The sequence below is a fragment of the Actinophytocola gossypii genome (assembly GCF_025165815.1).
Lineage (GTDB): Bacteria > Actinomycetota > Actinomycetes > Mycobacteriales > Pseudonocardiaceae > Actinophytocola > Actinophytocola gossypii.
In genome coordinates this window covers 56,690-108,488 of record NZ_JAFFZE010000027.1, presented here as the reverse complement: position 1 = coordinate 108,488, position 51,799 = coordinate 56,690, and the positions used below count along the sequence as shown (strand labels likewise).

56 protein-coding genes and 2 pseudogenes (1 of these 58 only partly in view) are annotated in these 51,799 nt (G+C 72.4%); 36 read left to right on the top strand and 22 right to left on the bottom strand.

What is annotated here, in order from left to right; translation table 11 throughout:
- The 7 genes and pseudogenes from JT362_RS32205 to JT362_RS32175 all read left to right on the top strand — a co-directional run.
- Positions 1-274 (top strand): annotated as a pseudogene (locus JT362_RS32205) (ADP-forming succinate--CoA ligase subunit beta); the annotation flags it as partial.
- Between the two features lies 1 nt (position 275).
- A pseudogene (locus JT362_RS32200) lies at positions 276-596 on the top strand (succinate--CoA ligase subunit alpha); the annotation flags it as partial.
- Positions 597-767: 171 nt separating this feature from the next.
- Positions 768-1,661 (top strand): succinate--CoA ligase subunit alpha, encoded by an 894-nt coding sequence (gene sucD, locus JT362_RS32195; protein WP_260195652.1) that lies wholly within the window; start codon positions 768-770, stop codon positions 1,659-1,661.
- A gap of 19 nt (positions 1,662-1,680) precedes the next feature.
- Entirely contained in the window at positions 1,681-2,454 is a 774-nt protein-coding gene (locus JT362_RS32190; protein ID WP_260195651.1) for a hydroxypyruvate isomerase family protein, read from the top strand.
- Positions 2,433-3,338 (top strand): 2-hydroxy-3-oxopropionate reductase, encoded by a 906-nt coding sequence (locus JT362_RS32185; protein ID WP_260195650.1) that lies wholly within the window; start codon positions 2,433-2,435, stop codon positions 3,336-3,338. Before JT362_RS32190 ends, JT362_RS32185 begins: the two co-directional genes overlap by 22 nt.
- Before the next feature lie 14 nt (positions 3,339-3,352).
- On the top strand, positions 3,353-5,053 hold the full coding sequence (gcl, locus tag JT362_RS32180; RefSeq protein ID WP_260195657.1) for a glyoxylate carboligase: 1,701 nt from the start codon (positions 3,353-3,355) through the stop codon (positions 5,051-5,053).
- A 41-nt stretch (positions 5,054-5,094) separates the two neighbouring features.
- On the top strand, positions 5,095-6,591 hold the full coding sequence (locus JT362_RS32175; protein WP_260195649.1) for a hypothetical protein: 1,497 nt from the start codon (positions 5,095-5,097) through the stop codon (positions 6,589-6,591).
- Here JT362_RS32175 and JT362_RS32170 read toward each other — a convergent pair.
- Positions 6,569-7,393, bottom strand: coding sequence for a LysR family transcriptional regulator (locus tag JT362_RS32170; protein ID WP_311202783.1), 825 nt, complete (start codon positions 7,391-7,393; stop codon positions 6,569-6,571). The two genes, JT362_RS32175 and JT362_RS32170, sit on opposite strands and share 23 nt — an antisense overlap.
- Before the next feature lie 70 nt (positions 7,394-7,463).
- Here JT362_RS32170 and JT362_RS32160 point away from each other — a divergent pair, with 70 nt between their 5' ends.
- Positions 7,464-8,183: an SDR family NAD(P)-dependent oxidoreductase gene (locus JT362_RS32160; RefSeq protein WP_260195648.1), complete on the top strand. Its 720-nt coding sequence runs from the start codon at positions 7,464-7,466 to the stop codon at positions 8,181-8,183.
- Here the strand turns inward: JT362_RS32160 and JT362_RS32155 are convergent.
- From JT362_RS32155 to JT362_RS32125, 7 genes are all read right to left on the bottom strand, one after another.
- The gene (locus JT362_RS32155) at positions 8,152-9,144 is read right to left on the bottom strand and encodes an LLM class F420-dependent oxidoreductase (protein WP_260195647.1); all 993 of its coding nucleotides are present in this window, start codon (positions 9,142-9,144) and stop codon (positions 8,152-8,154) included. The two genes, JT362_RS32160 and JT362_RS32155, sit on opposite strands and share 32 nt — an antisense overlap.
- Before the next feature lie 21 nt (positions 9,145-9,165).
- Complete coding sequence (locus JT362_RS32150; protein ID WP_260195646.1) at positions 9,166-10,782, bottom strand: glycoside hydrolase family 13 protein; 1,617 nt, start codon at positions 10,780-10,782, stop codon at positions 9,166-9,168.
- 4 nt (positions 10,783-10,786) lie between these two features.
- Entirely contained in the window at positions 10,787-11,662 is an 876-nt protein-coding gene (locus JT362_RS32145) for a carbohydrate ABC transporter permease (RefSeq protein ID WP_260195645.1), read from the bottom strand.
- Positions 11,663-11,665: 3 nt separating this feature from the next.
- Positions 11,666-12,619: a carbohydrate ABC transporter permease gene (locus JT362_RS32140; protein WP_260195644.1), complete on the bottom strand. Its 954-nt coding sequence runs from the start codon at positions 12,617-12,619 to the stop codon at positions 11,666-11,668.
- Between the two features lie 68 nt (positions 12,620-12,687).
- Positions 12,688-14,055: an ABC transporter substrate-binding protein gene (locus tag JT362_RS32135; RefSeq protein WP_260195643.1), complete on the bottom strand. Its 1,368-nt coding sequence runs from the start codon at positions 14,053-14,055 to the stop codon at positions 12,688-12,690.
- Positions 14,056-14,276: 221 nt separating this feature from the next.
- Positions 14,277-15,299, bottom strand: coding sequence for a LacI family DNA-binding transcriptional regulator (locus tag JT362_RS32130; protein ID WP_260195642.1), 1,023 nt, complete (start codon positions 15,297-15,299; stop codon positions 14,277-14,279).
- A gap of 10 nt (positions 15,300-15,309) precedes the next feature.
- Entirely contained in the window at positions 15,310-15,918 is a 609-nt protein-coding gene (locus JT362_RS32125) for a GNAT family N-acetyltransferase (RefSeq protein WP_260195641.1), read from the bottom strand.
- 65 nt (positions 15,919-15,983) lie between these two features.
- Here JT362_RS32125 and JT362_RS32120 point away from each other — a divergent pair, with 65 nt between their 5' ends.
- The 3 genes from JT362_RS32120 to ku all read left to right on the top strand — a co-directional run bounded on the left by JT362_RS32120 (position 15,984) and on the right by ku (position 18,040).
- Entirely contained in the window at positions 15,984-16,787 is an 804-nt protein-coding gene (locus tag JT362_RS32120; RefSeq protein WP_260195640.1) for a class I SAM-dependent methyltransferase, read from the top strand.
- Positions 16,788-16,808: 21 nt separating this feature from the next.
- Entirely contained in the window at positions 16,809-17,069 is a 261-nt protein-coding gene (locus tag JT362_RS32115) for a hypothetical protein (RefSeq protein ID WP_260195639.1), read from the top strand.
- An 89-nt stretch (positions 17,070-17,158) separates the two neighbouring features.
- Complete coding sequence (ku, locus tag JT362_RS32110) at positions 17,159-18,040, top strand: non-homologous end joining protein Ku (protein ID WP_260195638.1); 882 nt, start codon at positions 17,159-17,161, stop codon at positions 18,038-18,040.
- A 188-nt stretch (positions 18,041-18,228) separates the two neighbouring features.
- On the opposite strand, the gene JT362_RS32105 is transcribed toward ku, so the two are convergent.
- Both JT362_RS32105 and JT362_RS32100 read right to left on the bottom strand, forming a co-directional pair.
- Positions 18,229-19,032 (bottom strand): RNA polymerase sigma factor SigF, encoded by an 804-nt coding sequence (locus JT362_RS32105; RefSeq protein WP_260195637.1) that lies wholly within the window; start codon positions 19,030-19,032, stop codon positions 18,229-18,231.
- Positions 19,029-19,457, bottom strand: a complete 429-nt coding sequence (locus tag JT362_RS32100; RefSeq protein WP_260195636.1) for an ATP-binding protein — start codon at positions 19,455-19,457, stop codon at positions 19,029-19,031. Before JT362_RS32100 ends, JT362_RS32105 begins: the two co-directional genes overlap by 4 nt.
- Before the next feature lie 151 nt (positions 19,458-19,608).
- Between JT362_RS32100 and JT362_RS32095 the strand changes: the two genes are divergently transcribed.
- Positions 19,609-19,902, top strand: coding sequence for an iron-sulfur cluster biosynthesis protein (locus tag JT362_RS32095; RefSeq protein ID WP_260195635.1), 294 nt, complete (start codon positions 19,609-19,611; stop codon positions 19,900-19,902).
- A gap of 63 nt (positions 19,903-19,965) precedes the next feature.
- Here JT362_RS32095 and JT362_RS32090 read toward each other — a convergent pair whose 3' ends face one another.
- On the bottom strand, positions 19,966-21,279 hold the full coding sequence (locus JT362_RS32090) for a dicarboxylate/amino acid:cation symporter (RefSeq protein WP_260195634.1): 1,314 nt from the start codon (positions 21,277-21,279) through the stop codon (positions 19,966-19,968).
- Positions 21,280-21,358: 79 nt separating this feature from the next.
- Here JT362_RS32090 and JT362_RS32085 point away from each other — a divergent pair, with 79 nt between their 5' ends.
- Complete coding sequence (locus JT362_RS32085) at positions 21,359-21,805, top strand: pyridoxamine 5'-phosphate oxidase family protein (RefSeq protein ID WP_260195633.1); 447 nt, start codon at positions 21,359-21,361, stop codon at positions 21,803-21,805.
- A 40-nt stretch (positions 21,806-21,845) separates the two neighbouring features.
- On the opposite strand, the gene JT362_RS32080 is transcribed toward JT362_RS32085, so the two are convergent.
- From JT362_RS32080 to JT362_RS32070, 3 genes are read right to left on the bottom strand one after another with little or no spacing between them, the layout of a single operon-like run.
- Positions 21,846-22,043, bottom strand: a complete 198-nt coding sequence (locus JT362_RS32080; protein WP_260195632.1) for an antitoxin — start codon at positions 22,041-22,043, stop codon at positions 21,846-21,848.
- Between the two features lie 54 nt (positions 22,044-22,097).
- On the bottom strand, positions 22,098-22,898 hold the full coding sequence (locus tag JT362_RS32075; protein WP_260195631.1) for a class I SAM-dependent methyltransferase: 801 nt from the start codon (positions 22,896-22,898) through the stop codon (positions 22,098-22,100).
- Positions 22,886-24,061 carry a sensor histidine kinase gene (locus tag JT362_RS32070; RefSeq protein ID WP_260195630.1) on the bottom strand — a complete coding sequence of 392 codons (1,176 nt, stop codon included), beginning with the start codon at positions 24,059-24,061 and terminating at the stop codon, positions 22,886-22,888. The genes JT362_RS32075 and JT362_RS32070 overlap by 13 nt, the downstream gene beginning before the upstream one ends.
- 93 nt (positions 24,062-24,154) lie before the next feature.
- On the opposite strand from JT362_RS32070, the gene JT362_RS32065 reads away from it, so the two are divergent.
- The 9 genes from JT362_RS32065 to JT362_RS32025 all read left to right on the top strand — a co-directional run bounded on the left by JT362_RS32065 (position 24,155) and on the right by JT362_RS32025 (position 33,303).
- Positions 24,155-24,901: an ABC transporter ATP-binding protein gene (locus JT362_RS32065; RefSeq protein ID WP_260195629.1), complete on the top strand. Its 747-nt coding sequence runs from the start codon at positions 24,155-24,157 to the stop codon at positions 24,899-24,901.
- Positions 24,898-27,381, top strand: coding sequence for an FtsX-like permease family protein (locus JT362_RS32060; RefSeq protein WP_260195628.1), 2,484 nt, complete (start codon positions 24,898-24,900; stop codon positions 27,379-27,381). Before JT362_RS32065 ends, JT362_RS32060 begins: the two co-directional genes overlap by 4 nt.
- Before the next feature lie 77 nt (positions 27,382-27,458).
- Positions 27,459-27,641, top strand: coding sequence for a hypothetical protein (locus JT362_RS32055; RefSeq protein WP_260195627.1), 183 nt, complete (start codon positions 27,459-27,461; stop codon positions 27,639-27,641).
- Positions 27,638-28,624, top strand: coding sequence for an AAA family ATPase (locus tag JT362_RS32050; protein WP_260195626.1), 987 nt, complete (start codon positions 27,638-27,640; stop codon positions 28,622-28,624). The genes JT362_RS32055 and JT362_RS32050 overlap by 4 nt, the downstream gene beginning before the upstream one ends.
- Positions 28,625-28,768: 144 nt before the next feature.
- On the top strand, positions 28,769-29,653 hold the full coding sequence (locus JT362_RS32045; protein WP_260195625.1) for a DUF58 domain-containing protein: 885 nt from the start codon (positions 28,769-28,771) through the stop codon (positions 29,651-29,653).
- Positions 29,650-30,609 carry a VWA domain-containing protein gene (locus JT362_RS32040; protein ID WP_260195624.1) on the top strand — a complete coding sequence of 320 codons (960 nt, stop codon included), beginning with the start codon at positions 29,650-29,652 and terminating at the stop codon, positions 30,607-30,609. The genes JT362_RS32045 and JT362_RS32040 overlap by 4 nt, the downstream gene beginning before the upstream one ends.
- A 10-nt stretch (positions 30,610-30,619) precedes the next feature.
- A complete protein-coding gene (locus JT362_RS32035; RefSeq protein WP_311202782.1) occupies positions 30,620-31,444 on the top strand; it encodes a S1C family serine protease in 825 nt (274 codons plus the stop codon).
- Between the two features lie 9 nt (positions 31,445-31,453).
- On the top strand, positions 31,454-32,134 hold the full coding sequence (locus tag JT362_RS32030) for a response regulator (protein WP_260195623.1): 681 nt from the start codon (positions 31,454-31,456) through the stop codon (positions 32,132-32,134).
- Positions 32,135-32,160: 26 nt separating this feature from the next.
- Complete coding sequence (locus JT362_RS32025; protein WP_260195622.1) at positions 32,161-33,303, top strand: sensor histidine kinase; 1,143 nt, start codon at positions 32,161-32,163, stop codon at positions 33,301-33,303.
- Here JT362_RS32025 and JT362_RS32020 read toward each other — a convergent pair.
- The 7 genes from JT362_RS32020 to JT362_RS31990 form a co-directional block, all read right to left on the bottom strand.
- Positions 33,275-33,487 (bottom strand): sigma-70 family RNA polymerase sigma factor, encoded by a 213-nt coding sequence (locus JT362_RS32020; protein WP_375546588.1) that lies wholly within the window; start codon positions 33,485-33,487, stop codon positions 33,275-33,277. The genes JT362_RS32025 and JT362_RS32020 overlap by 29 nt on opposite strands.
- 76 nt (positions 33,488-33,563) lie before the next feature.
- The gene (locus tag JT362_RS32015; protein ID WP_260195621.1) at positions 33,564-34,874 is read right to left on the bottom strand and encodes an MFS transporter; all 1,311 of its coding nucleotides are present in this window, start codon (positions 34,872-34,874) and stop codon (positions 33,564-33,566) included.
- Positions 34,875-34,883: 9 nt separating this feature from the next.
- Positions 34,884-35,648: an ABC transporter permease gene (locus JT362_RS32010; protein WP_260195620.1), complete on the bottom strand. Its 765-nt coding sequence runs from the start codon at positions 35,646-35,648 to the stop codon at positions 34,884-34,886.
- Positions 35,645-36,412, bottom strand: coding sequence for an ABC transporter permease (locus JT362_RS32005; RefSeq protein WP_260195619.1), 768 nt, complete (start codon positions 36,410-36,412; stop codon positions 35,645-35,647). The genes JT362_RS32010 and JT362_RS32005 overlap by 4 nt, the downstream gene beginning before the upstream one ends.
- Complete coding sequence (locus tag JT362_RS32000) at positions 36,405-37,190, bottom strand: ABC transporter ATP-binding protein (protein ID WP_260195618.1); 786 nt, start codon at positions 37,188-37,190, stop codon at positions 36,405-36,407. Before JT362_RS32000 ends, JT362_RS32005 begins: the two co-directional genes overlap by 8 nt.
- Positions 37,187-37,843 (bottom strand): isochorismatase family protein, encoded by a 657-nt coding sequence (locus JT362_RS31995; protein ID WP_260195617.1) that lies wholly within the window; start codon positions 37,841-37,843, stop codon positions 37,187-37,189. Before JT362_RS31995 ends, JT362_RS32000 begins: the two co-directional genes overlap by 4 nt.
- Position 37,844: 1 nt before the next feature.
- A complete protein-coding gene (locus JT362_RS31990) occupies positions 37,845-38,816 on the bottom strand; it encodes an ABC transporter substrate-binding protein (RefSeq protein ID WP_260195616.1) in 972 nt (323 codons plus the stop codon).
- Positions 38,817-38,991: 175 nt separating this feature from the next.
- Here JT362_RS31990 and JT362_RS31985 point away from each other — a divergent pair, with 175 nt between their 5' ends.
- The 14 genes from JT362_RS31985 to JT362_RS31920 all read left to right on the top strand — a co-directional run bounded on the left by JT362_RS31985 (position 38,992) and on the right by JT362_RS31920 (position 51,586).
- A complete protein-coding gene (locus tag JT362_RS31985; RefSeq protein WP_260195615.1) occupies positions 38,992-39,609 on the top strand; it encodes an SRPBCC family protein in 618 nt (205 codons plus the stop codon).
- On the top strand, positions 39,609-40,436 hold the full coding sequence (locus JT362_RS31980; RefSeq protein WP_260195614.1) for an FAD binding domain-containing protein: 828 nt from the start codon (positions 39,609-39,611) through the stop codon (positions 40,434-40,436). The genes JT362_RS31985 and JT362_RS31980 overlap by 1 nt, the downstream gene beginning before the upstream one ends.
- Entirely contained in the window at positions 40,429-42,738 is a 2,310-nt protein-coding gene (locus JT362_RS31975) for a xanthine dehydrogenase family protein molybdopterin-binding subunit (RefSeq protein WP_260195613.1), read from the top strand. Before JT362_RS31980 ends, JT362_RS31975 begins: the two co-directional genes overlap by 8 nt.
- Positions 42,739-42,875: 137 nt before the next feature.
- Positions 42,876-43,322 (top strand): (2Fe-2S)-binding protein, encoded by a 447-nt coding sequence (locus JT362_RS31970; protein ID WP_260195612.1) that lies wholly within the window; start codon positions 42,876-42,878, stop codon positions 43,320-43,322.
- On the top strand, positions 43,319-44,047 hold the full coding sequence (locus JT362_RS31965; protein ID WP_260195611.1) for an alpha/beta fold hydrolase: 729 nt from the start codon (positions 43,319-43,321) through the stop codon (positions 44,045-44,047). Before JT362_RS31970 ends, JT362_RS31965 begins: the two co-directional genes overlap by 4 nt.
- A complete protein-coding gene (locus JT362_RS31960; protein ID WP_260195610.1) occupies positions 44,044-45,483 on the top strand; it encodes a UbiD family decarboxylase in 1,440 nt (479 codons plus the stop codon). Before JT362_RS31965 ends, JT362_RS31960 begins: the two co-directional genes overlap by 4 nt.
- Before the next feature lie 31 nt (positions 45,484-45,514).
- Positions 45,515-46,282, top strand: a complete 768-nt coding sequence (locus JT362_RS31955; protein WP_260195609.1) for an IclR family transcriptional regulator — start codon at positions 45,515-45,517, stop codon at positions 46,280-46,282.
- Positions 46,279-46,926 (top strand): UbiX family flavin prenyltransferase, encoded by a 648-nt coding sequence (locus tag JT362_RS31950; protein WP_260195608.1) that lies wholly within the window; start codon positions 46,279-46,281, stop codon positions 46,924-46,926. The genes JT362_RS31955 and JT362_RS31950 overlap by 4 nt, the downstream gene beginning before the upstream one ends.
- Entirely contained in the window at positions 46,916-48,067 is a 1,152-nt protein-coding gene (locus JT362_RS31945; protein WP_260195607.1) for an MFS transporter, read from the top strand. The genes JT362_RS31950 and JT362_RS31945 overlap by 11 nt, the downstream gene beginning before the upstream one ends.
- A gap of 30 nt (positions 48,068-48,097) precedes the next feature.
- Complete coding sequence (locus tag JT362_RS31940; protein ID WP_260195606.1) at positions 48,098-48,565, top strand: YbaB/EbfC family nucleoid-associated protein; 468 nt, start codon at positions 48,098-48,100, stop codon at positions 48,563-48,565.
- Positions 48,566-48,580: 15 nt separating this feature from the next.
- Positions 48,581-48,895, top strand: coding sequence for a type VII secretion target (locus JT362_RS31935; RefSeq protein WP_260195605.1), 315 nt, complete (start codon positions 48,581-48,583; stop codon positions 48,893-48,895).
- Positions 48,892-50,190: a CdiA C-terminal domain-containing protein gene (locus JT362_RS31930; protein ID WP_260195604.1), complete on the top strand. Its 1,299-nt coding sequence runs from the start codon at positions 48,892-48,894 to the stop codon at positions 50,188-50,190. Before JT362_RS31935 ends, JT362_RS31930 begins: the two co-directional genes overlap by 4 nt.
- A 33-nt stretch (positions 50,191-50,223) precedes the next feature.
- Complete coding sequence (locus tag JT362_RS31925; RefSeq protein WP_260195603.1) at positions 50,224-50,703, top strand: SitI3 family protein; 480 nt, start codon at positions 50,224-50,226, stop codon at positions 50,701-50,703.
- Positions 50,704-50,728: 25 nt separating this feature from the next.
- Positions 50,729-51,586, top strand: coding sequence for a diacylglycerol/lipid kinase family protein (locus tag JT362_RS31920; RefSeq protein WP_260195602.1), 858 nt, complete (start codon positions 50,729-50,731; stop codon positions 51,584-51,586).
- Here the strand turns inward: JT362_RS31920 and JT362_RS31915 are convergent.
- Positions 51,573-51,799: the end of a GNAT family N-acetyltransferase gene (locus JT362_RS31915; protein WP_260195601.1), read on the bottom strand. The gene runs 307 nt beyond the window's last position; the window shows 227 of its 534 coding nt (coding positions 308-534); the start codon falls outside the window, past its right edge; its stop codon occupies positions 51,573-51,575. The two genes, JT362_RS31920 and JT362_RS31915, sit on opposite strands and share 14 nt — an antisense overlap.

Genomic DNA, 51,799 nt, shown 5'->3' with positions numbered 1-51,799 from the left:
CCTGTCCGACACCGACGTGCGCAGTGTGTTCGTCAACGTGTTCGGTGGTATCACCGCGTGTGACGCGGTCGCCAACGGCATCGTGCAGGCCTTCCAGCTGCTCGGGTCCCGCGGTGACGCGGTGACCAAGCCGATCGTGGTCCGGCTCGACGGCAACAACGCCGAGGAGGGCCGCCGGATCCTCACCGAGGCCGCGCTGCCGGGGCTGCAGCAGGTCGACACCATGGACAACGCGGCACGCAGGGCCGCCGAGCTTGCCGCACAGGGGGCGTGAGATGGCCATCTTCCTCGACGACGACAGCAAGATCATCGTTCAGGGCATGACGGGTGCCGAGGGCACCAAGCACACCCGCCGCATGCTGGCTTCCGGCGCCAACGTCGTCGGCGGCGTCACGCCGGGCAAGGGCGGCCAGTCGGCCGACTTCTCCGACGTCAAGGACGGCCTGACGCTGCCGGTGTTCAACTCCGTCGGCGAGGCCATGGCGGCCACCGGCGCCGACGTCACCGTGGTGTTCGTGCCGCCGAAGTTCGCCAAGGGTGCTGTGGTGGAGGCGATCGACGCGGGGATCCCGCTGGCGGTGGTGATCACCGAGGGCAGACTGCTCGGCACGGTCGACAAACCGATCGTCGTGCGCCTGGACGGCAACAACGCCGCGCTGGGCCGCCAGATCCTCGACGACGCGAACCTGCCCGGTCTGTCCCGAGTGGACACCATGGACGCGGCGGCCCGCCGTGCCGTCGAACTAGCCGTCGCATAGGAGCGTGCAGTGGCCATCTTCCTCACCGAGGACTCGAAGATCATCGTTCAGGGCATGACCGGCGCCGAGGGGCGCAAGCACACCGCGCGGATGCTCGCGGCCGGGACGGACGTGGTCGGCGGCGTCACCCCGGGCAAGGGCGGCCAAACCGTGGAGATCGGCGGCCGGGACCTGCCGGTGTTCGACTCGGTCGCCGTGGCGATGGACCGGACCGGGGCGGACACCACCGTGGTGTTCGTGCCGCCGAAGTTCGCCAAGGGTGCTGTGGTGGAGGCGATCGACGCGGGGATCCCGCTGGCGGTGGTGATCACCGAGGGCATCCCGGTGCACGACACGGCGGCGTTCTGGGCGCACGCGTGCGCGACCGGGAACAAGACCCGGATCGTGGGCCCGAACTGTCCGGGTGTGATCAGCCCCGGTAAGTCCAACGCGGGGATCATCCCGGCCGACATCACCGGTCCGGGCCGGATCGGTCTGGTGTCGAAGTCCGGGACGTTGACCTATCAGCTGATGTACGAGCTGCGCGACATCGGGTTCTCCTCGGCGGTGGGGATCGGGGGTGACCCGGTGATCGGTACCACGCACATCGACGCGTTGGCGGCGTTCGAGGCCGACCCGCAGACCGAGGTCATCGTGATGATCGGTGAGATCGGCGGCGATGCCGAGGAGCGTGCCGCGGCGTACATCGCCGATCACGTGACCAAGCCGGTCGTGGGGTATGTGGCCGGGTTCACCGCGCCCGAGGGCAAGACGATGGGCCACGCGGGGGCGATCGTGTCCGGCTCGTCCGGGACCGCGCAGGCGAAGAAGGAGGCCCTGGAGGCGGCCGGGGTCAAGGTCGGCAAGACCCCGTCGGAGACCGCCGAACTCGCGCGGCAGAGCATGGTCCAGACCGTCACCTGACGCTGCCTGAGGAGTACACGTGCGCTTCGACGTCAACCTGTCCATCCTGTTCACCGAGCTGCCCCTGCTGGAGCGTCCGGCCGCCGCGGCCGCCGCCGGGTTCGACGCGGTCGAGCTGTGGTGGCCGTTCAGCGGCCCGACACCCGCCGACCGCGAACTGGACGCGTTGGCCGACGCCATCGGCAGCGCGGGCGTCAGCCTCGTCGGGCTGAACTTCGACGCCGGCGACATGGCATCCGGCGACCGCGGCCTGCTGTCGGCCCGGTCGACCAGCCGGCGGTTCCGCGACAACATCGACGTTGCCGTCGGCTTCGCCGGGCGGATGGGCTGCCGAGTGCTGAACGCCCTGTACGGCAACCTCGCCGACGACACCGACCACGACCTCGCGCTCGAGAACCTGGCCATGGCGGCGACCGCCGCCGACCGGATCGGCGCCACCGTCGTGATCGAAGCGATCAACTCGCACGAGAACCCCCGGTACCCGCTCTGCTCCTCGACAGCCGCGCTCGAGGTGGTCGACCAGGTACCGGGTACGGCGTTCCTGGCCGACCTCTACCACCTGCACCGGATGGGTGAGGACATCGCGGCGCTGATCACCAGCGGCGCCCACCGCTTCGGCCACGTCCAGATCGCCGACGACCCGGGCCGCGGTCAGCCCGGCACCGGCGGCATCGACTGGACGGAGGTGTTCGGCCTGCTGGCCGCGAGCCCCTACACCGGGCCCGTCGGTCTCGAGTACAAGCCGGTCGGCCCCAGCGCGGACAGCTTCCGATGGCTGAAGGAGTACACGTGACAACCATTGGGTTCGTCGGGCTCGGCATCATGGGGAGTCCGATGGCGTCGAATCTGCTGCGCGCGGGTTTCGACGTCGTCGGGTTCGACCTGGTGGCGTCGTCGCTGGAACGGCTGGCGGCCGAGGGCGGCACGGTCGCGACCAGCGTCGCGCGGGCCACCGCCGAGGCGGACGTGGTGATCACCATGCTGCCGAACCACCCGCAGGTGGAGGCCGTCGCGTTCGGCGACGGCGGCGTGCTGGAGTCGGCCAAGCCGGGCACGCTCTACGTCGACATGTCCTCGATCCGGCCGCAGACCTCCCGCCGGATCGCCGAGGAGGGCACCGCCAAGGGCGTCCGGGTGCTGGACGCCCCGGTGTCCGGCGGTGAGCAGGGCGCGATCGACGGCGTGCTGTCCATCATGGTCGGCGGCCCGGCCGAGGACTTCGCCGCCGCGGCACCGGTCTTCGACGTGCTCGGGAAGACCGTCGTGCACGTCGGCCCGCACGGCGCCGGGCAGACGGTGAAGGCCGCCAACCAGCTCGTCGTCGGCGGCACCTACGCGCTCGTCGCCGAGGCGATCGTGCTGCTGGAGGCGTCCGGGCTGGACGCGGGCGTCGGGCTCGACGTGCTCGCCGGCGGGCTCGCCGCCAGCCGGATCCTGGACCTCAAGCGTGAGTCGATGGTGGCCCGCCGGTTCGCGCCCGGGTTCCGGATCGACCTGCACCACAAGGACATGGGCATCGTGCTCGACGCCGCACGGGAGGCCGAGGTGGCGCTGCCGGTCGGCGGGCTCGTCGCGCAGCTGATCGCCTCCGCCCGTGCCAGCGGGCACGGTTCGCTCGACCACTCCGCGCTGCTGAAGGTCGCGGAGTCCCTCTCCGGCAAGGGAGACGCCGCGTGAACACCGTTCCGTGCATGGAGGCCGCCGTCGCGGTCATGGAGTCCGAGGGCGTCGACACCGTGTTCGGCATCCCCGGCGCGGCGATCCTGCCGCTCTACGCCGCGATGCGCACGTCGGGGATCAGGCACATCACCGTGCGCCACGAGGAGGGCGGCACGCACGCCGCCGACGGGTGGGCCAGAGTCACCGGCAAGGTCGGGGTGTGCATCGGCACCTCCGGTCCTGCCGGAACCAACATGATCACCGGGCTCTACACCGCGCTCGCCGACTCCATCCCGATGGTCTGCATCACCGGCCAGGCGCCGAGGGCGAAGCTGCACCAGGAGGCGTTCCAGGCGGTCGACATCGTCGAGATCGCCAAGCCGGTGACCAAGTGGGCGGTGCAGCTCAAGGAGCCCGGTCAGGCGCCGTGGGTGTTCCGGGAGGCGTTCCGGATCGCCCGCTCCGGCCGTCCCGGCCCGGTGCTGATCGACCTGCCGCTGGACGTGCAGCGCGGGACCTGCCGGTACGACCCGGCGCTCGACGAGCCGCTGCCGGTCGAGGTGCCGGCGCCGTCGCCGGCGCGGGTGCGGGCCGCGGTGGACCTGCTGCTGTCGGCCGAACGCCCGCTGATCCTCGCCGGCGGCGGCGTGATCATCGGCGACGCCACCGAGGAACTCGCCGACCTGGCGACCTCGCTGAACATCCCCGTGCAGGTCACGCTGATGGGCAAGGGCGCGTTCCCCGAGGACCACGAGCTGTTCGCCGGCATGGCTGGCCTGCAGACCCAGACCCGGTGGGGCAACCAGGCTTTCCTGGAGAGCGACCTGGTGCTCGCCGTCGGCGCCCGCTTCGGTGACCGGCACACCGGTGACCTGTCCGTCTACACGAAGGGACGCACGTTCATCCACGTCGACATCGAGCCGACCCAACTCGGCAAGGTGTTCGAGCCGGACCTCGGCGTGGTCGGCCACGCCCGGCCCACGCTGGCCGCGTTCGCCGAGTGCGCCCGCGCGCTGTCGGCCCCGCCGCGCACCCGCGACTGGCCCGCGCGGGTCGCGTCGCTGCGGTCGACGCTGGGCCGCCGCGACGACTTCGACGACGTGCCGATCAAGCCGCCGAGGGTGTACCGGGAGCTGAACGAGTTCTTCGGGCCGGACACCACGTTCGTGACCGCGATCGGGCTGTACCAGATCTGGTCCGGGCAGTTCCAGCACACGTACCTGCCGCGCCGGTACCTGGTGTGCGGGCAGGCCGGACCGCTCGGCTGGGAGGTGCCGGCCGCGATGGGCGTCAAGTGCGCGTTCCCGGAGCGGCGGGTGGTCGCGGTGGCCGGGGACTACTCGTTCCAGTTCCTGATGGAGGAGATCGCGGTCGCCGCGCAGTACCGCATCCCGTTCGTGATCGTCATGGTGAACAACGAGTACCTGGGCCTGATCCGGCAGGCGGAGATCCCGTACGACATGAACTACGCCGTCGACCTGCACTACGGCGAGGGCGGCATCGACCACGTGAAGCTGATGGAGGCGTTCGGCTGTCCCGCGCGGCGGGTCGAGCAGCCGGGCGACCTCCGCGACGCGCTCGCCTGGGCGCAGGCGGAGTCGGACGCCCAGCAGCTGCCGGTGCTCGTGGAGGTGATGGTCGAACGCGAGGCCAACGCCGCCATGGGCCCGGTCTCCATCGACGCGGTCAAGGAGTTCGAACCCGCACCGGAACTGGCCAGGACCGCCGACTAGCATGCCCTCCTCGGTTGGTTCTTGGGACGGGGCGGAACGACGTGATCCCACGACTCGGGCAGCACCACGGCATGCTCAGCTCGCACATCGAGTGGCCGGACGACCCCGATCCGCACGACTCCGACGAGTCGCCGTTCGCGGGTCGGGCGCCGTTGCGGAAGCTGCGGGTGATGATCGACGGTGCCCTGTACCGGGTTCCGGCGGAGCTGCTCCGGGTCGGCCCCGAGGAGGTGCTCACCGGGCTGCTCATGCACGACAACGTCATCTGCTTCCGGTACGCCGACGACGGCCCGCCGCCCGGCACCACGGCCTACGAGCTGACCGACGGCGGCCGGGCGTACGAGGGCTGGGTGACCGTCGACCCGCCGGACGGTCGCCCCGACAGCCGGGGCATCGTGTTCTGCACCGGCCGAAGACCCGTTCGGGGCACCGCGTACATGGACAAGCACCGGCGCGCGCGCGACGAGGCGGTGGCCTACACCGACCTGCCGCCGAAGCTCGCCGCCGACCGGCGCGAGGCCGACGCGCTGGCCCTGCAGGTGGCGCTCGGCATGGACGCGGACCTGTTCGTGACCGAGCGGCCGTACCTGTACCTGTCCCGCGGCCGCTCGTCCCGGACGAAGGTGCTGCGCACCCTGGACGCCATCGCGATCGTCGGGCTGTACCTGCGCGCGCAGGGCGTGTACTCGGTGATCCGCAACCGGGAGGCGCACTTCCCGATGCGGCGCGGCGGCTACTTCGCGGTCGGCGCGATGGAGCTGATGCCCGCGGTGTGGCGCTGGTCGGCCGCCTGCCACCAGGAGTCCGAGGCCATCGGCGACCCGCGGCTGGCCGAGCTGGCCGGGGCGCTGGTGCAGCGGGTCGCACGGGCGCTGCAGGCCCGCGACGAGCTGCACCAGACGGTGAACCGGGCCGCCAGCAACGACACCCGTACGGCCGTTCTGTCTACTTTGGACGACGTGGTGCTGTTGCTGCTGGCCGCGGTCGAGGTGTCGGCGGTGGTGGCGCACCAGGTGCTGGACCTGGGGGAGCGGCACCAGCACCTGGCCGGCTGGCACCGCCAGGAGTGGGTGAAGCGGGTGCGGGAGAAGAACAAGCACCTCGCCGCGCTGCTGGCCGACCGCACACCCGGCTGCTACCTGGTCAAGGGCCTGACCGCCCTGCGCGACTCGCTGCACGCGGAGGCACTGCGCGGGTTCCTGTCGGCCGAGTCGCCCGCGCGGACCAGCGTCCTGTTCGCCCTGCCGGCGTCGCGGTCCCGCGAGCTGTCCGCGATGATCGACTGCTTCGGCGGCGCACCGGCCTGGGGCGTGCGCGAGCCGCACCCCGGCGAGCTGTACGCGGACCCCGGCGTGTTCGTCGACCAGCTGTTCACCCGCGTGCTCGGCTTCCTGAACGTGACCATGGCCAGGACCCCGGTGGAGCGGCTGCCGCACGTGCGCAGCCCACTGCCTGACTCGCCCGAGTCCGCCGGCCAGGAGCTGAACCGCTATTCGGAAACCAGCCGGATGAGCATCAGGTGGCAGCTGGGGCTGTGACCCCGGCCGCCACTCGCACGAACCTGGCCAGCTCGCGGGACCGGCTCTCCGCCGGCCAGGCGAGGACCACCGTCGAGGTGTTCCCGTCGGTCAGCGGGACCGCCGCGAGGTTCGGCGGCACGTACTCGGCGAAGGACTCCGGCATGACCGCGACGAACTGGCCGAGGGCGACCAGCGTGCCGACCTGCCCGGTGTCCCGGATCGGCCCGCCCACCGCCGGGCACTCGTCGGTCCACTCGAAGACCTCCTCGCCGTCGAGGTCCGCCCTGGACAGCTCGGTGCGGTCGGCGAGGCGGTGGGTGCTCGGCATCAGCACGATCTCGCGGTCGACCAGGAGCACCTCGGTCGCCAGGTCGGCCGGCTCGTCGTAGGGCAGGTGCAGCAGCGCCACGTCGGCCTCGCCGCCGCGCAGCAGGCCCTCCTGTTCGCCGATCGCGCAGAACCGCGGCTCCACGGCGATCTCCTCGGCCGCGCAGCGCGCCAGGATCTTCTCCAGCAGACCGGCGTCCCCGCCCGGCTTCAGCGCGAGAACGAGCTTCGGGTCCGCGGCACGCCTGGCCCGCTCCTCGGCTGCCGCGAGTGCGGTGAGCGCCGTGCGGCCCTCGGCCAGCAGCACCTCGCCGGCCGGGGTCAGCTCCACGCGGCGGCTGGTGCGGGTCAGCAGCCGGACACCGAGCCGGCGTTCGAGCTGCTGGATCGCGCGGGACAGCGGCGGTTGGGCCATGCCGAGCCGTTCGGCGGCCCGCCCGAAGTTCAGTTCCTCGGCGACCGCCACGAAGTAGGCCAGCTCCCGGCTTTCCATACCGGCAGAGTATCGGTCCGCACCCAACCGGTCTTGGTGCTTTCCGCCGCCCGCTGGTGGGCTGGTCGGCATGAGTGAGAAGGAGATCGCGCTGGTCACCGGCGCGAACAAGGGGATCGGGTTCGCCATCGCGGACCAGCTGGCGCGGCGGGGGATGACGGTCCTGGTCGGCGCGCGGGACCGGGCGCGCCGCGCGGACGCGGTGGCCCGGCTGACCGGCGACGTGCACGGCGTCGAGCTGGACGTGACCGACCACGGCACGGTCGAGCGGGCGGCGAAGGAGGTCGAGACCCGCTTCGGCCGGCTCGACGTGCTGGTCAACAACGCGGGGATCGTCGGTGAGCTGCCGCAGACACCCGGCGCGGACCCGCTGCCCGGCGTCCGGCAGGTGTTCGAGGTCAACGTGTTCGGCGTGATCGCGGTGACCGAGGCGATGCTGCCGCTGCTGGCACCGGGCGCGCGGGTGGTGAACGTGTCGTCGAGCGTCGGCTCGCTGGCCGACATGACCGCCCGGGACGGCGGGCACCTCGCGGAGCTGCCCGCCCTGCTCGCCTACCCGGTGTCCAAGACGGCACTCAACGCGGTCACCGCGCAGTACGCGAAGTACCTGCGGGACAGGGGAATCCTGGTCAACGCCGTGTGCCCGGGCTACGTCGCCACCGACCTCAACGGCCACGACGGCGGCCGCGGCCCCGACCAGGGCGCCGCGATCGCCGTCGCGATGGCGACGCTCGGCCAGGACGGTCCCACCGCCACCTTCACCTCGGAGGACGGTCCGGTTCCGTGGTGAGCTGATCCAGCAGGGGCGCCAGGGCGGTCAGGGTCCGTTCGCCGGCCGGGTCGCCCGCGGTGGCGGGGACGAGCGCCACCTCGTCGAGCCCGGCCGCCGCGTACTCGGCCAGCCGGGCCCGGACGGTGTCGAGGTCACCGACCAGGCCGACGGTCCGCGCGGCGTGCTCGGGCAGCGCGGCGAGGACGGCGTCGAGGCCTGCGCCGCGGTCGGCGAGGTCGATCGCGGCGCCGAACCCCGCCCGCTGGAACACCTCGCGGTAACCCCGCACCGGGAAGTAGCCGACGATGGCACGCATGAGCTGGGCGTAGGAGGCGTCGTCGGGATCGATCGCGGCGGGCAGCCAGGCCGCGAGCCGGGGCGCGGGGCGGGCTTCGCGCTCGGCCGCGGCGTCGAGCTTCGCGCGCAGCTCGCGGACCTGCTCGACGGTGACGAGGTCGAGCAGCATCCGGTCGGCGTACCGGGCCGCGACGGCGACCGCCTTGTCGCCGAAGGCCGCCACCGTCAGCGGCCCGGTCGCGGCCGGCAACCGCGGCCGGAAGCCGTGGTCGTCGCGGGCACCGAACCACTCGCCCCGCCGGTGGGCGGCGTAGGCGCGGGCGGCCGCGCGCAGGTCACCGACCGGCTTCGCCCGCGACCGCCCGTGCACGCCCTCGACCACGCGGACGCTGGAGGTGCCGAGCGCGACCCCCACCGCACGACCGGTGACCGCCTCGATCCCGGCCGCGGCACGCACCAGCGTCGCCGGATCCCGCACCGACACCGGCACCGGCCCGGCGGTCAGCGCGATCCGCCCGGTGGCCGACCCGACCGCCGTTGCCAACACGAACGAGTCCCAGGTCGGCCCCTCGCCGAGCCACACCTCCCGGTACCCGAGCCGGTCCGCGACCACGGCGGTCCGCACCGCCTCCTCGGCCGGCCGCCCGTCCTCCCGGGAGGCGGCGACCACAGTGATCTCCATCCGCCCGAGAGTAGGGCGGATTCACCCGCGCAACCAGGCCGCGGTGTCCGGCGGCAGCGCCGACCCGTCGAGCGGGCCGCTGGTCAGCAGGACCTCCTCGTGCGCCGGCAGCTCGACCGGACCGCCGGACAGGTTGACCACGCAGGCGAACCCGTGTCCCCGGTCGAAGCCGAGCACGTCGGCCGGCAGGCCGGCGATCCACGTCATCGGCCCGTCGCCCAGCGCCGGGTGCTCGCGGCGCAGCCGCAGGCCACGGCGGTACAGCTCGAGCATCGAGTCCTGGTCGCCGGTCTGGTGCTCCACCGTGAACGCCGCCCAGCCCGCCGGCTGCGGCAGCCACGGCTCGATCCCGGCCGTGCTGAAGCCGTACGGGGACGCCTCGCCCGACCACGGGATCGGCACCCGGCAGCCGTCGCGGCCGATGTCGGTGCCGGCGGTGCGCTTGAAGACCGGGTCCTGGCGCACCTCGTCGGGCAGGTCCGCCACCTCGGGCAGGCCCAGCTCCTCGCCCTGGTAGATGTACACGCCGCCGGGCAGGGCCATGGTCAGCAGGGCGGCGGCCCTGGCCCGGCGGGTGCCGAGCACGGGGTCGGTCGGGGCCCCGTGCTGGCGGTCGGCGAAGGAGAACGACGTGTCGGCGCGGCCGTAGCGGGTGACGTGCCGGGTGACGTCGTGGTTGGACAGCACCCACGTGGCCGGCGCGTTCACCGGCGCGTGCGCCGCCAGGGTCGCGGTGATCACCTCGCGCAGCCGGTCGGCCTCCCACGGGCAGGACAGGAAGTCGAAGTTGAACGCGGAGTGCAGCTCGTCCTGGCGCAGGTACATGGCGAAGCGCTCCGGGTCGGGCAGCCACATCTCGCCGACGAACACCCGCTTGTCCTGGTAGCCGTCGGCGATCCGGCGCCAGGCGCGGTAGATGTCGTGCACGCCGTCCAGGTCCGAGTACGGGAACGGGCCGACCAGCGGATCCGGGTGGTCGGGCAGCCCGTCGGCCTTCACCAGCCCGTCGGCGACGTCGATGCGGAAGCCGTCGACGCCCCGGTTGAACCAGAACCGCAGGATGTCCTCGAACTCCTCGGACACCTGCGGGTTGGTCCAGTTGAAGTCGGGTTGGCGGGAGGAGTACAGGTGCAGGAACCACTCGCCGGGCGAGCCGTCCGGCTCGGTGACCCGCGTCCACGCCGGCCCGCCGAACCGGGACTGCCAGTCGTTCGGCGGCAGCTCGCCGTGCTCGCCCCGGCCCGGGCGGAACCAGAACCGTTGCCGCTCGGGCGATCCCGGGCCGGCGGCGAGCGCGGCGGCGAACCACGGGTGCTCGTCGGAGCAGTGGTTCGGCACGATGTCGATGATGATCCGGATGCCGAGGGTGTGTGCCTCCTCGATCAGCTTCTCGGCCTCCGCGAGCGTGCCGAACGCCGGCTCGATGTCGCGGTAGTCGGACACGTCGTAGCCGCCGTCGTCCATCGGCGACGGGTACCACGGGTTGAACCAGATCGCGTCGACGCCGAGCTCCGCCAGGTAGCCGAGCTTCGCGCGCACCCCGGTGAGGTCGCCGGTGCCGTCGCCGTCGCCGTCGGCGAAGCTGCGGACGTACACCTGGTAGATGGCCGCGCCGCGCCACCAGTCGAGCTGTGTCACTACATCACCCCTTGAGACCGCCGGCGGTCAGGCCGGCCAATATCTGCCTTTGGAAGATCAGGAACGCCACGACCATCGGGAGGCTCGCCAGCACGAGGCCGCCAAGCATCACGTTGATCGGGGTGTCCGGTTCGAAGCGCTGCAGCGCCACGCTGAGGGTCTGGACGCCGGGGTCCTGCAGGACCAGCAGCGGCCAGATGAAGTCCTTCCAGGCGGCCACGATCGCGAAGATCGAGACCACCGCGAGGATCGGCCGGGACAGCGGCAGCACCACGCGCACCATCGTGGTGACGCTGCCGGCGCCGTCGATCCGGGCCGCGTCGAGCAGCTCGGTCGGGATCTGGTCGAAGAACCGTTTCAACAGGTACAGGTTGAACGCGTTCGCCGCGGCCGGCAGCCAGATCGCGGCCGGCTCGTTGATCAGGTTCACGCCGACGACCGGCACCTCGGTGATCGTCAGGTACGTCGGCACCAGCAGCGCGGACGCCGGCAGCATCAGGGTCGCGAGCATCAACCCCATGATCCACTTGCCGAGCACCGGCCGGAGCTTGGACAGCGCGTACGCCGCCGGCACGATCACCGCCAGCTGCAACAGCCACGCCCCACCGGCGACGATCACCGTGTTCCGGAAGTACCCGGCCAGCTCCATGAAGTTCCACGCGTCCACATAGGAGTCGACGTTGAACCGCTCGGGCAACAGGGTCGGCGGGTTGCGGGCCAGCTCGGGCGCGGTCTTCATGGCGCCGAGCAGCATCCACACCAGCGGCACCACGAACGCCAGGGTGAACAGCGCGAACACCACGGTGAACACCAGCCAGTAGCCGATCTTCCCGCGCGGCCGCTCCAGCGTCCACGGGGACAGCAGCGTTCTCGTCGACATGACTCAGCTCCTCGTCCTGGTGAGCCGCAGGTACAGGGCGGAGAACCCGCCGAGGAAGACGAACAGCAGCAGGCTCATCGCACTCGCCGTGCCGAAGTCGTTGTAGGTGAACGCGTACCGGTACAGCAGCAGGAGCACGGTGACCGTGGAGTCCTCCGGTCCGCCGCCGGTCATCACGTACGGCTCGGTGAACACCTGCATGGTGGCGATGATCTGCATGAGCATCATCACCAGCAGCACGAACCGGGTCTGCGGGATCGTCACGTGCCGCAGCCGCTGCCAGAGGTTCGCGCCGTCCAGCTCGGCGGCCTCGTACAGCTCGCCGGGGATCGTGGCGAGCGCGGCCAGGTAGATCAGCGTGGCCGAGCCCATCGACGCCCAGGTGGCCACCAGCACCAGCGACAGCATCGACGTGTCGGTTGAGTTGAGCCAGGCCAGCGGTGGCAGCCCGACGCCGCGCAGCAGGGTGTTGAACAGGCCGGGGCCGGGGTCGTAGAACCACTTCCACAGGATCGCGACCACCACCGGCGGCAGCATCACCGGCAGGTAGACCACCATCCGGAAGTAGCCCTTGGCGTGCCGCAGCTCGTTGAGCACGACGGCGACCGCGAACGGGATCGCGAAGCCGATGACCAGCGCGAGCCCGGTGAACAGCAGCGTGTTGCGCCAGGCGGTCAGGAACAGCGGGTCGGCGAACAGCCGCTCGAAGTTCTCCCAGCCGACCCAGACCGGGTCGGTGACGAAGTTGACCTGCTGGAAGCCGAGCAGGACCCCGCGCACGATCGGGTACCAGGAGAACAGCGCGAAGACCACCAGCGCGGCGCTGAGGAACCCGTACGCGGTGAGGTTGTCGGCCACCGTGCGGCGCAGCCGGCCGGCGCGGTCCTGCGCGCTCCGCGCCGGCGGGCTCCGGCGCGGGGCGACGGGTGACGCGTCCCGGCTCGTGATGGTTGACATTCGTTGGTGGGCCTCCGTGGAGGGCCCGGCCGGGAGGGGTGCGCTCCCCCCTGCCGGACCGGCTCGGTTTACCTGACCTGCGCGAGTGCCTGGTTGGCCTTGGTCTCCGCGTCGTCGAGCAGCCGGTTGACGTCGGCGTCGCGGTCGGTCAGCACGCCCTGCATCACGTTGTCCAGCGCGGCGTACACCTGCTGGGCGTTCGGCGGCTCGATCTTCTTCTCCAGCTCGGTCAGGCCGTCCACGAAGGACTGGTAGTTGGCGACCGGGACGGTGGCGTACTTCGCCTTCAGCGACTCCTGCTTGTCCCGCACCTCGCCGTCGACCCAGATGTCCGGGGTGGGGGAGGCGGGCAGGCCGATCGGCTGGCCCTGGTCGGCGTAGCGCTTGAGGTTGGCGTCCATCCGGTCCGGGTTGAGGTACTTCCACTGGATCCACTGGAGGCCGGCGCGGATCTTCTCCGGCGAGGCCTTCGGGTTGAACATGTAGCCCTCGCCGCCGAGCAGGGTGCCCTGGCCGCCGGGCATCGGGGCGAGGCCGTAGTCGGCGTAGTCGCCGTTGAACTGGTTGACCAGCGTCGGCACGTTGTCCGGCGCGGCGAGGTACATGCCGAGCTGGCCGGCGCCCATCATCCGCTGGACGTCCTCGATCACCAGGAGCTGCTTCTGCCCCATGGTGTCGTCCTCCCAGCGCATGTCCTTGAGGGTCTGGGCGACCTCGCGGCCGGTGTCGTTGTTGAACGCGGAGGCCCAGCCGGCGCCCTGCTTCTCGGCGATGTCGCCGCCCATCGAGTACATCCAGGCGGTGTAGTGCCAGCCGCCCTGGTGGTTCTTGCTGTACTCGGCGAAGCCGACGGTGTTGTCGCCGAGGGCGGTGATCTTCTTCGCTGCCTCGCGCACCTCGTCCCAGGTGGTCGGCGGCTGGTCGGGGTCGAGGCCGGCCTCGGTGAACAGCGTGCGGTTGTAGAGCAGGCCCATCGAGTAGTTCGCCGTCGGCAGGCCGTACACGCGGCCGTCGTCGTCGGTGAAGATGTCCTTGAGCTCGGGCTGGAGCTGGTCGACGTAGGGGACGTCGTCGAGGTGGTCGGTGATGTCGGCGGCCTGGCGCCGGGCGATGAGGTTCGCCGGGTCGGTCAGGTAGACGTAGAACACGTCCTCCAGCTGGCCGCCGGCGAGCTTGGACGAGAACGTCTTCGGGTCCATGAACCCCTCGCGGGGCTGGATGTCGATGTCCGGGTGCTCCTCCTCGAACGCGGCCACGTCCTCGTCGAAGATCTTGCGGTCGAACGGCTGGGTCTTGGGCGGCTGGCCGTTGACGGTGATCGTGACCTTGCCGCCGGCGCCTGCGTCGTCGGAGTCGCTCCCGCAGGCGGTGACGGTCAGGCCGAGGCCGGCCGCCAGCACCAGGGCGAGTGATCCGCGCTGGATGGTTGTGCTCATGGGAACCCTTGCGTGGTGAGGACCGGGCGAAAATCTGTGAGCCACACCATAAGACCCCCAACATCCCAACGCAAGACTCAAACAACAAAGCGAAAAATCAAGACTAACCCGCGAGTCGTACGTTCCCGTCGCGCGAGTCGTACGCTCCGGACACGCGAATCCCCCGTTCGCAGGCCATCGCGAACGGGGGACTCGGAGGTCGGGAAGGTGCGACTCGCGGGTCAGGCGGGGGTGGTGCGGCGGGTGCGGGCCGGGGCGGCGGAGGCGCGGACCACGAGCTCGGGCTCGAAGAGCAGTTCCTCCATGGACACCTCGATGCCCGCGATCTGGTTGACCAGCAGCTCCACCGCGGCCCGGCCCATCGCCTCGATGGGCTGGCGGACCGTCGTCAGCGGCGGGTCGGTGCAGGTCATGAACGCGGAGTCGTCGTAGCCGATGACCGAGACGTCGTCGGGGTTGTTCAGGCCGAGGCGGCGCACCGCGCGGATGACGCCGAGCGCCAGCGGGTCGCTCGCGCAGATCAGCCCGGTGACGCCGTTCTGCACCAGCCGGTTGCCGACGGCCTGGCCGCCCTCCACGGAGAACATCGTGTGGCCGACGTTCCGCTCGTCGACGGTCAGCCCGGCGCGCTCGGCGCACCGCTGGAACGCAACCAGCTTGCGCCGCGACGGAAGGTGGTCCCGGGGTCCGAGCACGATGCCGATCCGCTCGTGGCCGAGCGCGGCGAGGTGCCCGAACGCCTGCTCGACGGCGACCGCGTCGTCGCACGAGACCACCGGGTAGTCCAGGTCGATCGAGGCGTTGACCAGCACGACCGGGAGCTTGCGCTGGGCCAGCTCGTAGTGGTGGTCGTGCGGGGCCTCGGCCTGGGCATGGCTGCCGCCGGCGAACACCACGCCGGAGACCTGCTGGGCCAGCAGCAGCTCGACGTAGTCCGGTTCGGACACCCCGCCGGTGCAGGTGCACAGGACCGGCGTGAAACCCTGCTGGGCCAGCGCGCTGCCGACCACGTCGGCCAGTGCCGGGAAGATCGGGTTCTGCAGCTCGGGCAGGACCAGCCCGACCAGGCGGGCGCGCTCGCCGCGCAGCTGGGTCGGCCGCTCGTAGCCGAGCACGTCCAGCGCGGTGAGCACGGCCTGGCGGGTCGCCTCGGACACGCCCGGTTTGCCGTTGAGCACCCGGCTCACCGTCGCCTCGCTGACACCGACCTTCTGGGCCACTTCGGACAGCCGTCGTTGCGCCATGACCGCAACTCTACGACAATCCGTGCAAGTTCTTGCGCTCGTTTGCGGTGTTCCACGTCTCACGGTCGAGCCCGTACCGGACCTCGCCGTGCTCGGACCCCGGGATCGGCGCGAACGGCGGGAAGTACGTGGTCTCGTAGCGCAGGCCCAGCTTCTCCATCACCCGCCGGGAGCCGGCGTTGACCGCCATGGTCTCGGCGTGCACCCGGCGCAGCCCGATCGTCGCGAAGGCGTGGTGCAGCAGGACGCGCGAGCCCTCGGTGGCGTAGCCCCGGCCCCACGCGGCCCGCCGCAGCCGGTAGCCGAGCTCGGCCTCGTCCCGCGGCCCGGCCTCGTCCCGGCGGAGCATGAACCAGCCGACGAAAGCACTGTCGACAGCACTGTCGACAGAGCCGTCCTTCTTGGCGAACGCGGCGAACACGCCGAGGTCGGGGTCGCGCTCGTACTCGCCGAGAATGGTCGGCAGCACGGACCTCTCGATGTGGCTGCGCGCGGTGGGCCGACCGCCGTTGAGGTAGCGCATCACCTCGGGGTCGCTGTCGAGTTCGACGAGGTAGTCGGCATCGCCGTCGGCGAACCGGCGCAACAGGAGCCGGTCGGTCGCCAGGAAGACGTCCATGCGGCGATCCTGACAGGGCGGCGAAGCGTTGTGCACCGGGTTTCCGGCGGCTAGGTTCTGCGCTCGTGACCTACCTTCTGCCGCGCACGTCCACGGAGTACCGGCGGCTGCGGACCCAGGCCAGGATCTGGGAACCCGCGACCACGCGGCTGCTCGACCAGGTCGGGGTCGCACCCGGGGCGCGCTGCCTCGACGTCGGCTGCGGCCCGGGCGAGGTGATGCGGCTGCTCGCGCAGCGGGTCGGGCCGTCCGGCTCGGTCACCGGCGTCGACCTGGACGGCCGCATCGGCGCCGAGGCGGTGGCGGTGCTGCGGAGCGAGGTGGACGCGGAGGTCTCCTTCGTCGAGGGCGACGTGCACGCACTCGACCTGGGACGGTTCGACGTGGTGTACGTGCGACTGGTGCTCATGCACCTGCCCGACCCGGTCGCGCTGCTGCGCCGGCTGTGGGAGCTCGTCGCGCCGGGCGGCGTACTGGTCGCGCAGGACTACGACACGGCCGGGATGGCGTCCATGCCGAGGCTGCCGTGCTGGGACGAGTTCGAGCGGGTGATGGACGGCGTCTACGAGCGGACCGGCGGCGACCCGAGGTGCGGGCTGCGGCTGCCGGCGCACTTCGTGGCCGCCGGCGTCGGTGCCCCGGACGGCACAGACGTGTCCGGCGTGCTGCTGCCGCTCGCGGACACCGAGGAGTTCCTGCAGCGGTCGTACGCCTCCACCCTCCCCGCGGCGATCCGGCTCGGCATCACCACCGAGGAGGCCGGCGAGCGTTGCCTGGCCGGGTTCGCCGAGGCGGCCGGATCGCGGGCGAACTACGTGCGGCTGCCGACGCTGGTCGGCGTGTACCGGCGCCGGAGTGTCGCGGCCTGACGACGCGGCCGCGGTGGCAGCATGGCCGCCGTGGCGGTGATCCTCCCGGCGTCCGTGCTGACCGCGCACCTCGAGTCGTGCGCGGCGGAGCTGGCCGTCGCCCTGCCGTCCCTGCCGCCGGAGGAGCTGGAGCGGGTGCTCGCCCAGCTGGTGTCCGGGCAGCGTCATCTCCGCGGCCGCGTTGTCGGGTCTGGCCGCCGTCCGGACGGGTCCGTTGGCCGAGGTCCTGGCGGCCGCGTCGAGCGCCGCCGGACACGCCGCGGACGCCCTCGCCGAGGGTGAACATTTGTTCGACTGAATCCCCCGTTTGGGCCTGTGACCAGGGGATTGTCGGCTATAATGTGCTGGTGTCGCCAACGGGAGGAGCGCCCATGCGCAGCGTCTGGAACGGCTCGATCAGGATCGGTGCGGCGAACATCCCGGTGCGCGCGTACGGCGCCACCGAGGAGCAGGTGACGGGGATGCACCAGCTGCACCTGGCCGACGGCGGCCGTATCCGGCACCGCAAGGTGTGCGAGGTCGACGGGGAGCCGGTGCCGGCGGGCGAGGTGGCCCGCGGGTACGTGATGCCGGGCGGCGAGACGGTGATGCTGACCGAGGATGACCTGTCGACGCTGCCGCTGTCGACGTCCAAGGCCATCGAGGTGCAGTCGTTCGCGCCGCTGGCCGAGGTCGACCCCGTCTACCTCGCCCGGGCGTACCACCTGGAGCCGGAGCCGGCCGGGACGAAGCCGTACGTGCTGTTCTCCGAGGCGCTGCAGCAGTCGGGCCGGGTGGCGATCGTGAAGGTGGCGTTGCGGCAGCGGGAGTCGTTGGGGCTGCTCCGGGTCCGGGAGCAGGTGATCGTCCTGGAGACCATGCTGTGGCCGGACGAGATCCGGTCGCCGGAGTTCCCGTTCCTGCACCAGGACGTGGACATCGCGGAGAACGAACTGGCCGAGGCGGTGTCCCTGATCGACGCGCTGAGCGAGCGGTTCACCCCGGCCCGCTACACCGACCGCTACGCCGAGGCCCTGCGCGAGCTGGTCCGCGCCAAGATCGAGGGCGACGAGCTGGTGCGCCCCACGGCCGCCCGCCAGGACGAGGGCGCCGCCGACCTGCTCACCGCCCTGCGCGGCTCCCTGTCCGAGAAGCAGGGCGCGCAGGAGGGCGCCGTCGCGAACGCCCAGGCCGCCGCGGATCGTGCGGCCGAGGCGAGGACCAAGGCCGCCCGCGCCGCCTCCCGCCCCCGCGCCTCGACCCGCCGCCGCTGACCCTCCCACCTCGCCCGCCGCCCCGGGAACGTACGACTCGCGCGACGGGAACGTACGACTCGCGCGACGGGAACGTACGACTCGCGCGACGGGAACGTACGACTCGCGCGCCGGGAACGTACGACTCGCGAGGGTCGCGAGTCGTACGTTCCCGGGTGGTGAGTCGTACGTTCCCGTGCGGGGTGGGGTCAGTCGGGGTCGTCGGTGAGCATGCCCTGGCGGAGGGTTTCCAGGGTGCGGGCCAGGAGGCGGGAGACGTGCATCTGGGAGATGCCGATGCGGTCCGCGATCTGGGTCTGGGTCATGTGGCGGAAGAACCGCAGGGTGAGGATCTGGCGCTCCCGCTCGGGTAGGCGCTCGATCAGCGGGCGGAGGGACTCGTAGTCCTCGACGCCGGCGAGGGCGCTGTCCGGCTCGCCGAGGGTCTCGCCGAGGGAGTCGGAGTCGGCGTTGGGGGAGAGGGCCTCGTCCAGGGACATGGAGTGGTAGGCGTTGCCCGCTTCCAGGCCCTCGTACACCTGCTCCAGGCTCAGGTCCAGGTGCCTGGCCAGTTCGGACGGGGTCGGCGCCCGGCCGAGGCGCTGGGACAGCTCCGCGCTGGCCGCGTTGATCGCCAGGTTCAGTTCCTTGAGCCGGCGAGGCACGTGCATCGACCAGCTGGCGTCGCGGAAGTGCCGCCGGACCTCGCCCATCACGGTCGGGACGGCGAAGGACAGGAAGTCGGTGCCCCGGTCCGGCTGGAAGCGGTCGACCGCGTTGATCAGGCCGAGCGTGGCCACTTGGACCAGGTCCTCGCGGGGTACCCCTCGGTTGCTGAACCGGGCGGCGATGTGCTCGGCCAGCGGCAGGTGCCCGGTCACCAGCCGGTTGCGGACCTCGCTGCGGCGGGGGTCGTCCTCCGCGAGGTTCGCCAGCTCGGTGAACAGTGGGGTCAGATGCTCGTAGCCGGTGTCCGAGCGGTTCCCGGCGTGCGAACTCTGCGTGTTCGTCACGCCGGACCGTCCGCCCGGCGCTTGGCCAGTGCGATGTGCACCAGGTGCTCCGGCCGCGACCCGTCCTGGCCGTTGCGCTCGACCCAGCTGTCGGCGTGGTCGGTCAGCGTGGTCAACACCCGCCAGCCGAACGAGTCGCTGCTCGGCGCGGCGTCGCTGGTCGACTTGATCGACACCTGGAAGCGGATCTCGTCCTTGGCCACGGTGAACACGCACACGAGGCCGGCCCCGTCCGACGCCCTGGTGATGAGGGTCGAGCACGCCTCGTCGACCGCCAGCTTGAGATCGGCGATCGCGTCCAGGTCGTAGTCGGCGCGCATCGCGATGCTCGCGGCCAGGGACCGGATGATGGGCAGGTTCGTCAGCTCCGCCCCGATTCGGAGCTCGATCTCCTCCGGACGCCCGGCCCCGCTTCCGTCGCTCATGGCGTTCTTCTACCCACAATCTTGAGTCGGGAAACCCGGCGTGACCGGCGGGTCAGCCGTGCGCGCACAACGGTAACCCGCCCAGTTCGGCGCTGTCGCGCTGACCCGCCTACGGTGGGACGGGCAATGCCGTCGAAGAGAAGGAGCCAACATGTTGGCGGTTACGGAAGCGGCAGCCGAGGCCATCACGGCGCTGACCGCCCAGGGTGGCGTGACCGACCAGGGCGGGCTGCGGTTCTCGATGCAGAACGAGACCGACTCCCAGGCCGCGCTGGCACTGGCCGTGACGTCCGCTCCGGCCGAGGGTGACCAGGTGGTCACCGCGGAGACGGGGGCGAACGTGTTCCTCGAGCAGCAGGCCGCGGACTTCCTGTCGGACAAGGTCCTGGACGTGCAGCAGGACGCCGACGGGCAGCTGAACTTCGCCGTGATGGAGCGAGCCTGACGGCGGGGCCGGGCGAAACCAGTCCAGCCGGTCCGCCCGGCCCCCGCCGGTTCCTGCACTTCTCTACGCCGGTACCAAGTCCTGTTCGGACTCTTCCTGCTCCGCCTCCTCGCCGAGGATCCCGGTCGAGGACGCCACGATCACCGGCACCGCGATCTGACCGGCCACGTTGGTCGCGGTCCGCATCATGTCCAGGATCGGGTTGATGGCGAACACGATCGCGACACCGGTGGCGATCACCTCGGCCGGCAGGTTCACCGCGGCCAGGGTGAGCGTCAGCATCGTGAACCAGCCGGTGGTGCCCGCGGTGGCCAGTGAGCCGAACACCGCGACCAGCACGATCAGCAGGTAGTCGCCGAAACCGAGCGAGATGCCGAACATGTTGGCGATGAAGATCGTGGTGATCGCCGGGAAGATCGCGGCGCACCCGTCCATCTTGGTCGTCGTGCCAAGCGGCACGGCGAAGCTCGCGTAGCCGCGCGGTACGCCGAGGTTCACCGCGGCCTGCCGGGACAGCGGCAGCGTCGCGCCGGAGGACTGCGACACGAACGCGAACTGCAGCGCGGTCCACGACTCGCGGAAGAACGCCACCGGGCTGGTCCCGCCGACGGTGCGCAGCAGGATCGGGTAGACCACGAACAGCACCAGCGCGCAGCCGAGGTACACCGCGACGATCAGCGAGAGCAGCGGGGCGAAGAACTCGTTGCCGTAGCTGGCGAACGCGTTGCCGAGCAGGCCGAGCACGCCGAGCGGCGCCAGCCAGATGATCCAGCCGAGCACCTTCTGGATGATGTCGAAGAACGCCCGGTTGACGGTCACGAACGCCTCGGCCCGGTCGCCCAGCGCGTAGGCGGCGGCACCGACGAGCAGCGCGATGAACACGACCTGCAGGATCTGGCCCTCGGCGAACGCGGTGAACAGGTTCGTGGGCACGATGCTCTGCACGAACGACCACCAGTCGCCCTGCGCGCGCTCGGCCACGGAGGAGACCGCGTCCTCGGACGGCGTGACCGTCACCCCGCTGCCCAGGTTCCCGACGGCGCCGATCGCGATGCCGATGAGCACGGCGATCAGCGAGGTGGTGGCGAACCACATCAGCGTGCGCCCGCCGAGCCGGGCCGCGGTGCGCGCCCCGCCGAGCTGGCGCAGGCTGGTGATGCCGACCACGATCGCGGTGAACACCAGCGGGATGACGGTGAACTGGACGAGGCTGACGAAGACGTCGCCGATCCGAGACAGCGTCGTCGCGAGCCAGGACACCTCGGCCTGCTTGGCGACGAAGCCGAGCAGCGCGCCGAGCACCAGCCCGGCGAGTACCGCGATGCCGAAGAACGTGGTGCGGCGCGATCGTGGGCGCCGGGTCTCCTGCGTTGCCATGGTCCCATTCAACGGCCGAACCGGTTGGTTTCATCCATATCCCACGATGTGGACGGGGACCGCGACTACGCTTCCGCCGGTGAAGAACGACGAGACGAACGACGAGATCGCGCGGCGGATCCTGGACACCAACTCGTATGTGGTGCTCGCCACGGCGGACGCCGACGGGGTGCCGTGGGCGACACCGGTGTGGTTCGCCCAGGAGGACTACCGGCGGATCTACTGGGTGTCCGCGCCGGACGCGCGGCACTCCCGGAACATCGAGGTGCGCCAGGAGATCGGGATGGTGGTGTTCGACTCGACGGTCCCGCCCAACACCGGGCAGGCCGTCTACCTGGAGGCCACCGCGACCAGGACGACCGACGGGCTCGACGTCTTCTCCCGGGTCGCCGCCGCGGGCGGTACCGGCGAGTGGGGGCCGGAGCGTGTCTCCGGCGAGGCACGCCTGCGCCTGTACCGCGCCGACGTGACCGCGCACTGGATCCTCGCCGAGGACGTCGACGTGCGGGTCCCGGTCACGCCCTGAAGGGTGGCCTTGGAAAAGACCACCCTTCAGTACAGCGGGCTCAGCGGGACCGGGTGGCGGTGCGGACGCGGTTCAGGGCGTTGTCGATCTGGCTGTGGTACCTGCCCTTGGTGCGCTTGTCGACGAACGCGCCGGCCTTCGTGGCGTACTTGTTCACCTTGTCGGGGTTCTTCCGCATGTAGGTCCGTGCGGCGGCGGCCGTGCCCGCCAGGGCGGTCAGCTTCTTGATCAGCGGCATGGGCCCGTCCTTTCTCTCCTGCTCGAACAACGGAGTACCCACCCCGGGAAGTTCCTACCCCGCCGTGACCAGCCACGCCGCGTAGCCGAGGAACACGCCGTCGGGCGTCTCGCGGTCCGCGTAGGCCGCACGCAGCGCGTCCCGGGCGCGCGCGGCGGCGTCCGGGCCAGCCTCGGCGAACGCCGCGGCCAGCGCCGGGGCGCCCAGCTCGAAGTCGCACGCGGCGTCGGCGGTCGGGCCGACCAGCAGCGGCTCGCGCACGTCGGTCAGCTCGACACCGGTGTAACCCGCCTCGGTCAGGATCCCGCGGATCCGGTCGGGGTCGGCCAGTGACGCCGGGCCGACGCCGGGCTGGTCCGGCGGAACCCGCACGTGCGGGCTCAGCGCGGCCCGCTTGACCAGGCGGCTCTCGTTGCGCTCCATCGCCTGCCAGCACAGGAACACCAGCCGCCCGCCCGCGCGGCGCAGGTTGGCGAACGCGGCCACCGGGTCGTCGAAGAACATCACGCCGAACTGGCTGAGCACCACGTCGGCCGGCTCGAACGGGTGGGTCTGCGCGTCGGCCTGGACGAACCGGACGTTGGCCGGACCCGACTCCTCGGTGCGCAGCGCGGCCTTGGCGAGCATGGTCGGCGACTTGTCCACGCCGAGCGCCGAGCCGTCGGGGGCCGCGCGGCCGGCGAGCCGGGTGGTGTTCCCGCAGCCGCAGCCGACGTCCACCACCCGCTCGCCCGGCCGGATGGCGGCGGCGGCCAGCAGGTGCCTGGTCATCGGTGCGAGCAGCGCGTCGTAGCGCTCGTCGTGCTCGGCCCACCACTCGGCGGACCAGTTGGAGGACGTGGTCACGTTCCGCATGGCAGCTCCACGCGCAGCAGCGTAGGCCCTCCCGGCGGGCTCGTCACCGTCGTGCTGCCGTCGAACGCCGCCACCCGGCGGGCGATCCCGGACAGACCGGTGCCGAGGTTCTCGTCCGCGCCGCCGTGACCGTTGTCGTGCACCTCGATGGTGAGGGTGTCCGCCCTGGTCAGCACGACCGACGCCTGGGTGGCGCCGCTGTGCTTGGCGATGTTGGTCAGTGCCTCGGCCACCACGAAGTACGCCGCCGACTCGACCGCGGCCGGCGCCCGCCTCGGCCCGATCGTGGTCAGCGCGCACGGCACCGGGCAGCGCGCGATCAGCCCGGCCACCGCGCCGTCGAGCCCGCGCTCGGCCAGTACCGGCGGGTAGATGCTGCGCACCACGTCCCGCAGCCCGGCCAGGGCGTCGGACGTCGCGTCCTGGGCGCGCAGCACCATCGGCAGCGCTCCGGCCGGGTCGCGGCGCAGCGCCCGCTCCACGATGCCCAGGTGCATGGCGACCGCGACCAGCTTGTTCTGCGTACCGTCGTGCAGGTCCCGCTCGATCCGGCGCAGCTCGGCGCCGTGCGCCTCCAGCGCCGCGGCCCGGCTCGCGGTCAGCTCGGCCACCCGCTCGGCGAGCCGCACGTCGGCCGGCACCGCCAGCAGCCGCCCGGTCAGCGACCGGTACCAGCGGGCCAGCGGCGGCACCACGAGCATCGCCAGCGCCGTGTACCCCACGGCGACCAGCGGCATCGTCGCGGCCAGCGCCCACGAGGTGACCGGGTACGGCGAGGTCACCGGGTCGTCGGCCGGCACCAGCCACCAGTACGCCGGCACCAGCAGCGCGTTGAGCGCCGCCGCCGGCAGGATGAACCCGACCAGGCCGGCGAAGGTTCCGAGGACCGCGTGCACGGCGTACCACCGCAGGTCGCGGCGCAGTACCGGGTCGCGCAGCGAGGTGTCGTCGGCGACCGGCACCGGCACGTCGATCCGGACGCGTTCCCGGTCGGCGAAGGCCCGCAGCGCCGGCGCGACCGCGAGCCTCCTGCCGGGCGCGACGAGCGCGACCGCGACGGTCAGCAGCAGCACCGGCAGGAGCAGCAGGGACGCGAACCCCGTGGCCGCGGTCGGCGCGAGGTGGCGCACGCCCCGCCAGGTCCGCACCAGCCGTGTCCGCATGGGCACAGCATGCCTCAGGTACAGCAGGCACCACCTCGAACCCGGTACCCAGCTGGATCGTGCCGCCGGGTCCCCGGCCATAGCGTTCCCGGCATGTCAACGATCATGACGGCGACCGCCGCGATCTCCCTGTCGAAGGTGTCCAAGGTGTACGGGTCGGGGCCCGGCGCGGTCACCGCGCTGGACGGTGTCTCCCTGACGCTGTCCCGCGGCTCGTTCACCGCCGTCATGGGCCCGTCCGGCTCCGGCAAGAGCACCTTCCTGCACTGCGCGGCCGGCCTGGACCGGCCGACGTCCGGCAGCGTGCGGCTCGGCGAGACCGACCTGTCGGGGATGTCGGAGAACGAGCTGACCGAGCTGCGGCGCACCAGGGTCGGGTTCGTGTTCCAGGCCTACAACCTGGTGCCGTCGTTGACCGTGCGGGAGAACATCCAGCTGCCGGTGCTGCTCGGCGCCGGCGCGCCGGACGCGGCCTGGTTCGCCCACGTCGTGGAGACCGTCGGGCTCACCGACCGGCTCGCCCACCGGCCGAGCGAGCTGTCCGGCGGGCAGCAGCAGCGGGTCGCGATCGCGCGGGCGCTGGTCACCCGGCCGGACGTGGTGTTCGCCGACGAACCGACCGGCGCGCTCGACACCCGGACCGGCGCGCAGGTGTTGCGGCTGCTGCGCTCGGTCGTCGAGTCGACCGGGCAGACCGTGCTGATGGTGACGCACGACCCGGCGGCGGCGTCGGTCGCCGACCGGGTGGTGTTCCTCGCCGACGGCCGGCTCGCCGGTGCGCTGGAGGCGCCGACGGTGAAGGTCGTCGCCGAGCGGATGACCCGGTTGGGGGAGTGGTGAGGACGCTCGCGCTGGCGGCGATCCGGCATCGCCGTGGAAGTTTCGTCGCGGTGTTCGTGGCGGTGCTGTGTGCCACCGTGCTGATGACCGCGCTCGGTGTGCTGTTCGAGTCCGGGCTGCGGGCCGGGGTGGCGCCGCAACGGTACACCGGGGCGGCGGTCGTGGTCGGCGGGCGGCAGGAGCTGCCGGTCGCGGAGAACCTCGACGTGCCGTTCAGTGAGCGGGTGCCGCTGCCCGCCGACGCGGTGGCCCGGGTCGCCGGCGTGCCCGGGGTGGACCTGGCGGTCGGGGAGACCTCGGTGCCGCTCACCGTCGACGGTGTGCCGGCCGCGCGCGGGTTCGGCTGGAGCTCGGCCGCGCTGACCCCGCTGTCCGTCGTGGACGGTGCGGAACCGGTGCGGGCGAACGAGGTCGTGCTGGACCGCGGCCTCGCGGAGTCGGTCGGGGTGTCGGTCGGCGACGAGCTGCCGGTCGCGCTCGGCGGCGAGCCGGCCCGGTTCACCGTCGTCGGGATCGCCGCGCCGCCGGACGGGGTGGAGACCGGGCGGATCCCGGCGCTGTTCCTCACCGACGAGCGGGCCAGGGAGCTGTCCGGCCGCCCGGACCAGGTGGACGTGATCGGCGTGGTGTCCGACGCGGATCCCGACGAGCTGGCCGGCCGGATCGAGGCCGCGCTGTCCGGCCTGGACGTGACGACCCACACCGGGAACGACCGGGGCGACGTGGAGTTCCTCGACGTCGGCGCGGTGCGCTCGATACTGGTCGTGCTGTCGCTGTCGTTCGCCGGCACCGCGATGATGATCGCCATGCTGGTCGTGGCCGGCACGCTCGGCCTGTCGATCCAGCAGCGGCACCGGGAGATCGCGCTGCTGCGCGCCGTGGCCGCCACGCCGAGGCAGATCCACCGGATGGTCGGCGCCGAGGTCCTCTGGGTCGCCGGTGCCGGCGCCGTCGTCGGCGCGCTGCCCGGTATCGGCGTGGCGTACCTGCTGCGGGACGCGTTCGCCGGCATCGGGCTGCTGCCGGCCGACTTCGGCCTCGCGATCAGCCCGCTGCCGCCGCTTGCCGCGGTGCTGCTGGTGCTCGGCACGGCCCGGCTCGCCGGCTGGTTCGCCGCCCGCAGGCCCGCGCGGACCGACCCGGTGTCGGCGTTGCGCGAGGCCGCGGTCGAGCGGGCCGCGCTGCCGAGGTGGCGGGTACTCGCCGGCGTGGTCGCCTCGGTCGGCTGGCTGGCGGCCTCGGTGCTGCCGGTCTTCCTGCCCGGCGAGGCCGCGGTGGCCGGCGCGGGCGGCTCCGCGCTGCTCGGTGCGGTGGCCGCCATCCTGCTCGGCCCGCTGCTGGTGGCCGGCGCGGTACGGCTGGTCGGGCCGCGGCTGCGGGCGGTGGCCCCGGTCGGCGGGTACCTGGCGGCGGCCAGCGTCACCGCGAACACCCGCCGGCTCGCGACCGTGGTCACCCCGCTGGTGCTGGCGATCGCGATGGCCTCGGTGCAGGTCTTCACCCAGACCACGCTGTCCGCCGCGGCCGCCGAGCAGGCCGACGACGGGGTGCTGGCCGACTACGTGGTGACCGGCGATGCCGGCCTGGCGCCGGCGGTGGCCGACGCGGTCCGCGCGCAGGACGGCGTGGACGCGGTCACGCCGGTGGTGCGCAGCCAGGTGCTGGTGCCGTACGACTCGGCTGGCACCGAGGCGGTCAGTGCCCTGACCGCGCAGGGGATCGAGGCCGACGGTCTGGCCGAGACGCTCGACCTGCGGCCGGAGGCGGGCGACCTGGGCCGGCTGCGCGGCGACACCGTCGCGCTGAGCACCACCGCCGCGGAGACCGTCGGCGCCGACGTCGGCTCCACAGTGGACCTCCGGCTGGGCGACGGCGCCGTGCTGCGCGCGGAGGTGGTGGCCACCTACGAGCGCGGGCTCGGGTTCGGCGACGTGACGCTGCCGCACGACGTGCTGGTCGCGCACACCACCACGGGCTTCGACCACTCGCTGCTGGTGCGCGCCGACACGCCGCCGTCGGTGGCCGGGTTCCCCGGCGCCGAGGTGCTCGACCGGGGCGAGCTGTCGGCCGCCGGGCAGGCGCAGCGGCAGGTCCAGTCGTGGACGAACCTGATCGCGCTGTTCGTGGTCCTGGGGTACCTGGCCATCGCGGTGGTGAACACGCTGGTGATGGCGACGGCCGCGCGGGGTCGGGAGTTCGCGCTGCTGCGCCTGATCGGCACCCGCCGGTCCCAGGTGGTGCGGATGATGCGGATCGAGGCGCTGCTGGTGGTCGGGATCGCCGCGGTGGTCGGCACGGTGGCCGCGGTGCCGGCGCTGTTCGGGGTGAGCCTCGCGCTCACCGGGTCCCCGGTGCCGTCGGTGCCGCCGCTGGTCTACCTGGCGATCATCGGGGTGACCGCGGTGCTGGGCCTGCTGGCGATCGGCATCCCGACCCGGGTCGCGCTCCGCGCCCGGCCGGTGGAGGCGATCGGCGCTTAACACCGGCTTTGCTTACCCTGCCTTTCGCCCCGACCTGGTCCGATGTGTCCGAAATCGATGACCGAAAGGGGTCGATCATGCGGATCAGGACAGTGGCGGGTCTGGCGGTCGCGGGCGCGGCGGCGGCGGGTGCGATCGCCGCCGGGGTCGCGTACGCGGCCGCCGAGCCGGGCGTCGACGGCGAGCCGATCGTGCGGATCGTCGAGCAGGAAGCGCAGCCGGACAAGGACTGCCCGGACCCGTCCCAGGCGGGGCTGTGACCCAGCCGGAGCGGCTCCTCGAGCAGGCGCTGTTCGAGGTGAAGCGGATCGTCGTCGGTCAGGACCGGCTGGTGGAGCGGTTGGTGACCGCGCTCGTCGCGGACGGGCACTGTCTGCTGGAGGGCGTGCCCGGGGTGGCCAAGACGCTGGCCGCCCGCACCCTCGCGACGGTCGCCGGCGGGTCGTTCTCCCGGATCCAGTTCACGCCGGACCTGGTGCCGTCGGACATCGTCGGCACCAGGATCTACCGGTCGTCCCGGGAGAGCTTCGACGTGGAACTCGGCCCGGTGATGGCGAACGTGGTGGTGGCCGACGAGATCAACCGTGCGCCGGCGCGCGTGCAGTCGGCCCTGCTGGAGGCGATGGCCGAGCGGCAGGTGTCGATCGGCCATCGCAGTCATCCCGTGCCGGAGCCGTTCCTGGTGCTGGCCACGCAGAACCCGATCGAGTCGGAGGGCGTGTACGCGCTGCCCGAGGCGCAGCGCGACCGGTTCCTGATGCGGGTCGTGGTCGGCTATCCGACCGATGCCGAGGAACTCGCGATCCTCTACCGGATGGGCGTGCGTCCGCCGGTGCCGCGCCCGGTGCTCGATCCCGGGATGCTGCTCGCGCTGCGGGACCGGGCCAGGGACGTGCACGTGCACCACGCGCTGGCCGAGTACGTGGTGCGGCTGGTCGCCGCGACCCGCGATCCGGCGAGGTTCGGGCTGGACGACGTGGTGCCGCAGCTGGCGTTCGGCGCGTCGCCGAGGGCTTCGCTGGGGCTGGTGTCGGCGGCCAGGGCGTTGGCTCTGCTGCGTGGGCGGGACTACGTGCTGCCGGGTGACGTGGTCGAGCTGGTGCCGGACGTGCTGTGTCACCGCCTGGTGCTGTCGTTCGACGCCCTCGCCGACGGGGTGACCGCGGAGTCGGTGGTGCGGCGGGTGCTGGCCGCGGTGCCGGTCCCGGTGGTGGCGCCGTCCCAGGCCGAGGAAGCCGCGTGAGCGGAGCGACGGAGCGTCCATCGGCTGGACTGAGGAGCGGGCGCAGGCGCGCCAGCGCCGAGCACGTGACGAGGGAAGCCGGTGGGTAGCGGAGGAGCGCAGCGAACCATGGACACCATGAACGTTCCACTTTCCTTGCGACGCTTGGAACTCACCGTGAACCGGCGGCTCGACGGGTTGTTGCGCGGGCAGTACGCCGGCCTGCTGCCCGGAGCCGGCACCGAGGTCGCCGGGAGCCGGGAGTACCGGCCGGGTGAGGACGAGGTGCGGCGGATGGACTGGGCGGTCACCGCCCGCACCGGTCTCCCGCACGTGCGGGAGACCGTCGCCGAGCGGGAACTGTGCACCTGGGTGCTCGTGGACGCGACGCCCAGCATGGACTTCGGCACCGCGGCCATGGAGAAGCGGGAGCTGGCCGTGGCCGCCGTCGGCGCGGTCGGGTTCCTCACCGCCGGCTCGGGAAACCGGCTCGGTGCGCTGGTGGTGTCGACCGCCGGAGCGCACCGGTTCCCGGCCAGGACCGGGCGCGCGCACCTGCTGGGGCTGCTGCGCCTGCTCACCGCCCGGCCGCGCACCGAGCCCGGTGCGGCGCCGCCGCTCGCGGACGCGCTCACCGACCTCGACCGGGCCGTGCGCCGCCGCGGGCTCGTGGTCGTGGTCTCCGACTTCCTCGACCCCGCTCCCACGGGTGACCCCTCCCCGTGGGAGCGGGCCCTGCGCCGGCTCGCGCTGCGGCACCAGGTGCTCGCGGTCGAGATCACCGACCCGCGCGAGCTGGCGCTGCCCGATGTCGGCCTGCTGACCGTCGTCGACCCGGAGACCGGGCGGCGGCGCGAGGTCTCCACCAGGAACCGCACGCTGCGGGCCAGGTTCGCCGCGGCGGCGGCCGAGCAGCGGGACGGGGTGCGGAAGGCGCTTGCCCGGGCCGGGGTCGCGCACCTGGCGCTGCGCACCGACCGGGACTGGGTGGCCGACATCGTGCGGCACGTGTACACCCAGCGGCGGCTGGCACTGGGAGGCAGGCGATGACGTTCCAGGCCGAGGGCCGGCTCTGGCTGCTCGCCGCGGTGTTGGCGCTGGTCGCGGTGTACCTCGTGGCGCAGCGGCGGCGCAGCCGGTACGCGGTGCGGTTCACGAACCTGCCGCTGCTGGAGAAGGTGGCGCCGACCCGCCCCGGCTGGCGGCGACATCTGCCGGCCGGGCTGTTCGTGGTCATGCTCGCGCTGCTGGTGGTCGGGTTCGCCCAGCCCGCGTCGGCGGTCCAGGTCCCGCGCGAACGGGCGACGGTGATCATCGCGGTCGACGTGTCGCCGTCGATGGAGGCCGACGACGTGCCGCCGGACCGGCTCGGCGCGGCCAGGGCGGCGGCGCACGACTTCGCGGACCTGCTGCCGGCGGAGTTCAACGTCGGGCTGGTGGCGTTCGCCGGGACCGCGCAGGTGGTGGTGGCGCCGTCGACCGACCGGGTCGCGCTGCGGGTCGGGATCGACGAGCTGGACCCGTCGACGATCACGATCGCCGGCACCGCGATCGGAGAGGCCATCGACGCCTCGCTGCAGGCGGTGCGCACGGTCGACCCGCTGGCCGGCGAGGACCCGCCGCCCGCGCGGGTGGTGGTGCTCTCGGACGGCGCGAACACCACCGGCCGGGCGCCGGAGGCGATGGCCGAGCAGGCGGCCGCGCGGGGCGTGCCGGTGGACACGATCTCGGTCGGCACGCCGGAGGGCTCGATCGAGCAGGGCGGCCGGGACCAGGCGGTGCCGGTGGACGGCGCCACCCTGCGCGCGGTCGCCGAGCTGACCGGCGGGTCGTACCACGAGGCGGCGAGCGCGGACGAGCTGCGGGAGGTGTACGCCGACATCGGCGGCTCGGTCGGGTACCGCACCGAGCAGCGGGACATCTCGCACCGGTTCGTCGGCGTCGGGTTGCTGTTCGGTCTGGCGACGGCCGGGACGTCGCTGCTCTGGTTCTCCCGGTTGCCGTGAGGAGCACACGATGACGACATCAGGACTGGGTCCGCGCCGCGGCCCGGAGTTCCACATCCCGCGCGAGCCCGAACGTACGACTCGCGGGGCGGGAGCGTACGACTCGCGCGACGGGAAGGTACGACTCGCGGGTCGGCGGCGGTGGCCCTGGTACACCGGTGCCGCCGTGCTGGTGGCCGCGGTCGCGGTGGCCACCGGGGTGGTCGTGGGGGGTGGTTCGGAGCCGGAGGCGGTGCCGCGGGCGCCGGTGGTCGCGGGGGATCTGGTGGACGTGGCGGATCGGGTGCGGCAGGGGGTGGTGTCGGTGCGGGCGGGGCGGGCCAGTGGGACCGGGTTCGTGATCGACCGGGAGTGGCACGTGCTGACCAACCACCACATCGTCGAGGGGGCCGGCGAGGTGTCGGTGACGGCGCCGGACGGGAGTCGGGTGGCGGCGACGCTCGTCGGGTCGGACGAGGACAGCGACCTCGCGGTGTTGCGGATCGAGGCGGTGCCGTCGCTGGTCGCGTTGCCGCTGGGCAGTTCGGCGGCGGTGCGGGTCGGTGAGCAGGTGTTGGCGGTCGGGTCGCCGCTCGGGTTGTCCGGGACGGTGACCTCGGGCATCGTCAGCGCGGTGGACCGGCGGGTGCGGATCGGCGGCGAGCGGCAGGACGCGCTGCAGACCGACGCGTCGATCAACCCCGGCAACTCCGGCGGGCCGCTGGTGAACGCGCGCGGTGAGGTGATCGGGGTGAACACCGCGATCGCGACGTTCGAGGGCGGCGGCTCCATCGGCATCGGGTTCGCCATCCCGATCGACCGGGCGGCCGACGTGGCCGAGCGGATCGTCGACTGAGGAGTCCGCATGCGACTGCTGTTGGTCGAGGACGAGGCCGAGCTGGCCGAGGCGGTCCAGCTCGGCCTGGTGCGCGCCGGGTACGCGGTGGACCACGCCGACTCGGTCGCCGCCGCGTACGAGCGGCTGACCGTCAACGCCTACGACCTGCTGCTGCTCGACCTGATGCTGCCCGACGGCGACGGGTTCTCGCTGTGCCGGGCGATCCGGTCCGGCGAGCTGCCGTCGGTCGGCGGCACGGACCTGCGGGTGCTGATGCTCACCGCGCGCGGCGCGCTCGACGACCGGGTTCGCGGGCTCGACGACGGCGCCGACGACTACGTGGTCAAGCCGTTCGCGCTGGACGAGCTGTTGGCCAGGGTCCGTGCGCTGCTGCGCCGGGAGACCAGGGGCGGCGGCGCGGTGCTCGCGGTCGGGGAGCTGTCGCTGGACACCGCCCGGCACGAGGCGTGGCGGGCGGACCGGCGGCTTCCGTTGTCCCCCAAGGAGTTCGGCGTGCTGGAGTACCTGATGACCCGGCCGGGCCACGTGGTGTCGGCCGAGGAGCTGCTCGAGCACGTGTGGGACGAGAACGTCGACCCGTTCACCCAGACCGTTCGGGTCACCGTCGGCACGCTGCGCCGCAAGGTCGGGGAGCCGGCGGTGATCGAGACGGTCGTCGGAAGGGGGTACCGGCTATCCGAACGCTGATCCGGGTTCCCGGTTTCGTGCACTCGGTGCGGTTCCGGCTGACCGTGCTGTACTCGACGCTGCTGTTCGTGCTGGCCGGCGCGGGCCTGCTGGTGACCTACCTGGCGGTGCGCGCCGGCACCGACCCGAAGCCGATCACCCGCAGCTACGAGGCGGAGCTGGTGAAGCGCAAGGCCGACGGCCGCGAGTTCCCGGTCGGCACGATGGAGGTCGCCGCGGTCGAGGACATCGAGTCGGCGGTGAACCTGCGCACGCTGGAGTCGCTGCGGGACTTCTCCTGGCTGGCGCTGGGCGGACTGTTCGTGGTCAGCCTCGGCATCGGCTGGGTGCTGTCCGGCCGGGCGCTGCGCCCCGCGCTCTCGATCGCCCGCACCGCCCGCGAGATCCAGGCCACCGACCTGTCCCGCCGGATCAACCTGTCCGGCACCCGGGGCGAGCTGCGCGACCTCGCCGACACCCTGGACTCCATGCTCGATCGCCTGGACGAGGCGTTCCGCGCACAGCGCCAGCTGATCGACGACGCCTCGCACGAACTGCGCAGCCCGCTGGCGATCATCCGCGCGCACCTGGACGCCGCCCTGACCACCCCGGACGCCTCCGACGCCGAGCGGGAACGGGCAGTGCAGGTGATCGACCGCGCCACCGACCGGATGTCGCGCCTGGTGGAGGACCTGCTCGCCACCGCCCGGCGCACCGCGTCCGCCCTGGCCGACACCGACGTGTCCCTGTCCGTCGTCGCGCGCGAGGCGGGCGAGGACTTCGCCGTCCTGGCCGCCGAACGCGACCTGCGGTTCGCCTACGACCTGACCCCGGACCTGGTCGTCATCGGCGACCACGACGCGCTGCGCCGTGCCGCCGGCAACCTCCTGTCCAACGCCGTCCGCCTCTCCCCGGCCGGCGCGACCATCGGCGTGACCACCGGCCGCGACGACGACTGGCTGTGGCTGTCGGTCTCCGACGCCGGCCCGGGCATCCCGGAGGCCGACCGGCAACGGGTCTTCGACCGCTTCTGGCGCCGGTCCGGCTCGGACCCGCTGGCGGACCGGCACACCGGACTCGGGCTCGCGATCGTCCGCCAGATCGTCGAGTCCCACGGCGGCCGGGTCGAGGTGTCGTCCGAGGTGGGGGAGGGGAGCACGTTCACGCTGTGGTTCCCGGCTCGTCCCTGACCGGCAGCTGACGGCGCAGGCGGTCGAGGGCGCGGTGCTGGGCCATGCGGACCGCGCTCGGGGCCATGCCGAGGCGGTCGGCGGTCTCCTGGGCGGAGAGACCGACCACGAGGCGCAGTCGGATGATTTCGCGCTGTCGTGGGGGGAGGGCGTCCAGCAGCGCCGCACGCTCGTCCGCGTTCATCGCCACGTCACAGGAACGGGGTATCGCCCCGGGTATGACGGGGAACGCGCGAGTTACTTATTCCCGGAACATGCCGTCATTCCGGCAGCGCTCGTCCGCGCGTCTCCGGGCAGAACGGGACCACGATCATGCCCAGGACGTAGATCAACCCGACCACGGTCGCCGCGGTGCCGTAGCCGCCGAGGGCGGCGATGATCGAGCCGGCCAGCAGCGGGCCGAGGAACGCGATGAACCTGGCGGCGTTGAACACGAACGCCGCGCCCGTCGCGCGCAGGTGGGTGGGGTAGAACTCGGGCAGCCACACCGGCATCCAGGTGTACTGCCCCAGCGTGAAGAACCCGTTCACCACGCACAGCACCAGCACCAGCGTCAGGTCCGACGTCCACAGGAACAGCACCGGCGTCATCAGCAGCGACGCCGCGAAGTACACGAACACCGTCGGCTTCCGCCCGAACCTGTCGGCCGCGAAACCGAGGGCGATGTACCCGGCGATGGCTCCGGCGTTGTAGATCATGCCCGCCGTGGACGCGTAGCTGGACGCCGTGTGGCCCTCCGCCTCGGCCATGCCGCCGACGTACGCCGGCACCCAGGTCGAGATGCCCCACCACGCCAGCGTGGTCACCATCGACATGATCGAGCCGAGGATCGTCAGCCGGCGCATCTTCGGATCCGCCAGGATCTGGCGCAGGGTGAACCTGGTGTAGGTCCGTTCCTCCTCGGTGAGGTCGGACCTGGACCGCAGCTCCTCCCGGCGCGACGCCGCCGACGACCACTTCTCCGACTCCGGCACGCTGCGCCGCAGCCACAGCGCGAACAACGCCGGCAGCACGCCGAGCAGGAACATGTACCGCCACGAGTTCTCACCGAGCGGCGCGATGAAGTGCCACGCCGCGGACGCCACGAAGAACCCGAGCCCGAGGCCGCACTGCATCAGCCCGGCCGCCTTCGCCCGCGCGTGCGCCGGCCACATCTCGGCCACCAGCGACGTCCCGGTGCCCCACTCCGACCCCAGCGTCACGCCGGTCAGCAGCCGCAGCACCAGGAACGACTCCCAGTTCCACGCGAACGCCGACAGGCCGGTGAAGATCGAGTACAGGGTGATCGACAGCAGCAGGACCTTGCGCCGCCCGAGGTAGTCCGCGACCACCCCGCCGAGGATGCCGCCGAAACCCCAGCCGAGCAGGGTCATCGCGATCGTCAGACCGATGTAGAACGGGAGGTCGCCCCGGGCCTCGGGGTGCAGCTGGGTGAGCGCGACCCCGGCGGTGAGGATCAGCGCGTAGGTCTCGAAGCCGTCGAACAGCCAGCCGAGGTTCGCGGCGACCAGCGCCCGCCACTTCGACCGGTCCAGGCTCCGGTACCACGCGACTTCCCGTACTTCGGTCATCGACGACTCCTATGTCGTGCCACGCATGCGCCGGCTGACCGCGGTCTCGGCGCGCGTGACGACCCAGTTCACCAAGAACCCCAGTACGCCCGCGATCGTGAGCAGGCCGTAGACCTGCGCGGACAGGAAGCTCGCCTGCGCGGCGCCGAGCACCGCGCCGAGGCCGTCGACCCGGGTGACGATCTCCACCAGCAGCGTGATGATCAACGCCAGCGGCGCGGCGACCCGCACGCCGAGCAGCACCGCGGGGGTCAGCGCCGGCGTGAGGATCTTCGTCGTGCGGTGCCACCGGGACAGGCCGAGCGTGCGCGGGGTGTCCAGCAGCACCGGGCTGAGCGTCCGCCTGGCGGTCCGGCAGGTCAGCAGGATCGGCCAGGTCGCCGGCAGCACCACGACCACCAGCTTCATCTGCGTGGTGTAGCCGAGGACCAGGGCGGCCACCGGCACCAGCGACGCGGCCGGCAGCGCGCGCAGGAACTCCAGGCTCGGCGACAGCGCCCGGTCGATCGGGCGGCTCGCGCCGACCAGCGTGCCGACGACGGCGCCGACCACCGTGGCGATCGACAGTCCCAACAGGAACGTCAGCGCGGTCTGGCCGATCGCCGGCAGCAGCTTGTCGCCGTCGACCAGCGGGCGCAGGCCGTCGACCCAGGTGGACGGCGGCGGGAAGTACGGCGACGCCGGGTCGCCGGTCAGCTCCCACAGGCCCAGCAGCAGGATCAGCGGCAGCAGGCCGCGGACGGGGGTGCCGCCCCGTTCCTTCTCGCGTTTCACGCTGCCTCCCCGGAGGACGCCATCTGGCCGCGGAAGGCGAGCCTGGCCGCGCCCATCACCAGTCCATTCAGGACGATACCCGTGACGCCGATGACGAACACGGCGGCGAACATCTGCCCCGGCTGCAGTGCCTGGCCCTTCTCCACCAGCAGGAACCCGAGCCCGGCCGGGTTGCCGACCATCTCGGCCACCAGCGTCAGCACCAGCGACACCGACAACCCCAGCCGCAGCCCCACGACGATCATCGCGGTGGCGCCGGGCAGCCGGATCTTCCACAGCACCGCCGCCTTCGACAGCCGCAGCACCGCGCCGGACTCCAGCATCCTCGGCTCGGTGCGCATCCCGCTGATGGTGTTCAGCATGATCGGCCACAGCGCCGCGTAGAACGCCACCATGATCTCGGTCTGCACGGAGAACCCGAACAGCAGCACCGCCACCGGCACGAACGCCACGATCGGCAGTGCCCGCAACGCCTCCAGGCTCGCCATCGAGTACGTCCACACCGGACGGACCAGCCCGAGTACCGACCCGGCCGCGACCCCGACGAGCCCGGCCAGCGCCCAGCCGGACAGCGCGGCGAACAGCGTGTGCCCGAGCGCGCCGAGCAGCTCGCCGTTCGCGAGCAGCTCGCCGAGGCCCTCGCCCACCGCCGTCGGCGCCGGCAGGTACGTGAAGTCCAGGACGGACGTCCGCACCAGCAGCTCCCACAGCACCAGCGCCAGCACGAACACCGCGGCGCCGAGCAGGTTGACCCGCCTAGCCACGGGCCGGCTCGCCCACGGTGTGCCCGAGCGCCTCGTACACCCGGTGCCGCAGCTCCAGGTAGTCCGGACGCTCCTTGGTGGTGATCTGGTGCCTCGGCCGGGGGAGCGGGATCTCCAGCGACAGTCCGATGTCCGCCGGGCTGCCGTTCAGCACGACCAGCCGGTCGGACAGGTACACCGCCTCCTCCACGTCGTGCGTGACGAACACGATCGTGGTCCCGGTGAGCTCCTGCACCTGCTGGAGCTGGTCCTGCAGCGACGCCTTGGTCATCGCGTCCAGCGCGCCGAACGGCTCGTCCATCAGCAGCACCCTGGGCCGGGTGGCCAGCGCGCGGGCGATCTGCACCCGCTGCTGCATGCCGCCCGACAGCCGCCACGGGTACTCCTCGGCCCGGTCGAGCAGGCCGACCATGGTCAGCGCCTCGTCGACCCGCTCGTCCCGTTCCGACTTCGGCAGCCGCGCCTCGATGCCCAGCGCGACGTTGCGCCGCACGGTCCGCCACGGCAGCAGCGAGTGCGCGTAGTCCTGGAACACCGTCACCACCCCCTCGGGCGGCCCGCTGATCGCGGTGTCGTCGCAGCGGACGGTGCCGCCGGAGGCCGGGAGCAGGCCGCCGAGCACGCGCAGCAGCGTGGTCTTGCCGGACCCGGACGTGCCGAGGATCGACACGAACTCGGCCTTCTCCACGGCGAGCGTGACGCCGCGCAGGATGTGCACCGGCCCGGAGGCGCCCGGGAGCGTGACCGCGAGGTCGTCGCAGGAGATCGTGGGTGTCATCGGGGTGGTCCCATCAGTTCGGTCGCTCGGCGGGTGTCCACGACGGACCCGTACTTGAGCTCGATGTCGAACAGGTTCGCGGCGTGGGCGAACGCGGACCGGTCGAAGCACGCGTCCTCGGCCACCAGCACCCGGTAGCCGTGCGACGCCGCGTCGACGACCGTCGCCCGCACGCAGCCGGAGGTGGTGGTGCCGGCCACGATCAGCGTGTCGACCCGGTGCCGGTTCAGGTACGTCGTCAGCGGCGTGCCGAAGAACGCGCTCGCCTTCGCCTTGCGCAGCACGTACTCGTCCTCGCGCGGGGTGAGCTCCGGCGGGAACGGCGCGCCGTGCACCCGACGGGCCAGGTCCGGGTCCTGGCTGAGCTTGACCGCGCCGCCGACGAACGCCGCGTCGTCCGGGGAGCCCGCGGTGAGCACCCGGGGAATGCCCCGCTCCCGGGCGGCCGCCAGCAGCGACGCGACCGCCGGTAGCCGCTCCCAGCCCATCCGCCCGCAGCCGGTCGGGTACGCGGTGTCGTCGATGAACGACAGCGTCACGTCGACCAGCAGCAGGCACGGGCGCTCACCCGCCTCGACCGGCGTGCCGAACCCGCTGGCCCGCAGCCGGTCCAGCTCGCCAGCCGGAACGAACTCGTCCCACACCGCCGTCATGTCAGTCCTGGGCCGCGACGAGCGCGTTCAGGTCGACGTCACCGGTGAAGCCGTCCGCCTCGCGCATCGCGTCCAGCCAGACCTCGAGGTCCTTCGGGCGCACCTCGCTGGTGTAGGTCGGCAGCACGGCCTCCTTGATCGCCGCGTCCGGCAGGCCGGTGTACTCCTTGAGCACCGCGCGGGCCCGCTCGTCGTTGGTCGCGATGAACTCGGCCGCCTCGTCCAGCGCCGTCCGGAAGTCGGCGATGACGTCGGCGTTCCGCGCGGCCCAGTCCTGCCGGGAGATCCACAGGATCGCGGCGAGCTCGTCGGCGAGCTTCAGGTACGGGTCGCCGAGGTTGACCGCGTCCGGGTTGTTGTTCAGCACCCCGGTGGCGAACGGCATCACGGTCTCCACCGCGTCGACCCGGCCGGCGGCCAGCTGGTCGGCCTGGGACGGCCCGTCGACCTGCACGATGTTCACGCTCGCCGGGTCCACACCCTCCTGCTTGAGCCACGCCTTGGTGGCCACGTGCGTGGTGCCGGTCTCGGTGAGCACGCCGAGCGTCTTGCCGGCGAGCTTGGTGATGTCGGTGACGCCGGCCTTCTTGGAACCGATCACGAACCCGGTCGGGTTGTCCTCGACGTCGAGGGTCGCGCCGGAGACCTGGGTGACCGGGATGCCCTGCTGCGCGGCGGAGATGACCGTGGTCGGCACCGACAGCGCGATGTCGAACGAGCGGCCGAGCGTGCCGGGCAGCGTGCCGATGTTCTCGACCTTGGTGAACTCCACGTTCAGGTCGTGCTTGTCGAAGATCCCCTCGGCCATGGCCACCTGGACGGGGAGCGCGGCGGCGTTGGAGTTGTGCGCGATGCGCAGGGTGCGCGGGTCACCGTCGTCGGACGCGGCGCCCCCGGCGCCGCCGCAGGCGGTCGCCGTGAGCGCGAGTAGTCCCGCGATGCCCGCTGTGACGAGCCGCTTGGTCCTGGCCATGGGGGAACTCCCTTGGTCCTCTATACAACACTTGTTGTCCTGTGGGGCGGATGCTAAGTACCGGTAAATGGGGACGTCAAGGTCTGTTTCGATCCTGTTGCGCCGTTCTTGACAGGTCTCGGGACCGCTTCTACTGTCTCGCTGACAGGACATCCAGTCTCCGATGGCGGTCTTCATGAAACTTGCGTCCGAGTTCTCCGTGCCGGCCCCGGCCGAGAAGGTCTTCTCGCTGTTCTTCGATCCCGACACCATGCGCGGCTGCATCCCCGGCTGCGAGGAACTGGTCCGGGAGGACGAGAAGAACTACCGAGGCCGACTGGTGAACGAGATCGCCCACGTGCGCTTCTCCGCCGGGTTCTCCGCGGCGATCCAGTCGATCAGCGACGAGGAGTCCGGCAAGGAGGTGACCGCGCTGCTCAAGGGCGAGGACCGGCGCCTCGGCAGCTCCATCAAGATCGACGCCCGGCTCGCGGTGCGGCCGGACGCGGACGAGTCCTCGGTGATCGCCTACGAGATGGACATGGCGCTGTGGGGCAAGCTCGGCCGGCTCGGCGAGCCGATCATCCGCAGGCGCAGCCGCGAGGTGGAACTGGAGTTCGCCAAGTCCCTGGCCGCGGCCTGCGGCGTCCCGGTCGAGCCCGCCCAGCCGGCCCGGGCGGGCGCCCCGGCGGGCCCCGCCGCGTCGGCGGCGGCCCCGGCCGCCGCCTCACCGCCGGTGCCGAAGGCCGTCGTCGCCGCCGCCCTGGTCGCCGTGCTCGCGTTGCTGGCCGCCGTGCTCCGGCGGGGTCGCTGATGCCGCGCCTGCACCGCCCCACCAGCCTCGCCGAGGCGGCCCGGCTGCTGTCCACCCTGGACAACCCGATGGTCTACGGCGGCGGCACGGCCATCCAGATCCTGGTCAAGCAGGGCATCCTGTTCGCCGACAACTTCGTCGACCTCGCCGGCGTCCCCGGCCTGCGCGACGTCTCCGTCGACGCCGGCGGGGTGACCGTCGGACCGATGGTGACCGTGCGGCGGATGGAGACCGACCCCGAGGTGCGCCAGGTGGTCCCGCTGGCCTCGGCCGCGTACCGCCAGGTCGCCAACCCGCGCGTGCGCAACACGGCGAGCGTCGGCGGCAACATCGCGCACGGCGACTACCGGCTCGACCCGCCGACCGCGCTGCTCGTGCTCGGCGCCACCGTGCGGGCCACCTCGGTGCGCGGCACCAGGGACATCCCGATCCGCGAGTTCTTCGTGGACTTCCAGGTGACCGCGCTGGAGCCGGACGAGCTGGTGTCCGGCATCCGGATCCCCGCCCAGCCGGCGGGGGCGAGCCGGTTCGAGAAGAACTCCTCGCTCGGTGAGAACGACTGGCCGTGCGCGTCGGCGTCGGTGCTGGTCGCGGCCGGACGGGTGCAGATCGGGCTCGGCGCGGTCGCGCCGACGCCCAGGTACGTCACGTTCGACGCCGCCGGGCTCGACGACCAGGGCGCGGTGGACGCCGCGCTGGCGGCGATCGAGCCGGCGCTGGACCCGATCCCGGACGTGCGCGGCGGGGTCGCGTACAAGCGCCGGCTGGCCAGGGTGACCGTCGAGGACGCGGTGCGCGGCGCGTGGAAGGACCTCCAGGATGCGTGAGATCGAGCAGAGCTGGGTCGGCGGCAGCCGGCCCCGGTTCGACACCGCCGGCCGGGTGCGCGGGATGATCGCGCACGTCGGCGACCAGGCGGTCGGCGCGGCGGCGCACGTCGCCGTGCACCGCGCGACCCAGCCGCACGCGCGGATCGAGGCGGTGCACGTCGACGAGGCGCTCGCCATGCCCGGCGTGTACGGCGTGGTCACCGGCGCCGACCTGTACAAGCAGCTCGGCGACCGGCTGCTGACCGGGCCGGCGTTCGCCGACCAGCCGGCGCTCGCGCACGAGAAGGTGCGCTACGTCGGCGAGCCGGTGGCCGCCGTGCTCGCCGCCGACCTCGCCACCGCGCGCGCCGCGACCGACGCGATCTGGGTCGACTACGAGGACCTGCCGCCGGTCTACGACCTCGCCGACGCGCTCGCCGGCACCGCGTACGTGCACGACGAGCTGCGGCCGTCTTCGGTGTTCGGCGACCTCAAGCACCTGCGCGGGGTGCGGGACACCAACGTCAACTACACCTACAACCTGCGCACCGGCGACGCCGAGGCCGCCCGGGACGCCGGCGCGCACACCGTCACCGGCGAGTTCTGGGCGCCGCCGACCCACCACGTGCCGATCGAGCTGCCGTGCACGATCGCCTGGGTCGACAGCGGCCGGCTGGAGATGCTGACCACCACCCAGACCCCGTCCTACGTGCGGCAGACCATCGCCGACCTGCTGGACCTGCCGCTGTCGCGGGTCCGGGTGACCACCCGCCCGCTCGGCGGCAGCTTCGGCGCCAAGATGTACGACCGGCTGGAGCCGCTGGCCGCCGCGCTGGCCTGGACGGCCGGCCGCCGGGTCCGGGTGACCGCCACCCGCGAGGAGGCGTTCCTGCTGACCACCCGGCACGGCGCCGCGGTCAGCTCCAGCCTCACCGCCGACGCCGAGGGCAACCTGGTCTCCTCGGTCGCCGACGTGCGGTACGACACCGGTGCCTACGCCGACGTCGGCCCGCGGATCACCGCGAAGTCCGGCATGGTCGCGCCCGGCCCGTACCGGATCGCGAACGCGCGGGTGCTGTCCCGCTGCGTCTACACCAACAAGCCGTCAGCCGGGCCGTTCCGCGGGTTCGGCGTGCCGCAGGTGACCTGGTCGCACGAGTCGCTGATCGACGAGCTGGCGCACGAGCTCGGTGAGGACCCGTACGCGTTCCGCCGCCGGCACCTGCTGCGCGAGGGCGACGAGGCGCCGATGGGCACCCGCATGCACAGCGCGGACTTCGTCGGCTGCCTGGACGCGGTCGCGAACGCCATCGGCTGGTTCGATCCGCTGGACCGGGGCACCGGCCGGATCCGGCGCGGCCGGGGTGTCGCGGTCGGAGTGAAGGCGGTGCTGACCCCGACCATCGCGAACGCCGTGCTGCAGCTCAACCAGGACAACTCGGCCACCCTGCTGATCAGCACGGTCGACATGGGCCAGGGCAGCGACACGATCATGGCGCAGATCGCCGCCGACGTGCTGCGGATGGACTCCCGGCGGATCCACGTGGTGCGCGCGGACACCGACGCCACCCCGTACGACACGATCACCGCCGGCAGCCGGTCCACCTACCACACCGGCAACGCCGTGCGGCGGGTCGCGGAGGCCATGCGGGACAAGCTGATCGGGCTCGCCGCGGAACGCTTCGGCGTCCCGGCCGAGGAGGTCTCGCTGACCCCCGACGGCCCGCGCGCCGGCTCCCACGAGGTCACCGTGGCCGAGCTGGTGCACGGACACTTCGGCGCGCGCGGCGCCACCCTGACCACCGAGGCGAACTACACCTCGTCGTGGACGCCCTACGACAAGGAGACCGGCCGCTCGGACAAGGTCACCGAGCACTGGTTCGCCGGCGCGGTCGGCGCCAGGATCGCGGTCGACACCGCGACCGGCCGGGTGCGCATCGAACACCTCGCGGTCGCCGGCGACGTCGGCAGGGCGATCAACCCGACGCTGGTGGAGCAGCAGCTGTCCGGCGCGGCGATCATGGGCATCGGGCACGCGCTGTTCGACCAGCTCGTGCTCGACCAGGGGCAGCTGATCAACGGCACGCTGCTGGACTACCAGCTGCCGTCGATCCGGGACCTGCCCGACCAGCTCACCCCGATCGTCGTGGAGAGCCCGCACGACGACGGCCCGTTCGGCGCGAAGGGCGTGGGGGAGACCGGGATCCTCGGCGTCGCCCCGGCGATCGCGAACGCGGTCCGGGACGCGGTCGGCGTGCGGCTCACCCGCCTGCCGCTGACCCCGGAATCCATCACCATGGCCCTGGAGGAGAACCAGTGAGACGACATCCGCCGACCTCCGGAACCGTCACCTCAGGGGAACGTGACGCGACCCAGCCACAAGTACGTGATCAGGCCGAACCCAGCCTCTCCAACGCGACCAACAGGGTTGATTCCGGGGAGGCGGGACAGATCACGTTGACGGTCAACGGCGTCACCCACCACGTCGACGTCGCCGACGACACGCTGCTGTTGGACGCCCTGCGGGAGGCGGTCGGCGTGACCAGCGTGCGCGAGGGCTGCGGGGTCGGCGCGTGCGGGGCGTGCACGGTGCTGACCGGCGGCACGAGCGTGTCCAGCTGCCTGGCGTTGGCGCTGCGCTACGACGGCGCGGAGATCACCACCGCCGAGGGGCTGGACGAGAACGACGACGTGGTGTCCTCGTTCGTGGAGTGCGGCGCCGCGCAGTGCGGTTACTGCATCCCCGGGTTCGTGCTGATGTCCGCCGAACTGCTCGCGGAGAACCCGCGACCGTCCGAACAGGACATCACCGACCACCTGGAGGGCAACATCTGCCGCTGCGGCACCTACCCGGAGATCCGGCGGGCGGTGGCGGTCGCCGCGGAACGGAGGTCCCCGAAGTGAGCACGGTACTGCTGTTGCACTCGCTCGCCATGTCCGGCGAGCAGTGGCGCCCGCTCGCCGAACGGCTCGAACCACACGCGAACGTCGTCGCCGTGGACGCCCGTGGCCACGGGGAGTCCACTTGGGACGGTTCGCCGTTCACCGTCGAGGACCTGGCCGAGGACGCCGCCGCGCTGGTCGCCGGGGACGGTCCGGTCGCGGTGGCCGGCATGTCGATGGGCGGCTGCGTCGCCGTCGCGCTGGCCGGCCGGCACCCGGAGCTGGTGAGCCGCCTGGTCCTGGCCGACACCACCGCCGACTACGGCCCGGACAAGGCCGCCGCCTGGGCCCAACGGGCCGGCAACGCCACCGGCAAGCCTCGGGACGAGCAACTGGAGTTCCAGCTCGACCGCTGGTTCTCCCCATCCTTCCTGGAACGCGAGCCGGCCGAGGTCAAGCGGCTCGCCGACATCTTCGTCGCCACCGACTCCCGCGCGCACGCCCAGGCCTGCCGCGCCCTCGGCGCCTTCGAGGGCACCGACCTGCTCCCGTCCATCACCGCCGACACCCTCGTGGTCGTCGGCGAGCACGACCACGCCACCCCACCCGCGATGGCTCGCACCCTCGCGGACGGCATCCCGAACGCCACCCTCCGCGTGTTCGAGGACGCGCGCCACTTCAGCCTGTTCGAGGCCCCCGGCGCCCTCGACCTCGTGGCCACCCACCTGCTGGGACAACCGCGATGAGCGAGCTGCCCACGAGCCTGCGGACCTGGCTCGACACCGTCGACGGGTTCGGCGAGCTGCGCCAGGTCACCGGCGCGCACTGGGACACCGAACTGGGCGCCATCGCCGAGCTGAGCTACCAGCGGCCCGAGCCCAAGGCCCTGCTGTTCTCCGGCATCGAGGGGTACCCGACCGGCCGGGTGCTGACCGGCTCCACCGGGTCCGCGCGTCGGCTCGGGCACACCCTCGGGCTCGGCGACGACCTCGACGACGCCGGGCTCGTCGCCGCCCTGCGCGGGAAGCCGTCCCGGTGGGCCGCGGGCGCCGCCGACCACCCGCCCGTGGTGGTCACCGAGTCACCCCTGCTGGACAACGTCGTCGATGGCAAGGACGTCGACCTGCTCGACCTGCCGGTACCGCGCTGGCACGCCGGCGACGGCGGCCGCTACATCGGCACCGGCTGCCTGGTCGTCACCTCCGACCCGGAGACCGGCGACATCAACGGCGGCTGCTACCGGATGGAGGTCGTCGACGAAGGACGCTCCGCCACCGTCAACGCCGTCCCCGGCAAGCACGGCGCCCAGCACATCCAGCGCTGGTTCGACCGGCACGGCAAGGCACCCGTGGTCGCCTCGTTCGGCCACCACCCGGTGCTCCTGGTCACCGGCGGCACCGAGGTCCCGGCCGGCATCTCCGAGCTGGCCTACGCCGGCGCGGTCCTCGGGCAGCGCGTCCCGGTGCTCACCGGCGAGACCGGCCTGCCGATCCCCGCCGCCGCCGAGGTCGTGATCGAGGGCTGGCTGCGCCCCGACCACCTCCGCGACGAGGGCCCGTTCGGCGAGTGGACCGGGTACTACTCCGGCAGACGCCGCCCGGCGCCCGCCATCGACATCGTCCGCATGTACCACCGCGACGACCCGATCCTGCTCGGCGCCCCACCCGGCAAGCCGCCGCACGACTACTCCTACATGCGTACCGTGATGAAGTCCGCGATGATCGAGGACGCCCTGGTCAACGCCGGCGTCCCCGGAATCCGCAAGGCGTGGGCGCACGAGTCCGGCGGCGGCCGCCTGTTCGTCGCGGTCTCCATCGAGCACCGCTACGCCGGGCACGCCCGCCAGGTCGGGCACCTCACCGCGCAGCTGCCCGCCGCGGCCTACATGAACCGGTTCGTCGTGGTCGTCGACGAGGACATCGACGCCGCCAACCTCGAGGAGGTGGTCTGGGCCATGTGCACCCGCTGCGACCCCAAGGCCGACATCGACGTGGTGGCCGGGACCTGGGGCAGCAAGCTCGACCCGATGCTCGTCGAGGGCGCGCCGCCGTACAACAGCCGGGCGGTGGTCGACGCCTGCCGGCCGTTCGAGCGGCGGGCGACCTTCCCGAAGGTGTCCACCGGCGACCCCGACTACCTAGAGTCGGTGGCGACCAAGTGGGCCCACGTGCTCGCGGACTGACCGCGGGCACCGAGACAAGGGGGAAAAGACGGTGGCGAGCGACGTGCCGGCGGTGTCGTCGGCGGTGCGGATCCTGGAGCGCCTGGCGGCCGAGTGGCCGCACCCGGTGGCGCCCAAGGACCTCGTCGGCGAGCTCGGGCTCAACCGCAGCACCTGCTACAACATCCTCGCCACGCTGCAACGCTCCGGGTGGGTGTCCTCCACCGGCGAGCGCTCCGGCTGGACGCTCGGCCCGAAGCTGCTCACCCTCACCGGCGTCACCGACGACATGACCGCCACCGTCGCCCAGCAGGAGATCGACGAGCTGGCCCGCCGGCTCGGGTTCGTGGTGTTCGTCGCCGAGCCGGACGGCGCCGGCGGGTACGTGGTCACCGTCAAGGCCGAGCGGTCCATCGGCGTGCGGGTGACCGTCGGCGTCGGGGAGGGCTTCCCGTTCTCCGCGCCCGCGATCATGCAGGCCTACCACGCCTGGCAGCCCCGCTCGACGGTCGACGAGTGGGTGGACCGGTTGGGGCTCAAGCAGTTCACCCCGCACACCATTGTGGACAGAGACGCGCTGCACGCCGCGCTGGCGGAGACCAGGGAACGCGGCTACTCCACCAGCATCCAGCAGTACGACATGGCGCAGAGCGGGGTCGCCGCCCCGGTGTTCGACCGGCGCGGGCAGGTCGCCCGGGTGGTGTGCTCGCTGGCGTTCTTCACCGAGTTGCACGAGGACAACGTGGCCAGGATCGGCGCGCAGGTCAGCGCCTGCGCCGAGCGGATCACGGCCAGGACCGGCGGACGGAAACCCACATGAACAGGCGCCCCTGGCTGGTCGGCATCACCGGCGCGAGCGGCACCCCGTACGCGGCGTCGGTGCTGCGCGGGCTGATCGACGCCGGCGAGCCGGTGGACGTGATGGTCAGCCAGGCGGCCCGGCTCACCCTGCTGGACGAGACCGGGCACTCGGTGCGGGACCGGCACTGGCGGGAGGACCTGTCCGGGTGGCTGGAGCGGGACGTCGCCGACGTGCGGTACTGGCCGGTCGGCGACCTCGCGGCCGGACCGTCGTCCGGCTCGTACCGGACCAGGGGCATGATCATCGTGCCGGCGACCACCGCGACCGTCGCCGCGGTCGCCACCGGGGTCACGCACAACCTGGTGCAGCGGGCAGCGGACGTCACCCTCAAGGAGGGCCGCAAGCTCGTCGTGGTGCTGCGCGAGACCCCGCTGCGCGTGTCCACCTTGGACAACCTGCGCACGCTGGCCGCGGAGGGCGCGGTGATCATGCCGGCCAGCCCCGCGTTCTACGCCGGTGCGCGGGACGTGGCGGCCCTGGTCGACTTCATGGCCGGCCGGGTGCTCGACCAGTGTGACGTCGACCATGACCTCTACCTGCGTTGGACGGGTACCTTGGGTGCGGCCCGGTCCGGTGTGGAGTGGGGAGTACGTGTCGAGTAGCACCTCGCTGCGGCTGTTGCAGGCCGGGGCGTTCACCAGTTCGTTCGACCGGCTGATGATCGCGCCGATGCTGGTGGTGATCGCCGGCGAGCTGGACGGCTCGGTCGAGGACGTCAGCCGCGCGGCCGCGACCTACTTCCTGTGCTACGGCTTCGCCCAGATCTGCTGGGCGATGGTCTCCGACCGGCTCGGCCGGGTCCGCACCATGCGCCTCGCGCTCGCGGCCGCCGCGGTGTTCGGCCTCGCGTCGGCGGCGGTGCCCGGCGTCGGCTGGCTGGTCGTGGCGCGCGGGCTGACCGGCGCCTGCTTCGCCGCCGCGATCCCGAGCGCGCTGGTCTACATCGGCGACACGGTGCCGGTGAAGGTCCGCCAGGCGCCGCTCACCGACCTGATGACCAGCACCGCCGTCGGCATGTCGCTGGCCACCGCCGGTGCCGGCGCGCTCGCCGACTTCACCTCCTGGCGGGTCGCGTTCGCGCTGACCGCGGTGGCGGCGGCCGTGCTGGCCGTGGTGATGCGCCGGCTGCCCGAACCCGCGGTCACGACCGGACGCCCGCCGATACTGGCGTCGCTGCGCTCGGTCCTGGGCAACGGCCCGGCGCTGCTGGTGCTGCTACTGGCGCTGACCGAGGGCCTGGTGCTGCTCGGCCCGCTGACGTTCTTCCCGGCGGTGCTGCACGCGAGCGGCCTGTCGGTGACCGTGTCCGGGTTGCTGGTCACCGCGTACGGGGCGGCGGTGCTGGTGTTCGCGCGGGTGGTGAAGGCGTTCACCCGGACCCTCGCGCCGGCCATGCTGATCCTGGTCGGCGGCACGCTCGCGGTGCTGGCCTACGTACTGCTGACCGTCACCCATGCCGCCGTGCCGGTGGTCGCCGGAACGGTTCTGCTCGGCGCCGGCTGGGCGTTCATGCACTCCACCCTGCAGACCTGGGCGACCGACATGGCCCCGAACGCCCGCGCCACCGCGGTGTCGCTGTTCGCCACCATGCTGTTCACCGGCAGCGCGGTCGGCGCCGCGCTCTTCGGCCCGATGGTCGACGCGGGCGACTTCCGGCAGGTGTTCATGATCACGCTGGCGGCCGCGGTGCCGCTGACCGTGGTCGCCACGCTCGGCCGCCGCCGCTACGCCGTTCGCGGATAGCCTGTACCGCAGGCGAAACCGGGAGGCGTGATGACCGAAGGCATTCCGAACGACCTGTTCCGCGGCGACCCGCAGGACATCGAGCGCGGGCTCGACGAGTGGGTCGCCGGGCTGGAGCGCAACGCGGAGCGGTACCAGGAACTCGCGAACCGCGTCGAGGCCGTGCGGGTCAGCGCGACGAGCCCCAGCGGCGTGGTCACCGCCACGGTGGACGCCAACGGCGCGCTCGTCGACGTCGTGTTCACCGACCGGGTCTCGCACACCACGGCCGACGAACTGCGCCGCCAGCTGATGGCGGCCGTCGGGTCCGCCCGCGGCCAGATCGTCGGCGAGGTGCGCCAGGCCGCCGGCGAGACCCTCGGCCCGGCCGCCGGCGACAGCGCCGAGCGGATCGTCGGTCACTACCGGGAACGTTTTCCGGAGAGCACGGAACCGGAGACCCCCGCACGTCGTCCGCGTAGTGGAGACGACTTCGAGGGTGGCACGATCTACGACTGACGGGGTGTGGGGCGCATGCCGGACGGCTACGAGGTACTCGCGGACGAACTGCGAACCCACGCGGGGAAGGTCGACGGCCTCGCCGGCCGCATGGGCACCGCGCGGGACGCCGCCAACCAGGTGATGCCCGACGACGCGTACGGCATCATCTGCCAGTTCCTCCCACCGGTGATCAACCCGCTGGAGCAGCAGGCGGCTGACGCTCTGACCGCCGGGCAGGACGGCTTCACCGGTGTCGCGGAGAGCCTGCGCGAGTCCGCCGACGACTACGAGCGCCGCGACGAGAACCACGCCGACGGGTTCCGCGCCACCGAGGACGGTATGCGATGACCCCGCCGACGACCGACGACCTGGTGGCGCCGGAGCAGGACTCCACCGAGTGGTACACCGGCATCGGGATCGCCGAGTCGGTGTCCGACCTGGTCTCCGGCATCGAGAGCGGCGACTGGGTGGACATCGGGCTCGGCGGGCTGACCACGGGGCTCGAAGCGCTGTCGATCGCGATGGACCCGATCGGCTCGGTCGCCTCCAACCTGGTGTCGTTCATCATCGAGCACGTCGGCCCGCTGCAGGACATGCTCGACAAGCTGGCCGGCAACGCCGACGCGGTCGCCGCGCACGCCCAGACCTGGCGCAACATCGCCACCGAGGTCGGCGAGGTCCGCGCGGACTACGACCGCGACGTCGGCACCGACACCAGCGGCTGGACCGGCACCGCGGGCGACTCCTACCGCGGCCGCGCGCGGAACACCGGCGAGCTGGTCGGTGCCGCGTCCGAGGCGGCCAACGGACTGGGCAGCGCGGTCGAGATGGCCGGCGTCGTGGTCGGCGTCGTCCGGGAGACCGTGCGCGACCTGATCGCCGACCTCGTCGGCCGGCTCGTCGTGTGGGCGGCCGAGGCGCTCACGATCGTCGGCGCGCCGGCCGCCGCCGCGCAGGCCGCGACCGCGGCGGCGAAGTGGGCCGGGCGGATCGCGCAGGTCGTCAAGCAGCTCGTGCGCACCATTCAGAACCTGATCCCGCTGCTGCGCCGGCTCGGCGACCTGTTCCGGCAGATCCAGCGCAAGCTCGACGAGCTGACCGGCCGCGGCGACACGCCGAACGACCCGGACAATCCCAACGACCCGAACGGGGGTGGCGACGACCCGCCGGACGACCCGGACGACCCGCCCGGCACCGGCGGCGACGGCGACCACACCCAGCCTTCCCGAGACCCCGACCCGAACGCGGAACCGGGCGGCCACCCGACCCGGATCCGCGACAACGACGACGCGGCGACCCGGCGCTCGCTGGAGCGGGAGAACGAGTCCGCGCAGACCCTGGCCCAGCAGGGCTACGACGTCGAGCAGAACCCGACCGTCGAGGGCGACAAGAACCCCGACTACCGCATCGAGGGCCAGATCTTCGACAACTACGCGCCGAGCTCGGGCAACGCCCGCAACATCGCCGCGAACATCCAGGAGAAGATCGACGCCGGACAGACCGAGCGCGTCGTGCTGAACCTCACCGACAGCTCGGTAAGCCTGGACGCGATGCGCAACCAGTTGCGCGACTGGCCGATCGAGGGCCTCAAGGAGGTCATCGTCATCGACGCCGACGGCAACGTGCTTAACTTCTATCCCTGATTCGCCGAGCCCGATCCACGAGCCGAGGAACACATGGCCATCACCTACAGCCTGGCCCTGGCCTGTCCGGTGCCCGCCGACCAGATCGCGGGGGAGCTGCACGCGGTCGGCCGCCGCCTGGGCGCGCTCGACGAGTCGACCACCCCGGAGGCCCTGCTCGACGGCGCGACCTCCGGCCTCGGCACCTGGATCCGGGTGACCGAGGCGAAGTCCCGCCCGTGGGACCCGGTGCGCAACGACCTCGGCTTCACGCCCACGGTGTCGGTGGCGTTCCGCCTGGACAAGGAGGGCGAGGTCGACTACCAGCAGGACGACATCGCCCGCCTGGTCTCCGGCCTGTTCGAGCGCGTGCCGGGCGACGCCGTGCTGCACCGCGAGTTCGAGGACATCTGGCTGTTGCGCCGCGGCGGCGAGCTGACCCTGAACGAGCAGGACGACCTGTGGCCGGCGCACCGGCGGGCGGCGCTGTCCCAGCCGTACCGGCGCGCCACGCACACCTTTGCCGAGAGCTGAGCGGGCGGCAGGGCAGAATCGGCCGGTGCGCATCGCCCTGGTCGCGAACCAGCTCTCCGGCAGCGGCCGGACCGACACCGCCGTGGTCCGCCGGCATCTCGAGGACTACGGCGCGGACGTCACCGTCGTTCCGCTGGACGAGGTGGACGGTCCGCTGCCGGCCGGCCTCGACCGGATCGTCGTCGCCGGTGGGGACGGGTCGATCGGCGTGGCCGCGCGGGCGGCGAACCGGGCCGGGCTGCCGCTCGCGGTACTGCCCACCGGGACCGCGAACGACTTCGCGACCGCGCTCGGGCTGCCGCGCGAGCTGGCGACCGCGTGCCTGCTCGCCGCCGACAAGGACGCCGAGGTGGAGCACCGCGAGGTCGGGCTCGTCGGCGACCTCCCGTTCGTGAACGCGGCGGCGGCCGGCCTGTCGGCGGTGGCGAACCGGCTGGCCACCCCGCACAAGGCCCGGCTCGGCGCGCTCGCCTACGCCGTCGGCGCGGTGCGGGCCGGGGTGACCGCGCCGCACCTGCGCTGCCGGGTCCGCCGGGACGGCGAGACCGTGTTCACCGGTGACGCCTGGCAGGTGGTGGTCGCGGTCACCGGCGCGTTCGGCGGCGGCTCCAACATCGGCGGCACCCGCCGCGACGACCACCGGCTCGACGTGGCGGTCGTGCCGGCCGGGTCGCGGCTCAAGCTGGTCCGGATCGGCTACCACATGCGGCGCGGCATGCTGACCCACCTCGACGACGTGCCGCACCACCGGGGCGCGGAGATCGAGGTCGAGCTGCCGGCACGGCGGGAGTTCAACGTGGACGGCGAGCTGCGCCACCTCGACCCGGCGCGGTTCACCCTGCTGGACGGCGGCGTGGACGTGGTCGTGCCTAGCCGTCGATGAGGTCGCTCGGCCGGATCCGGAAGACCTGCAGGCGCAGGTTGTAGTACTTGTCGGTCTCGCCCACCCAGGTCATGCCCAGGCGCTTGGCGGTGCCGATGGCGCGGGTGTTGGACGGGCGCGCGACCGCGAACAGCTCGTCGATCTCCTGGGTGAACGCCCAGCTGATCAGCGCGGCCCCGGCCTCCGCGGCGTAGCCGTGGCCCCAGGCCTCGG

Coding starts and splice junctions, on each gene's coding strand:
- JT362_RS31985 (WP_260195615.1), top strand. CDS start 38,992: ATGAAACTTGCGTCCGAGTTCTCCGTGCCGGCCCCGGCCGAGAAGGTC.
- JT362_RS31935 (WP_260195605.1), top strand. CDS start 48,581: ATGCCGGACGGCTACGAGGTACTCGCGGACGAACTGCGAACCCACGCG.
- JT362_RS32145 (WP_260195645.1), bottom strand. CDS start 11,662: ATGTCGACGAGAACGCTGCTGTCCCCGTGGACGCTGGAGCGGCCGCGC.
- JT362_RS32035 (WP_311202782.1), top strand. CDS start 30,620: ATGACGACATCAGGACTGGGTCCGCGCCGCGGCCCGGAGTTCCACATC.
- JT362_RS32040 (WP_260195624.1), top strand. CDS start 29,650: ATGACGTTCCAGGCCGAGGGCCGGCTCTGGCTGCTCGCCGCGGTGTTG.
- JT362_RS31980 (WP_260195614.1), top strand. CDS start 39,609: ATGCCGCGCCTGCACCGCCCCACCAGCCTCGCCGAGGCGGCCCGGCTG.
- JT362_RS32125 (WP_260195641.1), bottom strand. CDS start 15,918: ATGGACGTCTTCCTGGCGACCGACCGGCTCCTGTTGCGCCGGTTCGCC.
- JT362_RS32170 (WP_311202783.1), bottom strand. CDS start 7,393: ATGGAAAGCCGGGAGCTGGCCTACTTCGTGGCGGTCGCCGAGGAACTG.
- JT362_RS31995 (WP_260195617.1), bottom strand. CDS start 37,843: ATGACGGCGGTGTGGGACGAGTTCGTTCCGGCTGGCGAGCTGGACCGG.
- JT362_RS31990 (WP_260195616.1), bottom strand. CDS start 38,816: ATGGCCAGGACCAAGCGGCTCGTCACAGCGGGCATCGCGGGACTACTC.
- JT362_RS31950 (WP_260195608.1), top strand. CDS start 46,279: ATGAACAGGCGCCCCTGGCTGGTCGGCATCACCGGCGCGAGCGGCACC.
- JT362_RS31930 (WP_260195604.1), top strand. CDS start 48,892: ATGACCCCGCCGACGACCGACGACCTGGTGGCGCCGGAGCAGGACTCC.
- JT362_RS32185 (WP_260195650.1), top strand. CDS start 2,433: ATGGCTGAAGGAGTACACGTGACAACCATTGGGTTCGTCGGGCTCGGC.
- JT362_RS32015 (WP_260195621.1), bottom strand. CDS start 34,874: ATGACCGAAGTACGGGAAGTCGCGTGGTACCGGAGCCTGGACCGGTCG.
- JT362_RS32030 (WP_260195623.1), top strand. CDS start 31,454: ATGCGACTGCTGTTGGTCGAGGACGAGGCCGAGCTGGCCGAGGCGGTC.
- JT362_RS32160 (WP_260195648.1), top strand. CDS start 7,464: ATGAGTGAGAAGGAGATCGCGCTGGTCACCGGCGCGAACAAGGGGATC.
- JT362_RS32075 (WP_260195631.1), bottom strand. CDS start 22,898: ATGCGGAACGTGACCACGTCCTCCAACTGGTCCGCCGAGTGGTGGGCC.
- JT362_RS32020 (WP_375546588.1), bottom strand. CDS start 33,487: ATGAACGCGGACGAGCGTGCGGCGCTGCTGGACGCCCTCCCCCCACGA.
- JT362_RS32115 (WP_260195639.1), top strand. CDS start 16,809: ATGGCCGCCGTGGCGGTGATCCTCCCGGCGTCCGTGCTGACCGCGCAC.
- JT362_RS32070 (WP_260195630.1), bottom strand. CDS start 24,061: ATGCGGACACGGCTGGTGCGGACCTGGCGGGGCGTGCGCCACCTCGCG.
- JT362_RS31940 (WP_260195606.1), top strand. CDS start 48,098: ATGACCGAAGGCATTCCGAACGACCTGTTCCGCGGCGACCCGCAGGAC.
- JT362_RS31960 (WP_260195610.1), top strand. CDS start 44,044: ATGAGCGAGCTGCCCACGAGCCTGCGGACCTGGCTCGACACCGTCGAC.
- JT362_RS32155 (WP_260195647.1), bottom strand. CDS start 9,144: ATGGAGATCACTGTGGTCGCCGCCTCCCGGGAGGACGGGCGGCCGGCC.
- JT362_RS32000 (WP_260195618.1), bottom strand. CDS start 37,190: ATGACACCCACGATCTCCTGCGACGACCTCGCGGTCACGCTCCCGGGC.
- JT362_RS32090 (WP_260195634.1), bottom strand. CDS start 21,279: ATGGCAACGCAGGAGACCCGGCGCCCACGATCGCGCCGCACCACGTTC.
- JT362_RS32065 (WP_260195629.1), top strand. CDS start 24,155: ATGTCAACGATCATGACGGCGACCGCCGCGATCTCCCTGTCGAAGGTG.
- JT362_RS32095 (WP_260195635.1), top strand. CDS start 19,609: ATGTTGGCGGTTACGGAAGCGGCAGCCGAGGCCATCACGGCGCTGACC.
- JT362_RS32130 (WP_260195642.1), bottom strand. CDS start 15,299: ATGGCGCAACGACGGCTGTCCGAAGTGGCCCAGAAGGTCGGTGTCAGC.
- JT362_RS32140 (WP_260195644.1), bottom strand. CDS start 12,619: ATGTCAACCATCACGAGCCGGGACGCGTCACCCGTCGCCCCGCGCCGG.
- JT362_RS31925 (WP_260195603.1), top strand. CDS start 50,224: ATGGCCATCACCTACAGCCTGGCCCTGGCCTGTCCGGTGCCCGCCGAC.
- JT362_RS32135 (WP_260195643.1), bottom strand. CDS start 14,055: ATGAGCACAACCATCCAGCGCGGATCACTCGCCCTGGTGCTGGCGGCC.
- JT362_RS32100 (WP_260195636.1), bottom strand. CDS start 19,457: ATGAGCGACGGAAGCGGGGCCGGGCGTCCGGAGGAGATCGAGCTCCGA.
- ku (WP_260195638.1), top strand. CDS start 17,159: ATGCGCAGCGTCTGGAACGGCTCGATCAGGATCGGTGCGGCGAACATC.
- gcl (WP_260195657.1), top strand. CDS start 3,353: ATGGAGGCCGCCGTCGCGGTCATGGAGTCCGAGGGCGTCGACACCGTG.
- JT362_RS32055 (WP_260195627.1), top strand. CDS start 27,459: ATGCGGATCAGGACAGTGGCGGGTCTGGCGGTCGCGGGCGCGGCGGCG.
- JT362_RS31975 (WP_260195613.1), top strand. CDS start 40,429: ATGCGTGAGATCGAGCAGAGCTGGGTCGGCGGCAGCCGGCCCCGGTTC.
- JT362_RS32080 (WP_260195632.1), bottom strand. CDS start 22,043: ATGCCGCTGATCAAGAAGCTGACCGCCCTGGCGGGCACGGCCGCCGCC.